The 57671-nt window shown below is 46.8% G+C and carries 55 protein-coding genes, 1 tRNA gene, 1 other RNA gene, 1 pseudogene and 1 riboswitch; of the genes and pseudogenes, 39 read left to right on the top strand and 19 right to left on the bottom strand.

Going from position 1 to position 57671, the window contains the following annotated elements:
* The 6 genes from serS to JOD82_RS28235 all read left to right on the top strand — a co-directional run bounded on the left by serS (position 1) and on the right by JOD82_RS28235 (position 3651).
* Positions 1–1284 (top strand): serine--tRNA ligase, encoded by a 1284-nt coding sequence (gene serS, locus JOD82_RS28260; protein ID WP_025720034.1) that lies wholly within the window; start codon positions 1–3, stop codon positions 1282–1284.
* Between the two features lie 89 nt (positions 1285–1373).
* Positions 1374–1462: transfer RNA gene (locus tag JOD82_RS28255), tRNA-Ser, on the top strand.
* Positions 1463–1606: 144 nt separating this feature from the next.
* Positions 1607–1948: a hypothetical protein gene (locus tag JOD82_RS28250; protein ID WP_029514958.1), complete on the top strand. Its 342-nt coding sequence runs from the start codon at positions 1607–1609 to the stop codon at positions 1946–1948.
* Positions 1949–1976: 28 nt separating this feature from the next.
* The gene (locus tag JOD82_RS28245) at positions 1977–2147 is read left to right on the top strand and encodes a hypothetical protein (protein WP_007428073.1); all 171 of its coding nucleotides are present in this window, start codon (positions 1977–1979) and stop codon (positions 2145–2147) included.
* A gap of 72 nt (positions 2148–2219) precedes the next feature.
* The gene (locus JOD82_RS28240; RefSeq protein WP_029514956.1) at positions 2220–2375 is read left to right on the top strand and encodes a small acid-soluble spore protein P; all 156 of its coding nucleotides are present in this window, start codon (positions 2220–2222) and stop codon (positions 2373–2375) included.
* A gap of 199 nt (positions 2376–2574) precedes the next feature.
* Positions 2575–3651 (top strand): hypothetical protein, encoded by a 1077-nt coding sequence (locus JOD82_RS28235; protein ID WP_165150530.1) that lies wholly within the window; start codon positions 2575–2577, stop codon positions 3649–3651.
* 86 nt (positions 3652–3737) lie between these two features.
* Here JOD82_RS28235 and JOD82_RS28230 read toward each other — a convergent pair whose 3' ends face one another.
* Positions 3738–4304, bottom strand: coding sequence for a GNAT family N-acetyltransferase (locus JOD82_RS28230; protein WP_209950356.1), 567 nt, complete (start codon positions 4302–4304; stop codon positions 3738–3740).
* Between the two features lie 60 nt (positions 4305–4364).
* Complete coding sequence (tadA, locus tag JOD82_RS28225; RefSeq protein WP_209950355.1) at positions 4365–4865, bottom strand: tRNA adenosine(34) deaminase TadA; 501 nt, start codon at positions 4863–4865, stop codon at positions 4365–4367.
* A gap of 329 nt (positions 4866–5194) precedes the next feature.
* On the opposite strand from tadA, the gene JOD82_RS28220 reads away from it, so the two are divergent.
* Both JOD82_RS28220 and rluF read left to right on the top strand, forming a co-directional pair.
* Positions 5195–7471: a PAS domain S-box protein gene (locus JOD82_RS28220; RefSeq protein ID WP_209950354.1), complete on the top strand. Its 2277-nt coding sequence runs from the start codon at positions 5195–5197 to the stop codon at positions 7469–7471.
* Between the two features lie 51 nt (positions 7472–7522).
* Positions 7523–8224, top strand: a complete 702-nt coding sequence (gene rluF / locus JOD82_RS28215) for a 23S rRNA pseudouridine(2604) synthase RluF (protein WP_029514947.1) — start codon at positions 7523–7525, stop codon at positions 8222–8224.
* A gap of 134 nt (positions 8225–8358) precedes the next feature.
* Here the strand turns inward: rluF and JOD82_RS28210 are convergent, their stop codons facing one another.
* Complete coding sequence (locus tag JOD82_RS28210; RefSeq protein ID WP_029514945.1) at positions 8359–9186, bottom strand: flagellar motor protein MotB; 828 nt, start codon at positions 9184–9186, stop codon at positions 8359–8361.
* A complete protein-coding gene (gene motA / locus JOD82_RS28205; protein ID WP_029514943.1) occupies positions 9179–9973 on the bottom strand; it encodes a flagellar motor stator protein MotA in 795 nt (264 codons plus the stop codon). The genes JOD82_RS28210 and motA overlap by 8 nt, the downstream gene beginning before the upstream one ends.
* 187 nt (positions 9974–10160) lie before the next feature.
* Between motA and JOD82_RS28200 the strand changes: the two genes are divergently transcribed.
* Positions 10161–10454, top strand: coding sequence for a hypothetical protein (locus tag JOD82_RS28200; protein ID WP_013308186.1), 294 nt, complete (start codon positions 10161–10163; stop codon positions 10452–10454).
* Positions 10455–10571: 117 nt separating this feature from the next.
* Positions 10572–10871 (top strand): 4a-hydroxytetrahydrobiopterin dehydratase, encoded by a 300-nt coding sequence (locus tag JOD82_RS28195; protein WP_007428083.1) that lies wholly within the window; start codon positions 10572–10574, stop codon positions 10869–10871.
* Between the two features lie 78 nt (positions 10872–10949).
* On the opposite strand, the gene JOD82_RS28190 is transcribed toward JOD82_RS28195, so the two are convergent.
* The 4 genes from JOD82_RS28190 to JOD82_RS28175 all read right to left on the bottom strand — a co-directional run bounded on the left by JOD82_RS28190 (position 10950) and on the right by JOD82_RS28175 (position 15533).
* A complete protein-coding gene (locus tag JOD82_RS28190; protein ID WP_209950353.1) occupies positions 10950–11456 on the bottom strand; it encodes a GNAT family N-acetyltransferase in 507 nt (168 codons plus the stop codon).
* Positions 11457–11761: 305 nt separating this feature from the next.
* Positions 11762–12262: a C40 family peptidase gene (locus JOD82_RS28185; RefSeq protein ID WP_029514939.1), complete on the bottom strand. Its 501-nt coding sequence runs from the start codon at positions 12260–12262 to the stop codon at positions 11762–11764.
* Between the two features lie 5 nt (positions 12263–12267).
* A riboswitch (cyclic di-AMP (ydaO/yuaA leader) is annotated at positions 12268–12405 on the bottom strand.
* A 276-nt stretch (positions 12406–12681) separates the two neighbouring features.
* Positions 12682–13509, bottom strand: a complete 828-nt coding sequence (locus tag JOD82_RS28180; RefSeq protein WP_029514937.1) for a hypothetical protein — start codon at positions 13507–13509, stop codon at positions 12682–12684.
* 11 nt (positions 13510–13520) lie between these two features.
* Positions 13521–15533, bottom strand: coding sequence for a M1 family metallopeptidase (locus JOD82_RS28175; protein WP_209950352.1), 2013 nt, complete (start codon positions 15531–15533; stop codon positions 13521–13523).
* A 124-nt stretch (positions 15534–15657) separates the two neighbouring features.
* Here JOD82_RS28175 and JOD82_RS28170 point away from each other — a divergent pair, with 124 nt between their 5' ends.
* Both JOD82_RS28170 and JOD82_RS28165 read left to right on the top strand, forming a co-directional pair.
* Positions 15658–16164, top strand: a complete 507-nt coding sequence (locus JOD82_RS28170; protein WP_029514934.1) for a YwhD family protein — start codon at positions 15658–15660, stop codon at positions 16162–16164.
* Between the two features lie 438 nt (positions 16165–16602).
* Positions 16603–17109, top strand: a complete 507-nt coding sequence (locus JOD82_RS28165) for a PTS sugar transporter subunit IIA (RefSeq protein WP_029514933.1) — start codon at positions 16603–16605, stop codon at positions 17107–17109.
* Positions 17110–17209: 100 nt separating this feature from the next.
* On the opposite strand, the gene JOD82_RS28160 is transcribed toward JOD82_RS28165, so the two are convergent.
* Positions 17210–17959, bottom strand: coding sequence for an MBL fold metallo-hydrolase (locus JOD82_RS28160; protein ID WP_209950351.1), 750 nt, complete (start codon positions 17957–17959; stop codon positions 17210–17212).
* Between the two features lie 141 nt (positions 17960–18100).
* On the opposite strand from JOD82_RS28160, the gene JOD82_RS28155 reads away from it, so the two are divergent.
* Together JOD82_RS28155 and JOD82_RS28150 are read left to right on the top strand one after the other, a co-directional pair.
* Complete coding sequence (locus JOD82_RS28155; RefSeq protein WP_029514930.1) at positions 18101–18640, top strand: histidine phosphatase family protein; 540 nt, start codon at positions 18101–18103, stop codon at positions 18638–18640.
* Between the two features lie 56 nt (positions 18641–18696).
* Positions 18697–19050: a YunG family protein gene (locus tag JOD82_RS28150; protein ID WP_209950359.1), complete on the top strand. Its 354-nt coding sequence runs from the start codon at positions 18697–18699 to the stop codon at positions 19048–19050.
* A gap of 225 nt (positions 19051–19275) precedes the next feature.
* On the opposite strand, the gene JOD82_RS28145 is transcribed toward JOD82_RS28150, so the two are convergent.
* Together JOD82_RS28145 and JOD82_RS28140 are read right to left on the bottom strand one after the other, a co-directional pair.
* Positions 19276–20088, bottom strand: a complete 813-nt coding sequence (locus JOD82_RS28145) for a pentapeptide repeat-containing protein (RefSeq protein WP_029514927.1) — start codon at positions 20086–20088, stop codon at positions 19276–19278.
* 118 nt (positions 20089–20206) lie between these two features.
* Positions 20207–20599 (bottom strand): VOC family protein, encoded by a 393-nt coding sequence (locus JOD82_RS28140; RefSeq protein WP_165150540.1) that lies wholly within the window; start codon positions 20597–20599, stop codon positions 20207–20209.
* 118 nt (positions 20600–20717) lie between these two features.
* Between JOD82_RS28140 and JOD82_RS28135 the strand changes: the two genes are divergently transcribed.
* On the top strand, positions 20718–21767 hold the full coding sequence (locus JOD82_RS28135) for a hypothetical protein (protein ID WP_209950350.1): 1050 nt from the start codon (positions 20718–20720) through the stop codon (positions 21765–21767).
* Between the two features lie 134 nt (positions 21768–21901).
* On the top strand, positions 21902–22366 hold the full coding sequence (locus JOD82_RS28130; protein WP_069011486.1) for a transporter: 465 nt from the start codon (positions 21902–21904) through the stop codon (positions 22364–22366).
* A gap of 146 nt (positions 22367–22512) precedes the next feature.
* Here the strand turns inward: JOD82_RS28130 and JOD82_RS28125 are convergent, their stop codons facing one another.
* The gene (locus JOD82_RS28125) at positions 22513–24570 is read right to left on the bottom strand and encodes a transglycosylase domain-containing protein (protein ID WP_209950349.1); all 2058 of its coding nucleotides are present in this window, start codon (positions 24568–24570) and stop codon (positions 22513–22515) included.
* 282 nt (positions 24571–24852) lie between these two features.
* Between JOD82_RS28125 and speE the strand changes: the two genes are divergently transcribed.
* Positions 24853–25680, top strand: coding sequence for a polyamine aminopropyltransferase (gene speE, locus JOD82_RS28120; protein ID WP_029514919.1), 828 nt, complete (start codon positions 24853–24855; stop codon positions 25678–25680).
* A gap of 272 nt (positions 25681–25952) precedes the next feature.
* Positions 25953–27245: an MFS transporter gene (locus JOD82_RS28115; protein ID WP_029514918.1), complete on the top strand. Its 1293-nt coding sequence runs from the start codon at positions 25953–25955 to the stop codon at positions 27243–27245.
* A gap of 149 nt (positions 27246–27394) precedes the next feature.
* Here the strand turns inward: JOD82_RS28115 and JOD82_RS28110 are convergent, their stop codons facing one another.
* From JOD82_RS28110 to JOD82_RS28095, 4 genes are all read right to left on the bottom strand, one after another.
* Entirely contained in the window at positions 27395–27976 is a 582-nt protein-coding gene (locus JOD82_RS28110) for an LOG family protein (RefSeq protein WP_029514915.1), read from the bottom strand.
* 13 nt (positions 27977–27989) lie between these two features.
* Positions 27990–28304: a MazG nucleotide pyrophosphohydrolase domain-containing protein gene (locus tag JOD82_RS28105; protein ID WP_029514913.1), complete on the bottom strand. Its 315-nt coding sequence runs from the start codon at positions 28302–28304 to the stop codon at positions 27990–27992.
* A gap of 206 nt (positions 28305–28510) precedes the next feature.
* Complete coding sequence (locus JOD82_RS28100) at positions 28511–30250, bottom strand: ABC transporter ATP-binding protein (RefSeq protein ID WP_209950348.1); 1740 nt, start codon at positions 30248–30250, stop codon at positions 28511–28513.
* A complete protein-coding gene (locus tag JOD82_RS28095; RefSeq protein ID WP_209950347.1) occupies positions 30247–32001 on the bottom strand; it encodes an ABC transporter ATP-binding protein in 1755 nt (584 codons plus the stop codon). The genes JOD82_RS28100 and JOD82_RS28095 overlap by 4 nt, the downstream gene beginning before the upstream one ends.
* Before the next feature lie 153 nt (positions 32002–32154).
* Between JOD82_RS28095 and JOD82_RS28090 the strand changes: the two genes are divergently transcribed.
* From JOD82_RS28090 to argS, 3 genes are all read left to right on the top strand, one after another.
* The gene (locus JOD82_RS28090) at positions 32155–33045 is read left to right on the top strand and encodes a LysR family transcriptional regulator (protein ID WP_209950358.1); all 891 of its coding nucleotides are present in this window, start codon (positions 32155–32157) and stop codon (positions 33043–33045) included.
* Positions 33046–33137: 92 nt separating this feature from the next.
* Positions 33138–33572 carry a YwiB family protein gene (locus JOD82_RS28085; protein WP_080658551.1) on the top strand — a complete coding sequence of 145 codons (435 nt, stop codon included), beginning with the start codon at positions 33138–33140 and terminating at the stop codon, positions 33570–33572.
* A 2-nt stretch (positions 33573–33574) separates the two neighbouring features.
* Positions 33575–35254, top strand: coding sequence for an arginine--tRNA ligase (gene argS / locus JOD82_RS28080; protein ID WP_069011482.1), 1680 nt, complete (start codon positions 33575–33577; stop codon positions 35252–35254).
* Positions 35255–35364: 110 nt separating this feature from the next.
* Here the strand turns inward: argS and JOD82_RS29665 are convergent.
* Positions 35365–36224: pseudogene (locus tag JOD82_RS29665) on the bottom strand (hypothetical protein).
* A gap of 126 nt (positions 36225–36350) precedes the next feature.
* Positions 36351–37244: a LysR family transcriptional regulator gene (locus JOD82_RS28070; RefSeq protein WP_029514902.1), complete on the bottom strand. Its 894-nt coding sequence runs from the start codon at positions 37242–37244 to the stop codon at positions 36351–36353.
* Positions 37245–37446: 202 nt separating this feature from the next.
* On the opposite strand from JOD82_RS28070, the gene JOD82_RS28065 reads away from it, so the two are divergent.
* From JOD82_RS28065 to JOD82_RS28050, 4 genes are read left to right on the top strand one after another with little or no spacing between them, the layout of a single operon-like run.
* Positions 37447–38445, top strand: a complete 999-nt coding sequence (locus JOD82_RS28065) for an ABC transporter ATP-binding protein (RefSeq protein ID WP_209950346.1) — start codon at positions 37447–37449, stop codon at positions 38443–38445.
* Positions 38446–38463: 18 nt separating this feature from the next.
* Complete coding sequence (locus tag JOD82_RS28060; protein ID WP_029514900.1) at positions 38464–39534, top strand: ABC transporter substrate-binding protein; 1071 nt, start codon at positions 38464–38466, stop codon at positions 39532–39534.
* Between the two features lie 4 nt (positions 39535–39538).
* Positions 39539–41209 carry an ABC transporter permease gene (locus JOD82_RS28055; RefSeq protein ID WP_209950345.1) on the top strand — a complete coding sequence of 557 codons (1671 nt, stop codon included), beginning with the start codon at positions 39539–39541 and terminating at the stop codon, positions 41207–41209.
* Positions 41206–42591, top strand: a complete 1386-nt coding sequence (locus JOD82_RS28050; protein WP_209950357.1) for an MBL fold metallo-hydrolase — start codon at positions 41206–41208, stop codon at positions 42589–42591. The genes JOD82_RS28055 and JOD82_RS28050 overlap by 4 nt, the downstream gene beginning before the upstream one ends.
* Positions 42592–42605: 14 nt before the next feature.
* On the opposite strand, the gene JOD82_RS28045 is transcribed toward JOD82_RS28050, so the two are convergent.
* Positions 42606–43766 carry a S8 family peptidase gene (locus JOD82_RS28045; RefSeq protein WP_029514895.1) on the bottom strand — a complete coding sequence of 387 codons (1161 nt, stop codon included), beginning with the start codon at positions 43764–43766 and terminating at the stop codon, positions 42606–42608.
* A gap of 404 nt (positions 43767–44170) precedes the next feature.
* Here JOD82_RS28045 and rpoE point away from each other — a divergent pair, with 404 nt between their 5' ends.
* The 14 genes from rpoE (at position 44171) to JOD82_RS27975 (ending at position 57271) form a co-directional block, all read left to right on the top strand.
* Complete coding sequence (gene rpoE, locus JOD82_RS28040) at positions 44171–44716, top strand: DNA-directed RNA polymerase subunit delta (RefSeq protein ID WP_029514893.1); 546 nt, start codon at positions 44171–44173, stop codon at positions 44714–44716.
* A gap of 402 nt (positions 44717–45118) precedes the next feature.
* Positions 45119–46720, top strand: coding sequence for a CTP synthase (locus tag JOD82_RS28035; protein ID WP_039275105.1), 1602 nt, complete (start codon positions 45119–45121; stop codon positions 46718–46720).
* 213 nt (positions 46721–46933) lie between these two features.
* On the top strand, positions 46934–47302 hold the full coding sequence (locus JOD82_RS28030) for a response regulator (RefSeq protein WP_013308218.1): 369 nt from the start codon (positions 46934–46936) through the stop codon (positions 47300–47302).
* A gap of 248 nt (positions 47303–47550) precedes the next feature.
* Positions 47551–48405: a class II fructose-1,6-bisphosphate aldolase gene (gene fba, locus JOD82_RS28025; RefSeq protein ID WP_013308219.1), complete on the top strand. Its 855-nt coding sequence runs from the start codon at positions 47551–47553 to the stop codon at positions 48403–48405.
* A 226-nt stretch (positions 48406–48631) separates the two neighbouring features.
* The gene (locus JOD82_RS28020; protein ID WP_029514892.1) at positions 48632–49885 is read left to right on the top strand and encodes a UDP-N-acetylglucosamine 1-carboxyvinyltransferase; all 1254 of its coding nucleotides are present in this window, start codon (positions 48632–48634) and stop codon (positions 49883–49885) included.
* 259 nt (positions 49886–50144) lie between these two features.
* The gene (gene rho, locus JOD82_RS28015) at positions 50145–51482 is read left to right on the top strand and encodes a transcription termination factor Rho (RefSeq protein WP_029514891.1); all 1338 of its coding nucleotides are present in this window, start codon (positions 50145–50147) and stop codon (positions 51480–51482) included.
* 96 nt (positions 51483–51578) lie between these two features.
* A complete protein-coding gene (locus JOD82_RS28010; RefSeq protein ID WP_103050206.1) occupies positions 51579–52850 on the top strand; it encodes a radical SAM family protein in 1272 nt (423 codons plus the stop codon).
* Positions 52851–53007: 157 nt separating this feature from the next.
* Complete coding sequence (gene rpmE / locus JOD82_RS28005) at positions 53008–53205, top strand: 50S ribosomal protein L31 (RefSeq protein WP_013308223.1); 198 nt, start codon at positions 53008–53010, stop codon at positions 53203–53205.
* A 110-nt stretch (positions 53206–53315) separates the two neighbouring features.
* An RNA gene (gene ffs / locus JOD82_RS28000) (signal recognition particle sRNA large type) lies at positions 53316–53582 on the top strand.
* Between the two features lie 158 nt (positions 53583–53740).
* Entirely contained in the window at positions 53741–55492 is a 1752-nt protein-coding gene (gene dnaX / locus JOD82_RS27995; protein ID WP_029514887.1) for a DNA polymerase III subunit gamma/tau, read from the top strand.
* 43 nt (positions 55493–55535) lie between these two features.
* The gene (locus JOD82_RS27990) at positions 55536–55847 is read left to right on the top strand and encodes a YbaB/EbfC family nucleoid-associated protein (RefSeq protein ID WP_013308226.1); all 312 of its coding nucleotides are present in this window, start codon (positions 55536–55538) and stop codon (positions 55845–55847) included.
* Positions 55848–55874: 27 nt separating this feature from the next.
* Positions 55875–56474 carry a recombination mediator RecR gene (gene recR / locus JOD82_RS27985; protein WP_013308227.1) on the top strand — a complete coding sequence of 200 codons (600 nt, stop codon included), beginning with the start codon at positions 55875–55877 and terminating at the stop codon, positions 56472–56474.
* A 213-nt stretch (positions 56475–56687) separates the two neighbouring features.
* Entirely contained in the window at positions 56688–56999 is a 312-nt protein-coding gene (locus JOD82_RS27980) for a DUF2508 family protein (RefSeq protein ID WP_029514885.1), read from the top strand.
* Entirely contained in the window at positions 56996–57271 is a 276-nt protein-coding gene (locus JOD82_RS27975; protein ID WP_029514883.1) for a pro-sigmaK processing inhibitor BofA family protein, read from the top strand. Before JOD82_RS27980 ends, JOD82_RS27975 begins: the two co-directional genes overlap by 4 nt.
* Positions 57272–57671 lie beyond the last annotated feature (400 nt).

The following is a 57671-nucleotide window of genomic DNA, read 5'->3' as shown; positions in this document are numbered from 1 at the left end:
GTGTTAGATATAAAGATTTTACGTAATGAGCTTGGTCGGGTTGAGAAAGCTTTGCAGAACAGGGGAAAATCTCTGGATCTGATTAATGGTTTTACAGATCTGGATGTAAGCCGTCGTGAGTTACTTCAGGAAAGTGAAGGGCTCAAAAATCGTCGGAACGTGGTATCCGGTGAAGTAGCCAAGTTGAAGAAGAATAAGGAAAATGCGGATGATCTTATTGCAGAAATGCGTCAAGTCTCCGATCGTATCAAAGAATTAGATGAGCAAGTACGCGAACTGGAAGTTCAGATCGACGAATTGGTGATGTCTATTCCCAATATTCCCAATGAAACAGTACCTGTTGGCGCATCGGAAGAGGATAATGTAGAAATCCGTCGCTGGTCGGAGCCGCGCGAGTTTTCTTTTACACCCAAAGCGCATTGGGAGTTGGCTCAGGATCTAGATATTCTTGATTTTGAAGCAGCAGCCAAGGTAACGGGTTCTCGTTTTACGTTCTACAAAGGACTGGGAGCAAGACTAGAGCGTGCGCTGATTAACTTTATGATGGATCTGCACAGCAGTGAGCATGGTTATGAAGAAATGCTTCCTCCATACATCGTAAATCGGGACAGCTTGTACGGAACGGGCCAACTTCCGAAGTTTGAAGAAGATTTGTTCAAGCTGCGTGATACGGAGTATTATCTCATTCCTACGGCTGAAGTTCCGGTAACGAACTACCACCGTGAAGAGATCATGAATGCGGAACAGCTTCCGAAATATTATGTGGCATACAGCTCTTGCTTTCGCTCGGAGGCAGGATCAGCGGGACGTGATACACGTGGCCTGATCCGTCAGCATCAGTTCAATAAGGTAGAGATGCTTAAGCTGGTTCACCCGGATACCTCTTATGAAGAATTGGAGAAAATGACGAATAACGCTGAGCGTGTTCTACAACTGCTCGGACTTCCATATCGCGTGCTGGCACTTTGCACTGGAGATATGGGCTTTACGTCTGCCAAAACGTACGATCTGGAAGTATGGTTGCCTGAGAGTGGCATGTACCGCGAAATTTCTTCTTGTTCAAATACGGAGGACTTCCAAGCGCGTCGGGCGAACATCCGGTTTCGTCCAGATTCGAAGGCAAAGCCTGAATTTGTACATACGCTGAACGGTTCAGGTTTGGCTGTAGGGCGGACGGTGGCTGCTATTTTGGAGAACTATCAGCAAGAGGACGGAAGCATCGTGATCCCAGAAGTGCTACGTTCATACATGCGAGGCATTGAGGTTATCGCTCCTAAACAGTAAGTGTTGCATTCTTAGAAGTTCTGTGGTAAAATAATTTTGTTGCGCCTGAGTATGTTTAAAGGGGAAGCAGCTTTATCCATTTACCACCTGGAGAGGTACCGAAGCGGTCATAACGGGGCGGTCTTGAAAACCGTTAGGGGGCAACTCCACATGGGTTCGAATCCCATCCTCTCCGCCATATTCTAAATAAACCAAGCCATTCGAATACGATAGCTGGTACATTGGCCTTTATACGCCAATGATCAGGAATCGTGGGGAATGGCTTTTTTGTTGTATAAAAAGCTCGTTTTTTTCACACGTTATCAGATGTGGAGGTGCTGGCATGAATCGAGAAATGACAGTAGATCAGCAAAAGCTGGTAGAGGCCTGGCAGGAACAACTGCCGATTCTTTTGAATTCAGGGGACAAATCACAAGTACAAGCAGATGAAGCCGACAACCGGGCTATACGAATCCATATCGAGGTAGAAGGCCGGCAAATGTACTCCTTTGATTTTGCATGTACTTATGTAGACTCTCGGGAAGTACAGGTTAGCTTAGTCGATGTAGAACGGGACGGACAGTCTGTGGATGAACGAACAGATATCATTCAGCAGTTAGTGTCCGATTATACTCGGCATATTCACCAATGTGCCCAAACATTACAGTCATTGACGCACTCGTAGGTCATGAAGGAATGAGGAGGAAGACTACATGACAAAAGCCAAAAACGGACTGGATAAAAACCTGTCTAACATTGTTGATGATTTGGAGCAACGTCCAGTTAATAGTCATCAGGCACAGCAAGTGCAGCAGGATCGTAATGATCGCCGTCATCAGGATTCACTAAATCACGATAAAACGGAAGATCTACACCATCTATAGTCCTATTTTAAATGGTAATAAACGGATTTGTTGATGTACCACAAATATAGACTGAGAATGGAGGATGCATAAATGGGCAAGCCTAAAGCCATTCCTGTCCCTGAAGCACAGGATTCTGGTGGAAGTAACGAAAAGCGTGAGCGTAGTCATCAGCAGGAGCCGTTATCTGGTTCCAAGAAGGTGAAACAGCGGAATCACGTGGATCATCATAACAGAGAAGGTTCATAAGCAGGAAGACCTTTCTCCTAAAAATATATTGCATCGATAGTACACCCTGGTTAGGAGAACCAGGGTGTCTTTGTGCTTATTGTAAGAAAATTTTCCAATAAGTGTTTCGCTGTTTGAGAATATGAGTTAAAATAGGAGGTGTGTATTTTTTTGTTAGCATAAAAAAAGGGGTTAATTACGAGAGGAGAGAATCTACACAATGAGTAAAAAGTTATCCGTCTTGGTACTCACTATGGTGTTGCTTTTGACGGTAGCCCTGGTAGGTTGTAGCAAGAAGTTAGAACCGAAGGAAGCAGTTACGACCGGTACTGCAAATGCAATGAAGTTGAATTCTTATGAATCCAAAAGTCAATTTACCGTTAAGGATCTGACAATTTCATCTGCTACTTTACCAAGTGAACAAAGTGCAATGATAACCAGTATGCTGAAAAATGCTGATATTACGCTGGATGGTGTATATCAAAAAGAACCTTTCCAATCTGAAATGACGCTCGGCATTCATTTGAAAGGTGATCTTTCCACCAGCTTCACGATTCCAATGGTGATGACTAAAGATAAACTGTACGTTAAAATTCCTAATATTCCATTTTACCCGCTTCCACAGGATGTTGTAGGTAAATTCCTGATCATTGATCCACAAGAACTGGCTAAACAATCGGGACAAGAATTTAACCCTGCAGCTATGGATCAAGAAAAATCGCAGAAATTTGCGAATGAAGTGATCGCTGCTATTATGAACGAGTATGATCAAGCTACGTACTTCTTTGATATTGATCCTAAAGACGCTAAGTTGCCACAAGGCGTTGAAGCTAAACAAGTAGTTCAGTTTAAAATAACGAACGACAACGTGAAGCAAGCAACCAATACATTTATCACTAAGGCGCTTCCTAAAGTCCTTGATATAATGTCTAAGGACGAATATGCTAGCATGCTTCAAGTGAAGAAGGAAGAGCTGGCTGAAGCGAAGAAAGAACTGCAATCTAACACCAGTGAAGTTAGCAAAAAGCTGGATGAGTTGAAAAACTACTTGACAGTGAAGCAGTTTGACATTAACACAGCTTTGAACAAGGATAACATTCCTGTGTATCAAGACCTGAATGCGAATGTAGAGATGAATGATCCGGCTACAAAAGACAATGTAAAATTGTCTGTAACAGGCTACACGCAATACAACAAAATCAATGCTAAAGCAGCATTTAAAGTAGGTATTCCAACAGCTGATCAAGTCCTGACGATGGAACAACTGCAACAAAAAATGCAAACTGTTGCTCCTTAAGTATGGGATAACATGATTGTAAGAAAACCGCCCGGCTTATGCCGAGCGGTTTTTTGTTTACTGTTAAGTTGTCCCTGTGCAGTCATTTAGCTCTGCCACACGTCATCCTCAGCCAAAAGTCCAAACATCTGGTGATCCTGCCATGTGCCCTGAATCTGTACAAGCTTGCGAGCAATGCCTTCTGGCTGGAATCCGCACTTTTCTAATACACGTTGTGAACGATCATTATGCAAAAGAGTACCCGCTTGGAGACGATGTAGAGATAAGGCACGAAAGGCATATTGTATGGTCAACTTCAAGGCAGCAGTCATATGTCCTTTACCCTGTTCATGATGATCCATCATGTAGCCGATATCAGCGAATTGTCCAACTCCACGTACTAAATTGGAAATGGAAACATAACCGATAAGTCGCTCTTCCTTTAAGAGAAAGATGCCGAACGTGTACCCTCGATCCTCTTCGGCTTGCCGCAGCCTCTGACGGATGTAATCCTGCTGTTTCTCTAATGTGAAAAATGAATCCTCGTAAAGCGGCTCGTACAGCGCATGTGACTCCCTATTTCGCATCCTAAGGGCGAGAAGGGCTTCGCTATCCGCCAAGCTAAATGGCCGTAAAAAGATACCTTGAGGCGTATTATACAAGCTCATAGGCATGGATTGATCTCCTTCCATGGGGAATTAGCAATAAGATGAAGTGTTTTGGACTTTTCCCCCTCAGGATGAGGATGGGGGAGGAGACAATCTGGCTACCGCTCTTTTTTGCCGGAGATGCCGAAAAAAGTTCGTTAGCAGCGAGGCGCATTCCTCCTGCAGTACACCACTAGTTACTTCTGTACAATGATTGAACCGAGGCTCCTGTAATAAATTCATCAGCGTGCCTGCGCAGCCTGCCTTGGGATCTGTAGTTCCGTATATCAAATGGGGAACCCGTGATTGAACAATGGCTCCGGCGCACATTGGACACGGCTCCAGAGTGACATACAGCCTACAATCCAGTAGGCGCCAAGCGCCTAGGTACTCACTGGCCTGACGAATGGCAACCATCTCTGCATGTGCGGTTGGGTCAGCATCCGTCTCGCGCAAATTGTAGCCGCGACCGATGATTTCATTATCTTTTACGATGACAGCCCCGATGGGGACTTCACCTAACATTTCTGCCTTATACGCTTCCTGAATGGCTTCTTTCATCCAATAGGCGTGATCCATGGTGGTCACTGGGAAAATGCTCCTTTCAAAACGCGGAATTATCCAACGAACAAATATTCCGTTGTTAACATGATGTGAATAAAATTGTGGATAACACGGCACTTGTCCACAGGTTTATCCACAGTTTATAATAAAATCTGTGTATTTGTGGACTACTTGTGGATGATTATCTTCTTATATTGTAGGCAAACCCTTGTCTATTGACAATACTGTACACAAGGTGTGTATTTATGTATATCCGGTAAATGTAAATGCTGGTATCACAGGCACTATTACGGTATCATTGAGTTAGCAATTGCCAGTAATCGCCAGCATACGGCAAGAGGTGAGAAATCAGTGTGTCGATAAAAATCAGAATAACGATCATTTTGTCGGGGTCCGTCCTGTTTATCCTTTTATTAAACATCGCACTCAATTATTACACGACCCACGAAAATCTAAGAAGTGACAGTGAAACTAAAATGGTTCTGACGGCTAAAATTATCGGAGGAGCTATCGAACAAACCCAACATAGCTGGGAGGCCGTTGACAAGCAGCTCGGATATAATCTGTGGCTTTCTGCCACGTTGGCTGCCAATCAACTCGGTCCTGACATCCGAAATATTCAGCAGGAACAGCTTCAAAAGGTGGCCTCACTCCACAGAGATACTAATATTTCTTTGATGATTCGAGACGGGCAGGGGTATAAGGTTGTTAAATCCTCGGATCCAAAAGAAGTAACGCCATCTGATCCATTGACAGGGTATTGGAAAAATGCAGTTGACCAATTATATGAGCACGGACAGGCTGCAATGGTGCAAGGTCAGAAACTGGATCATTTTTGGACGGGGTCATTTGACTACACCGGTTCAGACTCCTCAGATATTAACAAATGGGGATTTTATTATGATCAAAAACGTAACTACTTAATTCGGATTTCCTTTCAGGATACTTCAGTACAAAATTTCATAACCATCCTGAGCCCCGATGAGATCGTAAAGCAAACTCAACAAGTGGATTATCGCATCATGGAGATTACAGGAATTAACCCTGCAACCTTTGGTGGCGCTTCGATGGACAAGAACGGAAACGATTCGAAATACTATTACATGTACAACAAACCGATCCAATTCGGCACGTATCAACTAACAAGGGTGCAGGAAGATCGTTTGGCCGTGTCCAGAGCTATCCTCTCGGGGGAGAGTATTGTACAAGACTGCTATATTAAAGGTGAGCGGGTTCTCGTCAGTTACATACCTTTTTATCCGGCTAATCGTGATGCCTATGTTATCCGTATTGTTATGAATTATGATACGATCACTTCTGTTATTTCCAAGCAATTGATAAGTTTAATTGCCATTTCCATTGTCCTTTTAGAGGTGGTGATCATTGGAAGCTATGTGCTGGCAAGTCTGTTTGTCCGCCCAATTCAGTCGATTCTGGGGAAAGTGAATGAGATGGCTGACGGTCATTTTGATACACGGCTAGAAATAAAAGGTGGTCATGAGCTTGCACAGTTGGGTGAGCGCATCAATGCGATGGCCTACAACCTAGGGATGTACACGAGAAGACTCGAGCAGATGTATGAAGAGAACCGTTCTGTAAAGGAACATCTAGAATCGGTTATTAATCAGACAGCAGATGCGATTCATGTAACCGACGAGGAGGATCGCGTCGTTCGGGTCAATCATGCCTTTGAAGCTTTGTACGGCTGGACCAAGAAAGAATTGGTTGGTCGTAAGTTGGAATTTGTACCTCCACAGCAACAGGAGGAATATGAATTTCAGAAGAAGAGCCTGCTTCAGGGAGAGAGCATCGTATCAAGTGAGTCCCTTAGAATGCGGAAGGATGGAAGTACAGTAGAGATTAGTATGAGCACATCGCCTATTCTGGATGAAGAAGGCCAGATTTTGGGGTTTATCTGCGTGTCGCGTGATATCACGGGTCGCAACCGGATGGAGGAGTTGTTGCGCAGATCAGAGAAACTGACAACCGTCGGGCAACTGGCGGCAGGCGTAGCGCATGAGATTCGTAATCCGCTAACCACGCTACGTGGCTTTCTCCAACTACAGCAGCAAAATCAAGTGTTGAATATGAAACACAACGATATTATGATGTCTGAGCTGGATCGCATTAATTTGATCGTTAGCGAGTTTTTAATACTGGCGAAGCCACAGGCAGTGCATTTTCAGAAAAAAGATGTTCGTTATATTGTGAGCGACGTGATTTCTTTACTAGATAGTCAGGCGCATCTGCTGGGCATTGTATTCAACCTTCAGGTCACGGACGAGCCTGCCCTGGTATACGCTGAAGAAAATCAGTTAAAGCAAGTATTCATTAATTTACTTAAAAATAGCATGGAGGCTATGAGTAAAGGTGGCATCATCACGATTCATTTGTTCTTGGAGGGAGAAAACGTTAAAATCTTCATACGGGACCAGGGAGCGGGTATTCCCGCAGAAATGCTGTCCAAGTTGGGAGAACCTTTTTTCACAAACAAAGAAACAGGTACAGGACTAGGACTTATGGTCAGCCAGCGTATTATACAGAGTCATAAAGGCACACTGGATATTGAAAGCACAGAGGGAGAGGGAACGACAGCCCTGGTGCAGCTTCCGATTGCCAAGCCGGAGTAACGGGCTGGGGCGCAGGAGGAAGTGTGTTAGTAGAAATGGAGGGTACACAGGTTGCGCATTAACAAGTTTATCAGCGAAACCGGTTTTTGCTCGCGCCGGGAGGCAGACAAGCTGGTAGAGAGCGGTCGCGTGACGATTAACGGCGAAGTGGCTGTGCTGGGTAGTCAAGCGGAAGAAGGCGATGATGTTCGCGTGAACGGCAAGCCACTGCGCGATAAGTCTGATCACGTCTATATTGCATTGAACAAACCGGTGGGCATTACAAGTACAACGGAGAGCCACATTAGAGGCAATGTTGTTGATTTTGTGGGGCACCCGCAGCGGATATTCCCGATTGGACGCCTGGATAAGGATTCGGAAGGTCTCATTTTACTTACCAACGATGGAGACATTGTGAATAAGATTCTACGGGCAGAAGGCAAGCATGAGAAAGAATATATTGTAACAGTGGACCGCCCTGTCGTACCGTCTTTTGTGCAGGGCATGTCTAGCGGGGTGAAAATACTCGGTCAGCGGACGCTACCTTGTGAGGTGACGCGTGTATCTGAGTATGTATTCCGTATTATCCTGACTGAAGGGAAAAATCGTCAGATCCGGCGTATGTGTGCAGCCTTCGGTTATGAAGTTAAAAAACTGCAAAGGCTGCGAATCATGAATATTCGGTTGGGGTCCCTTCAGAAAGGTGCCTGGCGTGATCTGACAGAGGCTGAGAAGCTGGAGCTTGGTCAGATGCTCGATTATACGCTTAGCTAATGCCAGAGGGGCTCGTATAGCCTAGAGCGTATGATCGTCGTATCTGAAAGGGCAAAGTACAGGAAGCACTAAACAAAGAGGCACCAGCTGCATAAAAATGCGGCGGTGCCTTTGTTCATATAACATATGCATAATCAACCTTCACTCGAGCTTGAGGTAGGACTGATGACTTGTGTCCCGTTCTGATATTTGCGGAGAACAGATATTTCAACACGACGGTTTTTAGAGCGTCCTTGACCATCTTGATTGCTTGCCAATGGACGATACTGGCCATAACCGATGGATACAAACTTGGTTGGGTCGAGATCTGGATTGAGCAACAAGATACGCAAGAAATTCAGAGAGCGCTTGGCGCTCAAATCAAAATTGGACGGGAACTGGCTGTTGGAGATCGGTACATTATCCGTGTGACCCGATACGATAACATCATAGCCAGGGAACTGCTGGAGCATACTAGAAATGGACTTGGCCAGCTTTCTTGCTTCCGGCTTTACTTCGGCCTGCCCGGATGAAAACAAGGCATTATCACTAATGGTGATCATTAGTTGCGATTGGTTTAGCTTGGTATTCAGCAACGGGGTCAGGCCGTTATTTTGAATGTATTGATCCATCTGTTTTTTAAGCTTTTTTAAATCCTCTTCTTCCCGTTGGGCCAGCTGTTTTTGCAGTTCAGAGGTAGAAGTAGCTTTCGATTTTACGGGTTGTGACACTTGTTCTTTATTTTTGCCCATATCCATGGATTGTGACGACGGATTCGCGGCTGAGTGATCCAGCACGCCAGTGCCGCCATTAAAAGCTGCACTCAGGGATTGAGCCATAGTTTCAAATTTTTTGGCGTCGAGCGAGCTCATACCGAATAAGACAATGAAAAGAGCCAACAGAAGGGTCATTAAGTCGGAATATGGCAACAGCCAGCTTTCGTCAGCATGCTCTTCATGCGGTTCATGTCTCTTTTTACTCACTGGAATCGCCATCCTTCTGGGTCATCGTAGCCCGTTCGGTCGGAGTCAGGAAGATCGTCAGTTTCTGACTGATGGCGATCGTCGATATCCCCGATTGAATGGAAAGCAGACCTTCGACCATCATTAATTTAAGCTCGACTTCTTTTTTGGATAACCGTTTCAGCTTGTTGGACATCGGATGCCACAGGACATAACCTGTAAAAATACCGAGCAACGTCGCAATGAAGGCTGCTGCAATGGCATGAGAGAGCTTTTCCATGTCACTAAGGTCGGCCAGAGCGGCGATCAGACCTACAACCGCACCGAGTACCCCGAGCGTTGGAGCGTACATACCGGCTTGGGAGAAGATCAGCGCGCCAGAGCGATGTCGATCCTCGGTGGCATTGATATCCTCCATTAGAACGTCCCGTACGAATTCCTGATCATTGCCGTCAATAATCATTCGCATGCCGCCACGCATAAAGGGATCGTCGATTTCCTCTACCTTGGATTCCAAGGCGAGCAGACCTTCACGACGGGTAATGGATGCCCACTCGGTAAACGTACCGATGAGCTCTTTGCGGTCTAACAGTTTTTGTTCGGTGAAAATAACCTTGAACAGCTTCGGAATCCGTTTGATTTCTGCCATCGGGAAGGCCATAAATATACTCGCTGCCGTTCCGACGAAAATAATCATGTAAGCAGCGGGATTATTGACCAGATTGACGACCGGAGCGCCTTTTAAGATCATCCCGACGACCAGTGACAAAATCCCGAGCACAAGTCCGATAATGGTTGAAATTTGCATGATACACCTCATCCATGAGAATAGATTTTGAATCCTTTCATGCCGCCGGGGTCGTCCTTGCCCCAAGCGCGTCATTACAAGACGGATTATAGTATTTATCGACAAAACTCTCTTTTTTGTTAAGTGCGAATTTCCGGTATAATAAGGTGATTATGTATTGAATGGCGGAACCATTGGAGGAAATGGCATGGGAGTAAAGCATGGACGTGAGTATGAACAAATTTTGAACGATTTGACAGAGGCTGTGGGGCGCATCCCAGATAGCTATGAATTTTTTGAGATGGAAGCAGAAGATTGGGACAGGCTGGACCCGGCGGGACGTCAGGAAGTCAATGAAGCTTTGGCAGAAGACTTATTTTATGCACTGGGTACAGAGCCCACAATCACTGTAGGGAGTGGCGTTGTGATCTATGAGCCGGAGCAGCATCGTATCTATGTACTGATTGGGGACGAGGAGCTGACGTCAGTCCCTTTGATTTGAGGTCCGTCTTATGGATTTATCAACGGGGCCGTGGTAATATGTACACCAATATATCGTAGTTTTGGCCGTATTTAAGCGGTCGAAAGGCTTCCGTATAAACGGGGAGGAGTTCGTAACATGCCTTTTACACAAGAAGAGATTGAAGCACATCTGGAGAAACTGGAGGGCTGGGAGCTGGAGGAAGGACGTTGGATCGTTCGGAAATATAATTTTTCCAGTTTTATGAAAGGGATTGCATTCGTGGATGAAGTTGCCGCTATATCTGAAGCATTCAATCATCATCCATTTATTACGATTGATTACAAGACCGTGACTCTGCGTTTGACCTCTTGGGACGATGGCGGTATTATGGCCGTGGATATTAAGGAAGCCCAACAATATAATGAAGCTTTTGAAAAAATGCGTAGCAGTCATTGAGCTTGTAATGATCTGTCGTATGATGATAAAAGCGCCTTCGCTATACAACATCGTGGTTGTATGCCGAAGGCGCTTTTATCATAGAACCTGGGTTGGGTGGTCTGGACGATATACCATACAATAAAACGGTTTTTTGCCATCGGGAGTCTGGCGTTCATAGGTATCTGTAAGCTCAAATCCAGCCGCCTTGTAGGCCCGAATAGCGCGCCCATTCCAAGTGAGCACCTCTAGATCAATTTCATTCTTCGGGTTGCGTCGTTGGGCTTCCTCTGCAATGGCACGGACAAAATCTGATCCTTTGCCATGTCCGCATCTGTCAGGGTGCATTCCAAGACCTAGCCGGGTCACACCGATCATAGGAAAATATTGAGCAAATCCTGTCAGCTTGTTCTCTTCATCCAGTACGGCAACATATTGCTCTTGGCGAAGCGTGGGACTCCCAAATTCGACTTCAAGCGCCTTCATTTGTTCCCAGGGGAGCCAACCGTATATGTTATAAGGTGGATCATAGCGCCACTCACAGATTGCAGCCGCTTGATGCTCGTCCATCGGTACGATCCGATAGTTGGATATTGAGGCCGGCATGTGTTCCATCCTCCTTTTACACAGGTACTTCAATCATTAACAACAGATTGTAGACAAGTTGCAGGGGAATGGCAAGCGTGTTTATTTCATACCTAAGTCGGGTATACATTCAATAAGAAGGAATTACTGCTCATATGCTCCCCCAGCGGTGACGGTAAAACCGACGATGTTCGCTAAAATTGAAACCTTTTGAGGTGTCAGTTCGTCAGTAAAGATAATCATTGCTGATGTTGTGGACATAAAAAACCGCAATTCGATTCCGGCCAGAATCAAATTGCGGCTAGGGTTAGCTTGCTGTGCGTTAGTTATTCTACGTTATCGTCATCAGGAATATCTGAAGCTACAGAATGGTAAGCGTCTGTGCTCATAATTCTTTTTGCACCGACATAGCGGTTAGCGTAATAATTTTCGTTCAGTGAGCTAACTACTACACCACGTGAAGTCGAGGAGTGGGCAAATTTCCCTTCACCTACGAAGATACCTACATGGGAAATGCCTCTTCCTGTGGTGTTGAAGAACACCAGGTCCCCAGGCCTCATTTCATCGCGGGATACAGAAGATCCCATTTTGAATTGTGATCCAGATTGATGCGGAAGTTTAATTCCCAGTTTGTTGAATACATACATTGTGAAGCCGGAGCAATCGAATCCCTCGAGTGTAGTGCCTCCGCTTCTGTAGTTCGTTCCTTTGGCATCTTGGATGACCTGGTCCATCTTGGAGTCTGCAAATGCACTGCCGCCACCGAATGTAAAAGATGTAAAGGCAATGGCAAGACTCATAGCTGCGATCGTTAGCTTCTTCTTCAAAAAAAATATACCCCTTCCAATGCCTGCGAGGTTAGCTTAAGGATTCGGTAGAAGGTTCCCCTATGACCACTCTGTTGCGAGATCAATTCACCCAAACTGGTTCCCCCGCTTCCTAGGTGCCAGGAATTAGGCTTTACTTAAGATGTGCACCTTGGAGAGCAGTATTCACAATAACGATATTTTTGAGATAAAGGTTACAATAAAGATTACAAAGTTGTTACTATCAGTTCACTGCGATTATTGTAACAAAGTCGGCTGGCTTTGGCAAATGTTTCATTGCAAAAAGTTACAAAAAAAATCTGCTCCTAATGTCCCAGGAACAGATCTTGTTAACAGTATTCAGTTATGTGCCGTTTGCGCGGTTATGCATAAAGTTTTTTCGACAGACGGAAATGAAGTGATTAACATAAAGGAAGGGCTTAGCTTCTACTGGAGATATCGGTATGCCATAGTCTGTACTGCGAACTGATATGCCACAGCCTGACCAGACTAGTAACAAAATGATACGATTGTTGGAGAATGAGCGCGAGCATGCCAGTCCAAATCATCGCCACGGTGCCAAATAGACCGAAGACCAGCAGCACACAAGCACCGAGCAAAAGGGATATACCGACAGCTGGGAGAAGCTGGCGAAAGAAGGCGAGCAGGGACGATAGTATGGCGTGACCACCGACAGTGCCTAGTTGCATATACAGGATGCACTGCCGAATGAACCATCCGTATGCCATCCATCCCATGGCATAGGGCAACAAGTGCAGCAGGTAAGAGGGAGATTGAAGCGTACCTGCTACAATAGGGTAGAGTCTCGGTACTACCCAAAAGGCGGGAATCAGCAGCAGTCCCAACTCGATGATGTAATACAACAGCGACGACATGCCATGGCGTTTCATACCTTTGAAAAAGGACAGGCTTTGCGGCTCAGTCGCATCGGTATGCAGGCTTTGATATATTCCGGCTCTAATGAAGGGAGTGATCAGTATGCGTAGTACAGTCGCCCCTAGTAGTATCCACAAATACACATGTACTTCCCGGCTGTCCATCAGAGCAATCTGGCTCTCCATCCAAAACAAGGTCTGTCCCAGCTCGTTTTGACCCTGATCAGGATAACGGAGCAGTAGCGGGATAACGGCAGATTGTACCAGCCGATAGAGAAACACCCCCCACAGTAATCGATACAGAAACAAAATGATAACGATATAAAATCGTATGCGCACCAGCGCCCAGCCCTCTTTTATAACAGTCCGCATCTATAGACACCTCACCATGACAGACTTCCAAGCAGTGTCTCCAGCAGCTTGGTTACACTTATACTCCAACGGGTTTGTTGCTTTTCGTCCAATTCGGCTTTTAGGGTATTGTTAATATGCTTGTTCTCCAGTGCAATGGTATATAGGGGATCAAGGGTTACATAGGAAACGGGAGAAGTACTTTTGATCCGAAAAGTTGTGCTTTTGCCCGCGCCGTCCCAAGCCTTGAATTTCTTGGTTCCATCCTTGAAGGTAAATTGGACAGGGATCTTGGGATAATCCGCCCCTTTTTTGCTGACCGTTACGACTGCTTCATATCCATTCTCCAGCTTGTGGTTTGTGATGTGATCCACTGAAAAGTCCGCCATCTGGCCGTCATATACATACTGTTCAAAATAGTGGCTCCATGAGCGTCCGGTGACTCTCTCCACGATACGTTGAAAATCCTGTGAGGACGGATGCTTAAATCGGTACGTCTGGACGTAGGTCCGCATAATGCGATCCATTTTTTTCATACCCACCTGACGTTCAATGCCCCGTAGTACCAGCTTGCCTCGAGAGTAGGCATTTTGCGCGTACTCAGCAGCCGAGCCGTACTTCCATGACTCACGGTTTAGCGGCTGTGGGGAGGATACCTGTCCCGATTGTAATGGCAAGTTGGGGGTAAGCCCATATTCTTGCTCCATAAGTCGCTCCTCTGCATAGGAGGTGAAGCCTTCATCCAGCCACGGCTCCTCAAATTCATTATTGGCTACCATTCCATAGAAATATTGATGTCCAATCTCATGAACTAATGTCCGTTCCAGACTATAGCCAGGATTGAGATTACCCGCAGCAGCGGCCGTGATGAGTGTCGGATACTCCATGCCGCCAGCTCCATTGCCTGATTTAGGTGGAACCACGATGGACAGGGTGGAATATGGATAAGGCCCGTACCATTTGCTGTAGTACAAAAGAGCGGCCTTCGCTGCGCTCATATAGCGTCCTTTGAGCTCCTTGTGCGATGGGTCAAGGTAGAGCTTGATTTTGACACCAGGGACTTCAGCAGAAGAAAAGGGTTCTTCTACGGCTACAAAGTTGGGTGAAGCGGACCAGGCAAAATCGTGTACATCATCGGCATAAAATTGATATATTTTTTGTCCGTTCTGTCGGACGGCACCACGGGTGGGAAATCCGGTCGCTGCTACGATATGAGTTTCAGGCACCCGAATCCGTACGCTGTAAATTCCAAAATCGGCATAAAACTCGGAGTTACCATGATACTGGTGGAGGTTCCAGCCCTCCTCGGCGCGTCCACGCTGCCCTGCAGTCTCGTAGACACTGAGCTTCGGGAACCACTGTCCTGCCATTACAAAATCATCTGTCCCACCCATACGAGCAAAGATGGCAGGCAGTTTTACCTCAAACTTCATATATAATGTGATTTCTTCGCCACCTCGTACTGGCTTGGGTAGACGCACCTTCATGAGCGAACGGTCGCCTGCGTTACCGTCATCTGGCTGCACATATTGGATGCGATGCATGAGGGATAAACCGTCTTCTGTTTTTAGTTCAGTCAGCGTCATAGAGCCAAAGCCGTCTTTGGGCATGGTGTCTCCGCGCAGCTTTCCACCGGATTCCTTCATAAAGGTGGTTTCCATGGAAGAGAAGGCGTTCGGGTATAGATGAAGATACAGATCATTCACGGTTTTCTTGCCCGGATGTTTCCAGGTCAGTGTCTCAGTGCCTCGCAAAACCTGTCCCTTTTCCAGAGATACATCAATGTGGTACTCTACCACCCGTTTGCTGAGGATTTCTGTAGCGGGTTGTGGAGGGTTCTTGGGCAGGTCAGGCAGGATGTTTGCCCCTAGAGGCTTGCCCACATTTGGGGCAAGCGCAGACTCAGACAGGGAGCCGTATAGTGGTTGGCCTATGGACTGCGGGTCGGATTGCGATTGGGGCTGCCAGGCAAACCATAACGTCCCTGCGAGGAGACCGAGGGCTAGTGTAGACAATAAAACGATTTTAGTGCGTGCTGGGGTCATACAATGGATACCTCCCGTTGACAAGCATCTACAGCATGTATATGTTTGCTTTCAGGAGATTATTAGTTAAAATATTTATAGTGTAGAATGAGTGTGAAGACGGAAAATGGAGGTCTAGTGACGCATGAGTGAAAATCAGCCGGACGGCAAAAAACAGATTGCACTGAACATTGTCAGTGGCAAGAGTAAACATAAGGGTTTCGGCGCAGGCTCAATTGACCTGAACAGCATGTCACCGGTCATCATTGACCGAGGAGAGGCGAAAATTGATATCGGTGCCATGCATGCCAAAAGTAAAGTAGAACGTGGTATCAAGTTCTCTACGAATAAAGAGGACGTACCGAACGGACGCCAGGTATGGCTCGTATGGGTAGCTGTGGACCGTACAGCCGAAGGACGTATGTACGGCGGCGCCACCGCCTGCGAGATGCTGATTGACGACGAGGCCAAACGCGGCTGGAAAATCCTCGCCGATCACGTCAACCGTATGGATTACGCGCTCAAGCGTCGTTTCATGCTGGAGGATCTCGGCAGCGAAGATAAGGCAGCGCTCAAAAGCCTGCTCATTTCGCATAACGAGGAATGGTGGGACGCTTCGCCTGAGGAATTGAAGCAAGCGCTGGAAGGGTAGGCCAAGCGTTAACACGATTCCAGTGTACACAACTGCTTAAAGAGCAGTCGGCAGTAAGGTTCAGAAGTAGACCGATACCTTGGTTGGGGGCGGTCTACTTCTTTTTCATGTAGGTAAGCAATGCTGAATGAACATGCCAAACATGATCATCAAAGAAATTGCTGGAAAAGTATACTATAAAAAATTTGTTTTTAAGAGATAAAACACTTAAATCCGCAATTTGTTAGAGCACCTCCAAGTTACATGAAAATTATTGTAACAGATATGTAGTTATGAACTGATAGCTCCTTGACATCCTGGAAAGGCATTCACTATAATTCAGATAGAAATCGCTTCCACTCTTCTTTCTATTCATTTTGTGGAACCGGTTCCTTGAAAGATGTAGTTAAGTCCTATTTACTGTTTATGAATGTAATCTCTAAATAAGGTGGCATCGTTATGTTTAAATGGTTGAAAAAGAAGGCGGCTCCTCGTATTGAAGAATTCGAAATGATAGCACCAATCAAAGGAAAAGTGGTTTCCCTGGAGGAGGTTCCAGATCCTGCGTTCTCTACGAAAGCTATGGGGGATGGCATCGCTATTCATCCGTCTGAGGGTAGGGTCACCGCTCCTTTCGCGGGAAAAGTTGCCCATGTCATGGAGAAAAGTAAGCATGCTCTGATTATTGAACATGAATCCGGCGTACAAGTTTTGATACATGTCGGGATTAATACCGTCTCTCTCAAAGGACAAGGGTTTAATCCTCATGTCCAAGTAGGAGATAGCATTAAAGCTGGGCAATTATTGATGGAGTTTGACCTGGATGCGATTCAACAGGGTGGATTGCCTGTAATTACGCCGGTAATCGTTCCAGATGGGCAAGAGATGATTAGCCATGTGGAAATCCTGGAAGGTACATCTGCCTCTCCAGAAGTACCTGTATTAAGAGTTCACTTAAAAGCCTAGTTCTCATTCAAAAAAGACTAACCAGGAATTCCTGGTTAGTCTTTTCTTTAGATGATTCACTGACCAGTCAAGGGGTGGGTACGACCATGTAAATCAAAGGTTAGGATTCATATATTTCAGATATCCGCTGATTACAATTGCCTTCGTACAGCCCTCCATGAAAGCAGACCACTTTTTTAATATCATATGGCAGCAGGTTTTTAAGAGATTCTTTGGCCATATTGAAATCACAGCAATATTGCGGGTCTGGAGCCAGTAATTTGCCGCTTACCACGCGTAGAGCATCTCCTGCAATCAGGGTTTGACTGGATTTATAATAGAAACTTAGGTGTCCTGGTGTATGTCCAGCAGTATCTATAACTACGATCCCCCCACAGAAGGGCAGTTTCTCTCCGGCAACGATGGTGGAGTTTACAATAGCCTTTGGGGGATTTTCAAGTGTACGCCGGAATGCGTGTCTCCACTCTACCGGAACGGATTCGGGCATGGAGCTTACAGCTTGATCTATTGCTTCTGGAGTCAGCTTTATAAGCTGTTTTTCCCCCTGTATATAGGGCTTTTCGATAGAACTGGCTAATACTTGAACTGGGGATGAAGAGGCTCGGACTATATCTGCTAAACTGCCGATATGGTCAAGGTCCTGGTGTGTTATTAATATAGAGGTAAGTTTATGGATTGCTAATCCGGTGTCTAGAATAGCCTCATGTAAAAGTGAGAGTTGCCCGGGGTAAGCCGTATCAACTAAAATCATGTTATCTTCGTCCCACACTAAAGTCGGGTGAATACTCTCTATACTTCCCATAATGTTAGCAGAAACCTGGAGCATGTGTATTCCCTTGTCTAATTGCATCGAATCCCTCCCATAAGAGTTGATGTAATACAAAGGAATCGTATCATTAAACATAAATATGTAAACCTATACTATATCATAAAAATAATTATTTGTAAATATGTAGAATTTTAAATTTGTGTGACAGTTAGGAGTGATGACGTGAAGAGAATTTATTTTGTCAGACATGCCCAAGCAACAGGACAGGAACCAGATGCCCGACTTACCGATGAGGGTACCCGACAAGCTGAGCAGTTGGTTGATTTTATGGAGAATGTAGGTGTGGAATATATTGTGTCCAGCCCGTGGAAACGGGCCGTGCGAACCATTCAGCCCTTGGCTGAACGGAAACAGTTGCAGGTGTATACTGATGTACGTCTTCAAGAACGGGTACTTAGCCATGAGCATTTGGATCATTGGCTGGACGTGCTGGAACAGACCTATTTGGACGAGGACTTGAAGCTGGAGGGAGGGGAATCATCCCGTGAAGCAGTAGATCGAGGAATCCAGCTTGTTCAGGAGCTTATAGAGCGGGCGGAAAAAACGGTTATCATTGTAACTCATGGAGCTTTACTATCTCTTCTCATTCGACATTACGATCCGCAGTTTGGGTTTGAGGACTGGAAAAAGCTTTCGAATCCCGACGTGTATTTGCTAGAACTGAAAGAAGCAGAAGCCAAGATTCACAGAGTGTGGGGTTGAAATAAATAAAGCACGTTCACATAAGTGCAGAATGGAATCGAAAGGGGAGGCGCATGTTGAAGGCAAACCGTTTTTTAGAATTAGAAAAGGCGTTGTTTCGAGCTTGGTCTTTGGAGTCTAGCTCTAAATGGACAGCAAATAACCCCGCGTCTGGGCAATGTGGTGTCACAGCACTCGTCGTTCAGGACAGGCTTGGCGGCGATATTTTGAAAACATGGCTGGATAGTGGTTGGCACTATTACAACCGTATTGGTGAGGACATTGTAGATTTTACGAGGTCTCAATTTTCAATCCCTCCACAGTATCAGGATGTATACTCCAACCGGGAGGAGGCTTTTTCGGACACCAATGCAGAGCAGTATGCAGCCTTAAGTCAGAGATTGAAGGAATTTTCAAACGAAGAAGAATAAGGGGATTTAAATCTTGATGCAGTCATAAAGACGTGATTTTTGAACCTGATCCAATGGAAGGTGCTTTTTGTTGCCCAATATACATTAAAGAACTGAGTAATCAGTAAAATTCTTGAAGATAAGAGCTGTATTTACGTTATAAAATGAGCTATATACTGAGGTAAGAATAATAAAGAAGTCGTGCGCTAACACGACTCGAATATACAACCACTGCTTAGAAAAAAACTAATGCAGCCAATGGTATGGAATGCTTAGAGAAGGGGGCAGTTTGGTTTTACAATTGCCCTTAGCCGAATTTAATTGCGCCTGTGTAAGAAAGATACTTCCTTCCAGATTAGCCCCACTTAAATCAGCATCTCTAAAATCCGTACCGATCAAGTCTGTCATTCTCAGGTCAGCCTCTCGCAAATCAGCAGCAATCAGTAAAACTCCTCTCAGGTTGGTACCTCTAAGATTAGCGCCTCTTAAATTAGCCCCGATAAGGTCTCTACTTCTGATTTTTTTACTATATTTGTTGTGCTCTATGTTTTTCTTAACTTTTTCTCGTACTAACTCACTTGTTTGTAAAAGTAAATCATTGACTAACGCCCTATGGGTGGGTACATGAAGATTTATGAGAGATTTTGGATCTTGATTCGTAAGCTGCTCGGTTTTCGCCATAGCCTTTTGTAAGTCTGTATAGATGGGATGAGTTTCTTTTAAGTTAAGGGCTTCATTTAGGTAATAAAGCATTTCATGAAGCTGTTGCATGATGGGAAATATATTGAACATTTCCTCAGCTATTGCCGGATCGTCTCGCCAGCTTTTTCCGTTGTATGTAACTTGGGAAACTTTTTGGCCAGCTCCAAAGCAATCATATACTGTACAGCCTCGCAAGCCGTTATTTCTTAGGTTCTTATGAATATTACAACGATAATCCGCATTTAGGTTTTGACAAGGGGTTCCTCCGTCCTTATTAAAAGCAAAATCGGCTGATTTAGCATAAGGCAAGGCTACACAGCATAAACCAAAACATTGTTCACAATTTGCACTATACAATAAACACACATCCTTTTATTGGCACCTATTAAATATAATATTACCAAAAAAAGATGGAGCATGGTCTATTGTTTTTCTATAGACTTCTAGAGTCTGCTGGATCGTTTAGAGAAGAAATTTAGTCTTTTGCCAAATTTAATTGCCATGAAACACCGTATTTGTCTTCAACCCAGCCAAATTGTTGGCTTACGGGCGAGGCTTCAAGGGGCATTAGAACTCGGCCTTCCTGAGATAGCTGACTAAACACACGATGAATTTCTTCTTCCGAATCACAAGTGACGAATAGCGATAGAGCTGGGGTAAAAGGGTGTTTGTCCTGATGGTTATAGTCTATAGCCATAAAGGTTTGCCCTTTGAGGTTGAATACGGCATGTAACACGGTCCCATCTTCCTGATGGAAAATGCTCATGATACCAGACGGCTTAAAGACAGAGGTATAATATTGCATGGCTTCTTCTGCTTGACCAGAGAACATGAAAAATGTTGTAATTTTTGGATTGGAATCATGCATGAGATCAACTCCCTAGACTGGATCGTAGATGGTAACATCTTTCCTCTTTTTTAATAGAAATATTCAGCATTAGAGAATTGCTTTATGAAGACGTACACACGTGAAAGGAGAAAACAGGATGATGGACGCGACAGCAAGACTTATGGATATGTTCGGCTCAGGCAAGAAGCTGGACGCCAGCATCATTTCCGCCTATACGGATGTGGTTGCCCAATATGGGACAGTGGAGGATGCGTGGGAGTTATATAGGCTTTTTGTAGAAGATCCCCACCATTATATCAGGGGGTTGCTCCTCCAGCCGATCATGAGATGCGGGGATGTTACTTTGGCGCAGGATATGTACGAGCGTTATGTGCGAAATCAGGCATCCCCAGAACATATACCTGACGGTGTGCTGTATGTGCTAGGTTATTTGGGTTATGTGGAGGCTGCTGCTGATCTTGTCGCTTTGGTGAACGGATCGTATGGAGCTGTGTCTGTGGATGCCTGTTTGGGACTGGTACATCTTCCATGCGAACCGTACCGTGAGAAACTGGCGGCTGAATTGGAAAAAGTATTGGATCAGCATTTGTTTAATGAATTCTTACCTCTGCTAAGCTTCAAATGTACTACTGAAGATATGATTCCGCGATTGGTACATTGGGGAGAGCAACATGCCTCGGTAGACTGTAATGCGGGAATTATTGCTGGAATTGCCTTATTTGGAGAGGAGCAAAGGGATACGATTCGGTCTATTTTGTGGAATCCGCTTTGGGAGGCTCATGGAACAGCTACGGGAAGCTGTGTGTGGTCTTATATTGCTATGCAGCATGTAGGGTTGACCTTTAGAGAGCTTATTCAGGATATAAAAAGCTGTGATGTGTCCAAAGCAGGTGTACAGGACTTGGAGTACCGTTTGGAAGTGTTGTATGAGATGCTGGAACTCAAGCTAAGCTATACAGCGCGACCGATCCGGTTCGCTCGCAGCAATGAGGAATCATTTGGTCAGCTATATAGCGATTTGTTTAGCTGGTCTAACGAACATCACGATGACTCTATGATAGGTTGGATGAATGAACAGTTGGGGGGTGAGCACCGACTGCTGGAACGGTATTATGAGCTAAGGAAACGAGTCGAGATTAAACTGGTGCATGAAATTGAGCTGGAGCATGTTCAGAAAGGGAAATAATCGTATCAGGAAATAAGAATTTTTGATGTAAAAGGACGAAATAGCGGAGTTTGGCGGAGATATGGGGATTCGCCCAGTCCGCGGGCTGGTGTCCCGCATAGGATACATCAGCCTAGACACAAGGAGTGAAACACATGTCTTTACTGCCACAAGTTCCTTTCGGAACGCAACCGGGTATTCCGGGTCCATTCACGCCGTCAAGTCCTTCGATTCCACAATTTCCTGATATGCAGGATTCGTTCCCGTCTCCGATAGGTCCGCCACCAGGCCCAGGATCATTTTCGCCACAGCCGTTCTCACCGCCGCCGCAAGGGCCGTTCGGTCCGCAAGGTGGGCAGCAAGCTCAAGCACCCACTTCTCCACCACCGCAATTTACGCCACCGAAGCCGCTGGTTTCGGCCTATGCTGTTGACCCTGGAGCCATCTTCGGTTGTTTGTTCCGCAACACGTTTGTATGGCTGACGAACGGAGAGCGTTTTTGGCTGTACCCTGTCTTTGTAGGCAGAACATCGGTAGCGGGTTTTCGGTGGAGTGGACGTTTTTGGTTTTATTATGGTGTAGACCTCAACCGTATTGAGTCGTTTAGCTGTTATTGGTAATAGCGCAGCTTTAGGGAAGAGCGGGGTTTAACGGGATGATGGCTGATGGCACTGGCAAGAGAGGTAAATGGGCATATGAGGTAAGTGATGCGAAAATAAAAAGACTGAGAGAGCGCTCATCGCGTTCCCCCAGTCTTTTTTTGCTATTAATCCATCCACCAACGCTTAAAATTGCCCCACCACGATTTCTTTTCAGCTTGTCGCTCCGCTTGGTCAGTTGGTGTGGATGCCGGTTGGTTATCTTGCCCCGATAGCGTCTCCTTCGGCTCCGTGCCGCTGACGAATACCTCCAGCCGCTTGTCCGGGCTGTCCGGTGCAGCCAGCTTGCCGCTGGCCGGGTCAATATAAGCGCTGACTACGCCGTCAGGGATAGGAAAGATTTTGGGTGGCACATTCTCCAGCGCTTTCTCCGTATATTGCGCAAAAATCGGAGCCGCCCGTCGGGCATCCTGTGTGCTGATGTCCTTGCCCTTGTCATAGCCGACCCAGACAGCGGTGGACAGCTCGGGGGTAAAGCCGACCATCCACGCATCGGTGTTGGTCGTGCCGCTCTTGCCGGCAACCGGGCGCTTGATCAGCTTCGCGACCCGGTTGCCAGTGCCGCCTTCCTCGAACACGCCTTCCATAAGGCGTGTGAGGACGTAGGCGGAGGCGGGCTTCACCACCTGCACGGGCGCGGCTTGGGGCGCTTCGTACAGCGACCGCCCGGCAGCATCGGTGATGCGCAGCACTGCCACCGGAGCCACCTTTTGCCCGCCGCTACCGATGACCGAGAAGGCCGAGGCCATCTCGAACGGGCTGACGGGCGACACACCCAGCGCTAGCGAAGGTACGGGCTTGAGCTCGCTTGTAATGCCCATTTTGCTGGCGAGGTCCATGACCTTATCCGTTCCCACCTTCAAAATGGTGCTTACGGCATAGATATTATCGGACGCCGCAATTGCGCGCCGAAGATCTATTTCGCCCAAATATTTGTCTCCAAAATTTTTGGGCTTATAGGTCTTGCGATTGTTATCGTAGTGGAACAACGTCGGTCGGCTTTCGAACTTGGACGTACTCGTCAATTCGCCGGAATCCAGTGCGCTTAGATACATAATCGGCTTGAAGGAGGAGCCTGGCTGCCGGGTTGTGGCCAGCGCATGATTATATTGATTCCCGACATAGTTCGTTCCACCAACCATGGCTTTGACATGTCCGTTGCGCGGGTCCATGGAGATTAACGCGGTTTCCAGTCCGTTGCTGTTCTTCATGCCTTCGTTTACAGCCGCCTCGGCTGCCTGCTGCATGTGCATGTCCAGCGTGGTATAAATACTCAGTCCGCCATGCTCAAGCACCCCTTCGCTAATCCCAAGTTGATGAGTCGCCAGCTGGCGGACGTAATCGCGGAACCAGGGAGCGGTTTCCACTGTCCGACGCTGGCTCTCGGGCCGCAGGGCTAACATTTCCTCATAGGCCTTGGTGGCCTCAGCCGGTGTAATTTTGCCGATAAGCGCCATGGAGTCCAGAACAATTTTCTGCCGATCCTTTGCATTTTTCATATGATTATACGGTGAATAGTAGGTCGGCCCTTTCGGAATACCCGCTAACAGGGCGCTTTCGGCCAAGTCCAGATCCTTTGCGGATTTACCGAAATACATTTGCGAAGCTGCTTCAATGCCATAGGCGCCGTGACCATAGTAAATTTCGTTCAAATACATTTGTAGCAGCTCATTTTTGGTGTACTTCATTTCAAGCTGTGCGGTATAGATAGCCTCCTTGGCCTTGCGCGTCCACGTTTTCTCATGAGATAAGTACAGATTGCGTGCAAGCTGCTGAGTCAGCGTGCTGGCTCCTTGCGACATATCCCAGCGGGTCAGATTAACGATTACCGCCCGGCCCAGACCTTTGAAATCAAAGCCAAAATGATCGTAAAACTTCCGATCTTCCACAGCCAGGGTAGCTGCAATCAAATCGGGTGAAATGTGATCAAGCTGGACCGGAATGGATTCTTTGCCTCCAGCAGAGAAAGTGGCGATGACTTGCCCCTGACTATCGAGCAGACGTGAATTCCGATCCGTATCCGCGAGCGGAAGGCTGGTCGTGTACAAATAGGCGAGCAGGATGCAGGCGGCGATGACCGTCAGGATCGTGAGAGACATCAGTCCTTGAAACAATCGAAGCCAAAGCGGTTTACGCTTGGGGGATCGTCCGGTCGTATCGGTCATCATGCCACCTCCTTCCATAGTTGATGTTCTCAGTATAGTCAATCCGAAAGCGTCTATTCATCAGATACACATACGTGTCTATTTTAAACAAGATTAAATCTCCAAATTGCTTTAGCAGCTCATTCAGGTATCACTTATAATGCAAAAAGTGTGAAATTCCAATGTGTTTGGTACAATAAATATAGCAAACTTGGCGTTTGCGTGTTACTGATATAAGGAAAGTCAACGTTTATGCTACCGGATTGCCGGACACATACTTTGATCAGAAAGAAGGTTGGAATGATGGACTTGTGGTTTACGGAGAAGCAGACTCCCTCTTTCGGTATTACAGCAAAAATCAAACAAACCTACGTCTCTGAGAAAACAGATTTTCAGGATCTGGCTATGATCGAGACAGAGGAATTCGGCAATATGCTTGTTCTGGATGGCATGGTGATGACAACGGTTAAGGATGAATTTGTGTATCACGAAATGGTAGCACATCCAGCTTTGAATACACATCCCAATCCGAAAAAGGTTTTGGTTGTGGGCGGTGGCGATGGCGGCGTTATTCGTGAGGTCATCAAGCACCCTGAAGTGGAAAAGGCTGTATTGGTGGAGATCGACGGTAAGGTGATAGAATATTCCAAGAAATATTTGCCTGAAATCGCAGGAAAGCTGGACGAGCCTAATGTAGAAGTGCTGGTCAATGACGGATACATGCACATTATTGAACACAAAAATGAATACGACGTCATTATGGTCGATTCGACGGAGCCCGTAGGTCCGGCAGCCCCGCTGTTCGAGCGCGGGTTTTACCAAGGTATTTTTGAAGCATTGAAGGAAGACGGTATTTTCGTTGCACAAACGGATAATCCTTGGTTCAAGGCAGATCTGATTCAGAAGGTTAACAAAGATGTGAAGGAAATTTTCCCGATTGTGCGTGTATATGGTGCGAACATTCCAACCTATCCGAGTGGTCTATGGACATTCACGTTGGGTAGTAAGAAGTATGATCCGCTCGAAGTAGACGAAAACCGAATTCCAGAGATGGACACCCGATATTATAGTCCGCGTTTGCACAAAGCGGCGTTTGTACTACCTAAGTTTGTAGAGGATTTAACGAAGTAAACATTTTAAGAAAAAGCGTCTTAGTGGTCTTTATTGCCTGTTTTTGGGCGGAAAGGAGCGCTATAGGCGCTTTTTTGTCTTGAATAAGATTTGAAAATGGCCATGAAAGCATACTGGACACTGAATTTCCTTTTAAGATAAAAGAAGGAAATTTAAGGGTGTGTGTAGAATATACAAAAAACCAGACATTTAACAGATTTGTAATGTCAACAGGGACGGTTTGGTTATGGAAATACATAAATCGGCGATGTACCAAAGAGGGGGAAACTTTTTTGATCAGACGCTCTTTTTATTACCTGTGGGGGTCCCAGACGATCTCCAACGTAGCAGATATCATCTACATGTTGAGTGTAGTGGTATTGGTGTTCAGCTCAAGTAATTCCTTAATGACGACTATTCTAATCCCGCTGTTCCGATTGTCTGCCCAAGTGCTTAGTGGGCTCGTTGCACCAATCGTCCTCGGCCGATTTCGGCTAACACGCGTGTTGCTATTTTCCCAGTTTGGTCAGTTTGTCATTTTTACGCTACTGCTGCTTTATTTGTGGATCGTACCTGAGCAGAGGTCGTTTCTATTTATTTTTGTGATGGTGTTCGGTATGTCTTTTCTGGATGGCTGGACCAATCCTGCGCGTAATGCGCTTGTACCCCGTTTGGCTACGGGTGAAGGGCTAATGCGTGCCAACGGCATGGTGGCGGTCAGTGATCAGGTGGTCAGGTGTGCAGGCTGGGCGCTGAGCGGAATTATTGTGGCTTGGCTGGGTTCCCTGAATACGCTTGTGATTGCATCCTGTTGTTATCTCGTGGCTGTAACTGTCACGTCCTTTATTCGTGATCCGCTGGATCAGAAGGAATTAAGTCTTGAAGCTTCGGATTCCTCGACAAATGCAGTAGAGCCTGCAAAGGCAAAGGAAAAAGGCTCCCATTGGAAAGAGCTTGGGGAAGGCTGGACAATCATTTGGCACAACCGTCGTATTCGTTCTCTGATGATCGTCGATAGCGTGGATAGTATCGGGGGAGTCTCCTGGCTTGGGGTATTTATTCTGGCGTACGTCAGCCAAGTGCTGCATCGGGATGCGAGCTGGTGGGGCTTTATGAATGCGTCCTTTTTTTCGGGCACGATTTTGGGTGGATTGATTGTCGTTGGCTTGGTCAAGCGATTGCAAAAGAACAGCTTTTTGTACATGCTCGGAGCATTGCTGGTGTATGTACTGATTACCATTGTATTTGCGCTGAATACCATCCCCGCTGCTGCGCTTATTCTTTTTGCTGTATCAGGCTTACCTGTTCAGATGGCTGGTATCATTCGCCGCACCTTGCTGCAAACCAGTGCACCGGCAGCCCAGCTGCCCAAAGTGATGGCGGGAATTGATGTGCTTACAAATCTCGCTTTTGGTCTGTCTTTGTTATTCATGGGCTGGTATGCAGACCGTTTCGGTATGGTGCAGGTGTATTTGTTGGCTGCGGCCATGACTACCGTTGCTGTTCTGATCGGCTGGTTCTACCGCAGGGATTTTCAGGAAAGTGAGCAAATGGACCAACCAACCGCTACGGGCGCTGGGATTTAAAATTGGGGTTCCCGTTAGGCGTGACAGCATTCATTGGATGAGTTCAATTTTACAGGAACACCACTGGAATAACGTTGACGGTGGTGTTCCTTTCATATCATATTAAATTAAATGGTATGTCTGTTGAGCAATACGTGCCATTCCTAATGTCAGGTCCGTTTGCTCGTGAGATATGTTTTGACGGCAGGAGGAGTGTAATTTGTAAATTGCTGTAGGATTCCTTGCGAAGTAGTATCCGTAATTACCAACGCACGATATTTTTCCTGCATAAATTGTTCCTCAACCATACGATTAAACAAGGAAATAAGAGGATCGTAATAATGGTTAATATTTAAAAGACCGCATGGCTTTTCATGCAAGCCTAATTGCGCCCATGTGAAAATTTCAAAGTATTCTTCCATTGTACCTGGGCCACCTGGTAAAACAATGAATCCGTCCGCAATCTCTGCCATTTTAGATTTTCGTTCGTGCATGGAATCAACAATGATTAATTCGCTCAGGCCATTATGTGCAATTTCACGGCTTTGCAAAAAGTGAGGGAGTACACCGATGACGTGACCTCCTGCATGAAGTGCCGCGTCAGCCACTGCACCCATTAAACCAACACTTGCTCCTCCATAAATCAGGCTTATTTCCTGTTCGGCAAGTGCCTTGCCCAGAGCAACAGCATGCTCTCGATAAATCTCAGACGCTCCATTACTGGAACCGCAAAAAACAGCAATGCTTTTCATATGAGATTCTCCTTTATGTATATCTTTTTGCAAGTTTTTGCTGGTGTGTTCGAAATATATCCTCCAAGGTGATGTCATACTTGTTGGCGATCACGATGAGATTACCCAGTACGTCTCCAAGTTCTTCAGTTAAATGCTCCCTGTTCTCCTCGAATGAACCATCGATCTCATCAGGCCGGTCTCTGCCGATCTCCAGGGCGCGAATAGCTCTCGCAACCTCCCCGGTTTCCTCTGCCAAGAAACCAATTCGGACGAAGATATCTAAATCAGACCAGTTCCTCTCCTGATAATATTGCTTGACCCACTTTTGAAATTCATTAATATCCATATTCAGCCTCCCAACTGAAACCCATGCATGATGTTGGCTATACAAACCATAAGGTTTAGATGAAACGGAAACGTTTGTTCTCGTTTTATTATATAATATAGGGGGGGATTTATCAAAGAAAAATAAAAAAGCCAATTGCTTAAAAAGCAACCGACCTTTTTTTAAGAACGTTGACCTTACTGATGCGACCGTATCCGGTCAGCCTTTTAAGCCGTAGTAAACTGGCTGTTATAGAGCGAGGCATAATGGCCGCCGCTGGCAAGCAGCCCCTCATGGGTACCACTTTCGACGACATCGCCGTTTTTCATGTATAGAATCAAATCCGCTTCGCGGATGGTCGATAGTCTGTGGGCGATCACAAAGCTGGTGCGTCCGGCAATCATTTTCATAAATGCTTTTTGGATACGCGCTTCTGTCAGAGTGTCTATGCTACTGGTCGCTTCATCCAGGATCAGCATAGGTGGATCGACGAGGATTACCCTCGCGATGGTAAGCAGCTGTTTTTGGCCTTGCGACAGGCTGTCGCCTGACCCGCTGATGACCGTATCGTAGCCATGAGGCAGTCGCTTGATGAAGCTATGCGCATTGGCAGCTGTTGCAGCCGCGATGACTTCTTCGTCCGTGGCTTCCGGCTTCCCGTAAGCGATATTGTCCCGAATGGTTCCGCTGAACAGCCATGTATCTTGAAGCACCATACCAAAGTTAGTCCGCAGGCTGTCCCGGCTCATGTCGTTGATATTCACCCCGTCGATGGATATCGAGCCGCTGTCCACATCGTAAAACCGCATGAGCAGATTGACGAGTGTGGTTTTGCCAGCTCCGGTCTGCCCGACAATGGCCACACGAGTGCCTGGCTTAACTTCTAAACTAAAGTTCGTAATGAGCGTACGTTCCGGGTTATAGGAGAATTTGACATGATCAAAAAGAATCGTGCCTTTGCTGCGCTCCAGCTGTACGGCGTTCGATTTTTCCGGCTGCTCTGGCGGTGAGTCCAAAATCGCAAATATGCGCTGAGCAGAAGCCGTGGCTGCCTGGAACTGGGTGAGAACACCCGTAATTTCATTAAAGGGCTTGGCGAACAAATTGGTATAAATCAGAAAGCTCGACAATCCACCTACCGAGATCCCACCCAAAATGATGGAGATACAACCAATCATGGCGGTGACTGAAAAAGTCATGTTGTTCACCAATCGGGTGGAGGGGTTGGACAATGATCCGTAAAACTGTGATTTCACCCCGGCTTGATACAATTGTTCGTTTCTGGCGGAAAATTCCTCAAGCGAGCGGTTTTCATAATGAAAAGCAGTAACTACCCGTTGCCCGCCGATCATTTCTTCCACGTAACCGTTCAGGCTTCCTAAAATTTTGGCCTGTTCGCGGAACATACGCTGTGACCTTGTCGTAATGAACCGTGCCACACCGTATGTGATCGGGGCAGACACCAATACGACCAACGTCATGATCGGACTGATATACAGCATGAGTACAATGGAGCCTATAATCGTAATAATCCCGGTAATCAAGGTGGAAAATCCTTGCAGCAATCCATCCGACACAGCATCCATATCGTTCACGAAACGGCTAATGCTGTCTCCTTGCGGATGAGTGTCATGAAAGCTTAACGGAAGGATATTAAAATGATCAAATAACTCCCGCCGCATATCATTTACGGTCTGAAAAGCAATACGGTTCGTCAAATACGTGAGTAGCCAGCTAAACAGACTGCCTACAACATATACAATGCCTAATCCAGCTAGAATCTGTGCAATACCTTTAAAATTCACTGCTCCCTTATCCACCATGTGGTCGATAGCTTGACCAATCATGTAGGGTCCGATCAGACTGGCAAGCACGCTGAGAATCGCACTGACGATGACCCAAAATGTTGTTGTTTTATATTGACCGACATAGGTTAACAATCTTCTCCAGGTTTCCTTGCCACTCATTGGTCCACCTCCTGCGTTGAGAGCTGGGAGCGATTAATTTCCTGATATACCTCCGAGCTGCTCATCAACTGATCATGTGTGCCGATTCCGACAATCCGGCCTTCATCAAATACAATGATTTTATCAGCATGCTGTACGCTGCTTACTCGTTGCGAGACCAGTAGGACAGTCATGCGGGTGCTTTTTTCCCGTAGCGATTTCCGGAGGGCGGCGTCAGTTGCAAAATCAAGTGCGCTTGAGGAATCGTCCAAAATCAGAATTTCCGGATTGCCTACAATAGCTCTGGCAATGGTAAGTCGCTGTTTTTGTCCTCCCGATAGATTAAGTCCTCCTCGGGTGATCGGGGCATCGAATTTTTCCGGCAAGTTAGAAATAAATTCATCCGCTTGCGCGATTGCTGCGGCTTGAGCGACTTCCTCGTCGGTGGCGTGTTCATGTCCCCAACGGATATTATCCGCTATCGTCCCAGTGAACAGCAGCGCCTTCTGAGGAACAATACCGATTTTCTGCCGCAATTGCTCAAGCTTATACTGCCGAACGTCGATGCCGTCAACCTGCACACGACCCTCTACCGCATCATAGAAACGGGGAATGAGATTCACAAAAGTGGATTTCCCCGAACCTGTCCCTCCGATGATGCCGACCGTCTCACCGGGATAGATGTTTACGACTACATCACTAAGTGCCAGTTGTCCTGTCTTATTGTATCCAAAGGAAACATGATCAAAAGAGATGGCTGGTACAGCGCCATGCCCACTTGTTCCCTCCCTGTCTATAGATGTAGAAGTAGCAGCAGTGTCGGAAATCGAAGCTTGCGTGTCTAGGACCTCCTGAATCCGCGCTGCTGAAGTGGCAGCCTTGGTGAACAAAATAATTAAATTGGTCACCACAATCAGAGCTAATAAAATTTGCGTAATGTAATTAATAAAGGCAATAATCTCCCCTTGTGTAAGTGATCCATATTGGATATGGATGCCGCCGATCCACAGGATTGCAATAATAGCTCCGTTTACCACCAGCAAGGTGGCAGGGCTTAGCAAAGCAGAAATACGTCCGACACGAATAGCGGTCTGAGTCAGGTCATCCGAAGCGGCCTTGAATTTAACTCGCTCAGCGCCTCTTTTGGCAAATGCGCGTATGACCCGTACGCCTGTAAGATTTTCGCTAAGTACCAGAGCGATTTTATCGAGTTTTTTTTGATACCGACGATACAGTGGTGAAGCCTTCGTAATGACCACATACAGGATCAAAGCTAGAACCGGTGTAGCCGCCAACAGCACCAAAGCCAGGCGGAAATCCAGGATCATGGACATGATAATAGCCCCGATACAAATAAAAGGAGCACGAATGACCAGACGAATCAGCATCGCTACAGCCGTTTGGAGTTGATTGACATCATTCGTAATCCGGTTGATGAGCGAGGGCGTACCGAACTTATCGAGATCAGCATAAGAAAACGATGAAATATGTTTAAACATCGTATTGCGCAGCGTAGTCCCGAATCCTTGGGAGGCACGGGCTGCGTAAAACTGACACACTAATGAACTGCCAAAGCCCAGTATAGTCATGAGTAACATCAAAAGACCCATCTGCCAAACATAATGGGTGTCTCCTTTACCTACACCATGATTGATCATTAAGGCAACCATAGTGGGCAGCAATAGTTCCAAGATGGCCTCAATCAGTTTAAATAGAGGCCCAAGAATCGTTTCCTTTTTATAGGGTTTCAAAAAAACAGCAAATTTCAGCAAATAAACCATCACCTAACCTAAATAATGTATATAGCCTCATGCCGCAATAGCATATCTGAATTTGATTATGTCATATCCCCAACCATATGAATAATATTTAATATATATTAGAGGTATAGGTTTTACATATATCAGTACCGGAGGGCCATAATGATGGAATTGAGACATCTCAAGTATTTTTTGGCGATCGCAGAGGCCGGACAGATTACAGCGGCAGCCAAAAAGCTGCAAATCGCACAGCCTCCCTTAAGTCAGCAGCTCATGCAACTGGAGGAAGAGCTTGGTGTAAAGCTCGTGCATCGAGGCTCGCGAAGCATCCAGTTGACGGAGGCCGGCATCATTTTACAGAATAGGGCCAAGCAGATTCTGGAGCTGACAGATGCCACAACGAGAGAAATTAACGATTTTGCCTTGGGGATGAAGGGTACGCTTACCATTGGAACGGTCTCCTCTTCCGGCGCAGCCCTAATGAAAGACAGGCTTTCCGAATTTCATAAAACCTATGCGGGTGTAAAATTTGAAATTCATGAGGGAAATACCTTTAGGATTCTCGATCTTTTGAACAAAGGAATTGTCGAGGTCGGTATCGTCAGAACCCCTTTTAATACCACTGATTTAGGGTGCAGATATGCGTCCTCCGAACCGATGATCGCAGTGATGACAGAAGAACATGACTGGAACCCCGAACAGAAGACCATCCCGTTGTCTGGCTTGAAAAACAGGCCGCTCATCGTATATCGCCGCTTTGAACAATTGATCCACGATACCTGTATAAAGCATGGCTTTGAGCCAAATTTCTTTTGCAAAAACGATGATGCTCGCACCACGCTTCATTGGGCTAATGAAGGGCTGGGGATCGGTATGATTTCGCGGTCTGCGTTGTCACTCGGAAGCAATAACCAGTTAATCGTTAAGGAAATTATGTGTGAAGAATTGCATACACGTGTGGCGGCTGTCTGGATGAAGGATAAATACATGTCTTCTCTAGCCTCTCGATTCATTGAAAGTTTTAGCCAAGCATCTGATGGAGCTGACTTAAGGTAGCTAAATTTTTTGGATGAAAGCATCTTTTTGTAAAAACTCATTTGAATTGCAATCGGGAACTGGATATAGTAGTACAGTAGGATAGCAATAGAATGGAGTTTGAATACATGCCACATAATGCAAAGGTCCGAATCCGTCTTCATAGTCATCATGACGGAGAAGATGTGGTACAGGAACTTCCCGGAGAAGCGATTGTGCGTGGGAAGCATCTATATATAAGGTACGATGAGCCGCAAGAAAGTCCTGAGGGCGGTACGACACGGAACACAGTCAAGATCGGACCGGATGAGCTAAAGCTGATTCGTCACGGTGAGGTACAATCAGAGCAGTCGTTTGCGCTGGGACGCAGGTTGCCTGGATTTTACCGCTCGCCTTATTTAAACCTGAACATGTCTGCGCATACGCAGAAGCTTGATATTCGGATGGATGGATTCAGCGGACATGTGAGCTGGACCTATGATCTGTACGTATTTGAGGATTTCTCGGGGCATTTTGCCATCAGTTTGCATATACAGGAGGAGCAATAATCATGACAAGCAATCCACTGGAACTTATTAATCAAAAGGTGACTTTAGCAATCGAGGCGGCGGTGCTGGCTGCCGGAATCGTGAGCCGCGAAGAGCTGCCGACCATTACGCTGGAGGTGCCCAAGGACAAGTCACACGGTGATTTGGCTACCAACGTTGCGATGCAGCTCACCCGCATTGCGAAGAAGAACCCACGGCAAATCGCTGAAGACTTAATCGCGAATATGGATTTAGCTTCCGCTTCTATTGAAAGTGCGGAAATCGCTGGACCGGGTTTTATTAACTTCCGCCTGAACAAGAGCTACCTGTACGCAGTCATTGGACAAGTGCAGGAGCAGGGGGCAGATTACGGGCGTATACAGGAAGGTGCAGGCAAAAAGGTACAAATCGAGTTTGTCAGCGCCAATCCGACAGGTAGCCTTCACTTAGGTCATGCACGTGGTGCAGCCGTAGGGGATGCTCTTTGCAACGTGCTTGATTTTGCCGGATACAAAGTAACTCGTGAATACTACATTAATGATGCGGGCAACCAGATTTACAACATGAGCCGCTCTATTGAAGCGCGTTATTTGCAGGAGCTGGGACAGCCTGCGGAGATGCCGGAGGATGGTTACCATGGTGAGGATATCATCGGGTTTGCCAAGGAACTGGTGGCCGAAAAGGGCGATTCTCTGTTGTCCATGGAACCGGGAGATCGTGCTGCTTATTTCCGTGACTACGGTCTGGAAAAGGAACTAAACAAGATTAAGCGTGATCTGGAGCTGTTCCGTGTACCTTTTGACTCCTGGTTCAGCGAAACGTCGCTGTATGAAAATGGTGAAGTGCTTAAAGCGCTGAATGAGCTGCGTGACCGTGAAGAGATTTACGAGAAGGACGGAGCTACATGGCTGAATACGACCAAGTACGGCGACGATAAAGACCGTGTCTTGATCAAAAATGACGGTACATATACGTACCTGACCCCGGATATCGCTTACCATCGCGATAAATATGCTCGTGGGTATGACACGATCATCAACATTTGGGGAGCGGATCACCATGGCTATATTCCACGGATGAAGGCAGCAATGGAAGCACTGGGTAATGACCCGGATAAGCTTAAAGTGTTGATTGCCCAAATGGTCAGCTTGTTCCAAAATGGGGAAAAAGTAAAAATGTCCAAACGTACTGGCAAGGCCGTGACGATGGAAGATCTGATGGAAGAAGTGGGTGTAGACGCGATCCGTTACTTCTTCACTATGCGCAGCATGGATTCGCACCTGGATTTTGACATGGATTTGGCGATTTCCACTTCCAATGAGAATCCAGTATTCTACGTACAATATGCGCACGCACGTGCATGCAGCGTATATCGTCAAGCTGAAGAGCAGGGGATTGCTGTGCTGCCGTTGGCGGAAGTTGACTTGTCCAAGCTGACGGCTGAGCATGAATACGATTTGCTCCGCAAAATCGGCGAGCTGCCGGAGGAAGTATCGGTGGCGGCTGCAAACTTTGCACCACACCGTATGATTCGCTATGTCTACGAGCTGGCTTCATTGTTCCACAGCTACTATAAGGCAGAGCGCGTCATTACAGAGGATGCCGCTCAAACGCAGGCACGCTTGGCGTTGTTTGGTGCGGTGCGCACGACCATTGCCAACGTACTGAAGCTGGTGGGCGTGTCTGCACCGGAACGTATGTAAGCAAGCAACTTTAACATCATGACCTTGTAGTCATATAAATAATAATAAAAGGAACCGAGGCGCCACTCTCAACAGGTTGGCGCCTCGGTTCCTTTTTATGTTGGATTAGCTTAGTAGCGTTCCAGTACCAAATTCGTTTTCAGGGAATCGGCGGGAACCAGCCATCCTTTGGATTGCAACAGGTTCATCAGCTTGGTGCGGTTGCTGGCGGCAACACTGTAATCCGAGGTTTTGAAGGAGATTTCGATAATATTTTCTGTACCTGATCCGTTTGCGCTGCGAATAGGCCATATTTCAACGTCGGTATCCAGTCCCTGAAAGCTACCTTCATATTTGCTGACCTGTACCGGACCGCGTACTCTGGAGTCTGCCAGAGTTTTCTTGCCCCAGTTGCTGGATTTCCAGTTTTGCAGCTTGCCCGGAAGATTATCCTGTAGTTGCTTTAATGCTTGATCTGGGGAAGGCAGAGCCAATCCTTTGGAGGCGTTTGTTTTTTTATCATTGGAAAAACTTAGTGTTTGCTTGCTGTATCCCCAATCCACCTCAGCCTCATAATTATCATCAGATGCGCTGAACCCTTCTTTATTCGCTTGGGTGAGCGCCGCGTCGATATTTCCATTTGTGACCGTATAGCGCTTTTTGTAGGTTAATTCATATTTTTTTTGTCCTCTTTTTTGCGAAACCTCACGTTCCAGCCCTCGTCATTTAATTGCAATGAATTTGTATCAAAATACTCGACGCTCAATCGTTGTGCATCGTCGCTAATTTGAAACTCGTTCACGATGCCACTTTTTAATGAGCCATCCGCATTGAGCACCTGAGCCGTATCCAGTAGTAGCTTCACCTCATAGCTTGGTGTGGCATTGGCGGCAGCTTGTACCGGTTCTGCTCCTTTCCATCCTGTTACGAGCAGTACTGCACTCAGAGCTACTACCGACATCAATTGGGTGATACGAAGGCCTGTTTTCATTTCATCCTCTCCTGTTCGTCCGAATAGGTTACACGCTACACTTTACGGGTGTATTGTCAGTCGTATGTCAAAGCAAGAGGGTACTCCGGTAAAAAAAAGACATAATTTCTATATGACAGGTAAGATTTAATCTTGGTTCCATGATAAATATTCGGTGAATCTGTGAATGAGCGCCGAGCGATGGCGGTCTTTGTTGCTGACCATATAAATATACCGCTCAACAGACTGCCCCGGAATAGGTCTTACAACCAGTAAGCCCCGCTCAACCTCTGACTGAACGGCAATGCGAGAGACAAAGGAGATGTGTTCTCCCAGCATAACCGCCTGTTTGATGGCTTCCAGTGAATCCAACTCCAGATAGGAGGGAAGTCGCCGACTCCCACGCTCCAGCCATTTGTCGGTCACGTGGCGTGTGCTGGAATCCTTGCCATGTAATACGAAGGAGGAAGAAGCGATAAGCTCGGGTGTCAAATCGGTTTCGTTGGCGAGCGGATGAGTGGGTGAGCAGATGAGCATCAGTTCATCTTCGCCCAAGGATTCTGAGAGTAGCGTTGGGGATTGAAACGGCTCTGCCGAAATGATGCCAAGATCAATTTCGTGACGAGCGAGCATGTCCTTGATCACGGGCGCAGTTTTCACAGACAAGGCGATGTGAATGCCCGGATGCTCACGGGCAAAGCGGTGCAACACAGCAGGAAGCAAGTAGGTAGCGGGTACATAGCTTGCGCCAATACGTATGCTTCCCCGCTGGAGCGTATCGAACTCGCGGACGACTCGCTCAGCTTCGGCAGCCAGTGCATTAATTTTGCTGGCATAGTGCAGTAGCGCATTTCCAGCATCCGTCAGGATGATTTTGCCCATGCGTGTGTCAAACAGCTTTACGCCGAATTCACGCTCCAGATTTTTCATATGAAAAGTAACAGTGGGTTGCTTTAGGCCAAGAAGCTCGGCGACCGTGGTAATTTTATGGTGCTTATTCAGCAGTTCTACAATATGTAACTTTAGAAGACTTAAATTCACTTAGAATGCCTCGCTTTCAGGTTAATCGAACAATCATGCCTATTTGTAGGGGTAGCAGCATCAATCCCCTCTATATAGATTAAATCTATGAGTGTTAACACAATTCATTGAAATAATTAATTTTGTTTTAACTTTCCAATAACACAGCTTGCGAATTCAAGTTTTACACTGGGGTCAGTCAGAAGAACAGGCAGGTAATGCGATGAATCAGGATCTGTATATTCACGGATTAAGTAAGACCTTCAGCCAAATAACAGCGCTGCATGAGACGAATCTGGTCGTACGCCGGGGCAAATTCACAACACTGCTCGGACCGTCCGGCTGTGGGAAAACAACGCTCTTGCGCTTGATTGCTGGTCTGGAGACACCGGATACCGGCACAATCACGATGGGAGAGGAAATTCTTTTTTCGACTGAACGCAAAAAGGATATTCCCGCCCATCTCCGCCACTTTGGTATGGTCTTTCAGGATTTCGCTCTGTGGCCGCATATGACGGTGTTTGAAAATGTGGCCTTCGGCCTGCGTGCGGGCAAGCGGGGGAAAGGGTTTGCCAGCGCCCGAGACAAGGAACTGCGGACAGTGGTGCTGGAGGCGCTCGACATGGTCAGATTGTCAGGGATGGAGGATCGGTATCCTCATCAGCTGTCCGGTGGTCAGCAGCAGCGGGTTGCCTTCGCAAGAGCGGTTGCTATCCGGCCTCGACTGGTGTTGTTCGACGAGCCTCTCAGTGCGCTGGATGCGGTGCTACGGGAGGAGATGCGCATTGAGATGTTGTCGCTTGTGCGCGATCTGGGGCTGACCGCCCTATATGTCACCCATGATCAGATCGAGGCCATGTCCATGTCTGATGAAGTGGTTGTTATGAAAAGTGGACATATTTTGCAGACCGGAACACCAGAGGTGATCTACGGTTGCCCAGCTCATCCAGAGGTGGCGAGGTTTATCGGCAAATCCAACTGGCTGGAGTTGGAACGGACACTATTTCGTCCTGAACATGTCCGTTGGGAACAGGAGCAAGCGGATCAGCACGCTTTTACAGTAGAGATCCTGCATGTCAGCTATGTCGGCGATCGTTATGAAATTCGTATACTAGCCGAGAGCGGCGAGCAATGGACTGCATATCATTCCATCCGCTTGCCCATAGGTCAACAAATGAACATTTGGGTATCACCGCAACACATCCACCAACTTGAAGCATAGGGAAAAGGGGTATATAAGATGATGAATAGGCATGTTTTTCGTACAGGATGGAAAAAAGGGACGATGCTCGCATTAACCTTGACTTTTGGACTCGCTGTGGCGGGTTGCGGAACAGCAACGCCAACCAAGGATGGGGCGCCAGCTAATGGATCAGCAGGACAAGCGGAGGCGGCATCCACCGATCAGAAGTTGGTGGTCTACAGCGCAGGCCCGGATGGACTGGCGAAAAAGCTGATAGCAGGATATGAGGCGCAGAGCGGAGTGAAGGTAGAGTTGTTTCAGGGAACGACAGGAAAAATTTTGGCCCGTATGGAAGCCGAGAAGACGAATCCGGTAGCGGACGTGGTTGTGCTGGCATCGCTTCCGTCTGTACAAGGCTTGAAAAAGGAAGGACTAACACTGCCTTACCCGGATGCCAAAAACGCGGACAAGCTAAATCCAGACTGGTCCGATAAGGAGGGCAACTACTTCAGTACCAGTGCTTCTGCTCTGGGCATTGCGTATAACACAAAGCTGGTGAAAACACCACCAACTTCATGGGCCGATTTAGCGAAGCCTGAGTACAAGGATCAGGTTAACATCCCCGACCCATCACTGTCCGGCTCAGCATTGGACTTTATGACAGGCTATCTGAGCGCCAAGGGCGATGGAGGCTGGACGTTGTTTGAGCAGTACAAGGCAAACGGTGTGGCCATGGCTGGTGCCAATCAGGAAGCGCTGGACCCCGTGATTACCGGAGCTAAAGGTATAGTCGTTGCTGCGGTCGATTACATGACCTACAAGGCTAAAGCCAAAGGCGAGCCGATTGACATCGTCTATCCAACAGAGGGAACCGTCATCAGCCCACGTCCTGCTGCAATTCTCAAGTCAACGCAGCATGAGCAGAATGCCAAGGCATTTATTGACTATCTGTTGTCGGACGACGCACAGAAACTAGTAGCGGATGCCTCCTTACTCCCGGGCCGCACGGATATCAAAGCTGACAAGCGTGCCAATCTGGACGAGATCCCATTGCTGAAGACCAATTGGGAATGGATGGGCGAACATGGATCAGACGTGACAGAGAAGTTCACGCAAATGTTCAAATAAGCCGATGGGAGGCTTATCCGTTAAACACATCAGAGCGTGGTGTCTGACGCTGGCTCTGATCGCGCTTCTTTTCTTGATTGTGATGCCGTTGCTGCAAATCTTTATCCAAAGTGTGTATGTTGATGAAGAATTTCAGTGGGATGCACCTTTTCGAACGTTAGCTGCTTCACCATTTGCGGGAGTGCTATTCAGCTCGATTTGGCTAGGTATCTGTGTGATTGCAGGAACAACGGTACTTGCACTTCCGCTAGCCTGGATCATGTCCAACACTCGTCTTGCGCACTGGCGCTGGTTGGATGTCGTGCTGCTAATTCCGTTTATGACCCCGCCCTATATCGGGTCCATGGGCTGGATTCTGTTTATGCAAAAAAACGGATATCTGGAGCAGTTGTTCCCGGACCTGTATTTCTTAACGCCATCCTTCTTTAGCCTTGGTGGCATGGTGATGATCATGAGCCTACATCTATTTCCATTCCTGTACCTGCTGCTGCGCGGGGCGCTGGTGAGGATTGGCGGGAGTCTGGAGGAGGCGGGTGCCGTAATGGGCGGCGGCTTTCTGTACAGATTCCGTCGAATCATTTTACCGCTGCTGCTTTCAACTTACGGAATGGGCGCGCTGCTCATTTTCGTTAAAACGATTGCCGAGTTTGGCACCCCCGCTACCTTTGGGCGACGTATCGGGTATGAGGTCATGACTTCAGAAATCCACAAATACATTTCTAGCTGGCCCATAGATTTTAGCAAAGCGACCTCGATGGCCTCGGTGCTGTTAACCGCCTGCCTGCTCATGTGGTATGCGCAGTCGGTGATCAACCGGAAGTTTACGTATAGGCTGGTAGGTGGTAAAGGTTCGCGTCCGTCCCGTCTTCGTATATCCGGTTGGACTACGGGGCTGAGTGTTGCATTCATTCTATTGTTGCTCATTGCGTCCATTGGCATTCCTTATTTTTCAATTCTTTCAGCCTCGACGATGAAGCTGAGGGGAATGGGACTTGCCTGGGATAATTTGACGCTCGACTCTTACAAGGAACTGCTGTCTTGGGGATCAGAGAGTATGGAGGCGCTCCTGAACAGCGTATTTCTCTCTTTGGGCGCATCGACGCTTGCTGTGGTGCTGGGCACTTGGTTTGCACTTGTCATTGGCGGCTCACGCACAAGAATCCAACGGACGGTTGATGCATTTAGTTTGCTTCCGAATACGGTGCCGGGAATTGTTATGGTGGTGGGCCTGATTTTGTGGTGGAACTCACCATGGATGCCGATCCCGTTGTATAACACATACGGTATGGTCATTCTGACGTATGTTATCTTGTTTGTTCCTTATACGGTGCAGTATGTCAAAAGCGCCTTTACACAGGTGGACGCTGGCCTTTTTCAGGCGGGGCAGGTATTTGGCGGGCGACCGTCTTATATATTCCGCCGGATTGTACTGCCGCTGATTGTACCGGGAATGCTCGCTGGTTGGATGATGACATTTACCATTGCTTCACGCGAATTGGTAGGATCATTACTGATTTTGCCACCATCCGTTCAGACGTCAGCAACCTACATATTTGCACAATTTGAACAGGGACAGGTGTCGCTTGGGATGGCGATGGCTGTCATATCGGTCGGAATGACCACGTTGCTACTGATCTTAATGGAAAGCTTAAACTCGCGAAGAAAGTGGAAATAATCATGACCAAGCTTAGGATTTGGGGAGGGGCGGGCGAACATGGCCGTTCCTGCTATGTTTTTGAAGGAAAACAGCATCGCGTCATGCTGGATTGTGGCGTGAAAAAGGAAGGAACCGGACAATACCCGGTTTTCCCACCGCAGGAGGCGGAGAGACTGACCACTGTATTGCTGTCTCATGCACATGAGGATCATTCCATGGCACTCCCCCTACTGTACAAGTATGGATACCAGGGGGAGGTCTGGACGACCAAGGCCACTGCTGAGCAGTTAGGCTCCTATTTTCGCTCCTGGCATACTTATGTTGAATCAAGAGGAGCAGAACTGCCATACGACGAACAGAACATCCAATCCATTGCTTATCGCTATCTCGAAGATGAGGCGCCAGCAGGAGAGTGGGTTGAGGCTTGTCCGGGTATGAGAATTATGTGGGGACGCAGTGGACATTTGGCTGGTGCAGTATGGTATGTGGTAGAAATGGAAGGGAAGCGGTTGTTTTTTTCTGGAGATTACAGCCGCGAATCTGAGCTTCTTGCAGCCGATGCGCCAGACTTGGGTGTTGGGGAGGGGCCGCATGACCTGCCTGAATGGAAGTCAGAGCCCAATCTAGCGGACATATCCATTATGGACAATGCGTATGGCATGGATATAGACCCGCAGCCTGTTAAGCTGGAGCGGCTGAGGGTCGAGATGGAGCGGATACTATGGTCTGGTGGCCATGTGTTGTTGCCGGTGCCTGCCTTTGGCAGAGGACAGGACATGATCGTATGGGCTAGTGAGCAATTCCCTGAACAGGCAATGATTGTAGAGCACGACATATGGCAGGGATTGAAACAGTTAAACCGCTGGAAAGAATGGCTGCGTCCGGAAGCTCTAGCGCGAATAAAACATGTGCTAAACAGTGACAGGGTCTTCGTGCCTCGTGATGCTGCGGAACGAGTGAGTCTGCTGGAACAGAACCCAACGGCTATTATCATAACAAGAGACGGCATGATGGATTCCCCACAGGCGCGCTGGTACTATCAGTATCTATCGGATAACCGCAACATGGGGGAGGGTAATGATAGCGGAGAAAGAATCAGCAACAGTGTTATATTGACCGGGCATGCTCCACATGGTTCTTTTGGCAAATATCTGTTGGAACGTGTGGATCAAAATAACAGCTGTGTAGCTCGGCATTTGATTTATAAGGTGCATCAGGGATTATCAGATGTGCGGCAAATGCTGAAGGAGCTGCCTAGCAAACAGGTTGTACTCGTTCATGCGCCGAAGCTGCAGACTGACCTGGTACGAGATGAGTTGATAAGAGAAGAAAATAGTGGATGTGAAGGTCCTTCCAGAAAAGTTCACTCTCTGGAGCCAGGCGATACACTAGAGGTTTAGCATCACATCATCATTCACTTTGTGCCCTCCTGCATCAACCGGAAGGCATCGACTTCGCCAAGTTTGGTCGAGATAGAGCTACGTCCAGCGCTTTTGCGCAGGCGTAGTGGTGTGGCGGTACGCTTAAGCAACGCCTTGATTTCTCCAGGCCCCAGTTCCGGCCTCAGTGAAAGGAGAAGTGCGATGCTTCCGGTCACATGGGAAGTAGCCATAGAGGTACCACTCATTTCGTGATGCTTGCCATGGATCCAGGAGGATGTGATCTTTTCGCCAGGTGCGTACACGTCTACAAATTGCCCTCGGTTGCTGAAAGGTGCAATGCGTCTGTATTTGTCAGTAGCCCCCACTGAGATCGTCTGGGAATAGCGGGCGGGGTAGTCAATACTTCGGCGCTTGCCCTCGTTTCCTGAGGACGCTACAACGACGATGCCGTTATGATATGCCTTATTCACCATATCAAGTAATGCCTTGCTGCGCGACTTCATACCAAAGCTCATATTGATGATATCGACACGATTTAATACACACCAGTCGATACCAAGAATGATATCGGAGACGTAGGCGGCTCCATTATGATCAAATGCTTTTACGGGATGAATTAAAGCTCGTGGTGCTACGCCCACCATACCTTCGTCATAGTTGGACGCCGCGATAGTTCCAGCAATATGAGTACCATGGCCATTATCGTCATAGGGTAGCATGGTTCGGTTAAGCAAATTAATACCTCTGGCGAGAGAATGGCGAAGATCAGGATGTTGAAAATCCGCTCCTGTGTCGATCACACCGATTCTGACCCGATTCCCTGTCGAGGAAGGCCAAGCCTTGTATGCACGTACCTGTTTGACTCCCCATGGCATGGAAAGGTTCTTCTCTGCTTTTGGTATATGAGCAGTTTCAGCGTGAACCTTCATGCGGGTATCTTCTTCAACGGTAACACCGTTGTGATATTTGCCCAGCCTGTCTCCCCCTGAAAGCGGAGCGATTAAAGCACGGATTAGTCTGGCCGGTTGTACTTGCCGTAATCCCGCAAGCTCGGGTTTCAGCTTCCTGAGATAGGACAGGCATTCCCGGTATTGGTGAGGCTTATCGAACGTGATAATCTGTTTGTTCCGTCCACTGCCGGACGGCTCCGAAATACCCTCATGCAAACGCTGCAAAAAATCCGGATAGTCCATTTGAGACGGTCCCCCTCCGATGAGCCATGCTGAGGTATAGTATGAGCAAGCGTCAGCTGCGGCATGGGAAACCTGCCCCTTTTTTAAGTAAATAGGCCTGCTTGTCGTGTCAAAGTGGATGTGGACACATACGATACATGGAGGGCATAAGCTCTTGTGCAACAACTTTGGGGGGTTCTCCCGAAGCGGGTACAGTCGAAGACGGGGGGGACCCCGTCTTTTTACGTGTGCCGTCTTGTTTAGGGGGATATTCCTGGAAATTATGACGATACCCATCTTTAACTTGCAATTTGCTTCCAAATAGGTTTTACTTAGTTTTGATAATGGATATGTTAGTATTGCATGTATCGTGTATGCTCTGAAACATGTTCTTGTGAATTACGTGTGAGAGGAAGTGTCCCTAGGTGAGTACCCCACTCAACTTGAAGATTGACCCGGAGAAAGTCCACGAGACTCCAATGGTGGACTTGGCATTTATGGTATTGAAAGCAGCCAATACTCCATATTATTACCGTGACCTGATGAAGGAAGTCGCCAAATTGCGCGGCTTGTCTGACGAAGAAATTAATGACGTTATTGCTCAGCTATATACTGAAATCAACATTGACGGGCGTTTTGCCTGTGTCGGTACGAATCTGTGGGGCTTGAAACGTTGGTATCCGGTAGATAAATCCGAAGATGCCCTGACAGGCGCCAAGCGTCCTCGTATTATTAACGACGAAGACGATGACGACGAAGATGACTATCATGAAGAAGAAACATACAACTCTGATGACGACTTCGATGCAGATAGCGAAGACGAGGACGGCGAAGACGAGCTGTTCGACGGAGAAGATGATGATGATAGTGATGAAGACGTGGTTATAGACGACGAGGACCTCAGTGATGAGGAAGATTCAGAAGATGAAAATGACGATGAGTCGACGGAAGACGACGATTCACTTCGTTAGGAACAGGCTGCAAGGGGAGATGCGTTCTCCCCTTTTTCATGACCGTTTTATTGAAAACCTCTTCTGATTTAAAGCTTTCAGGTGGATTCTCTCCAATCTGGTTCAATGGACAAATTAACACATATAACTTCCTTGACAGCGGATTGGACACGGGGTAAACTATTGCTTGGGCTTATGATTGATTCACTTATATGTTTGCTTTTTTTATAAAAGTGCCCCGTACTACGGGAGTGCTTTTTTGTTTTTTATAGGGGTGTTTTCACTCATGAAAGAAGGCTAAGGGCGGCGGACATGGAAAATGATTCCGCTGCCTTCTTCATGGATGATAATCCGTGCAAACGGGTTACGATAACATCATAATGTCGCCTGAATTTTGCATCTTATCTAGGAGGGTTTTGAACAGTGACAAAGTATATTTTTGTGACAGGCGGGGTTGTGTCTTCCTTGGGCAAAGGGATTACGGCAGCTTCACTGGGGAGGCTTTTGAAGAACAGGGGACTGAAGGTAACGATTCAAAAATTTGACCCTTACCTGAATGTCGATCCGGGTACGATGAGTCCTTACCAGCACGGTGAAGTGTTTGTAACGGATGATGGTGCGGAAACGGACCTTGACTTGGGACACTATGAGCGCTTTATTGATATTAATCTGTCCAAGAACAGCAATGTCACAACAGGCAAGGTATATTCCAGCGTAATCAGCAAAGAGCGTCGCGGAGAATATCTGGGCGGTACGGTGCAGGTTATCCCTCATATTACGAACGAAATCAAGGAGCGCGTGTACCGTGCAGGCCGTGAAGCGGGTTCGGACGTAATTATTACAGAAATCGGCGGTACTGTGGGCGATATTGAGAGCTTGCCATTTTTGGAAGCTATTCGTCAGCTCAAAAGCGAAGTTGGGCGCGAAAATGTGATGTATATTCACGTAACGCTCATTCCTTATATTAAAGCTGCTGGTGAGGTTAAAACCAAGCCAACCCAGCACAGTGTAAAAGAACTGCGCAGCATCGGCATCCAACCGAATGTCATTGTTTGCCGTACAGAGCATGAACTGTCCTCCGATATGAAGGCTAAAATTGCATTGTTCTGCGATATTGATGCGAATGCAGTGGTAGAATGCCGCGATGCTTCAACCCTCTACGAGGTTCCGTTGAACCTACGTGAAGAAGGCTTGGACGAAATCGTAGTTAACCATCTCAAGCTGACAACACCTGCACCAGATATGACCGAATGGGAAGGGTTAGTTGATCGAATCAGCAAGCTGGATAAAACGGTTGAAATTGCTATTGTTGGTAAATATGTTGCATTACATGATGCTTATTTAAGTGTGGTTGAATCACTTTCGCACGCTGGATTTGATGCGAATGCAGACGTAAAAATCCGTTGGGTGAACGCTGAAGAAGTGACGGACGAGAACGTAGCTGACATGCTGGGCGGCATTGGCGGCATTCTCGTACCAGGTGGCTTCGGCGATCGCGGAATTGAAGGCAAAATTAGTACTATCCGTTATGCACGGGAGCAAAAAATTCCGTTCTTCGGTATTTGTCTGGGTATGCAGGTATCTGTCATTGAGGTTGCACGTTCCCTGGCTGGTCTCGAAGGAGCCAACAGCTCGGAAATTAACCCGGCAACGGATTATCCTGTCATTGACTTGCTTCCCGACCAAAAAGACATCGAAGATCTGGGCGGTACGATGCGTCTTGGCTTGTATCCATGCAAACTGGTGGAAGGCTCCCTGGCTTCTGTTTGCTACAACGACGAGCTGGTGTACGAAAGACACCGTCATCGGTACGAATTCAATAACGAATATCGTGAAGTTATTGAAAAAGCGGGTCTTCGTATTTCCGGTACTTCACCGGATGGGCGCTTGGTGGAAATCGTGGAGCTTCCTGAGCATCCGTGGTTCCTGGCGGTACAATTCCACCCGGAATTTACTTCCCGTCCGAATCGTCCGCAGCCTTTGTTCCGTGAATTTGTAAAGGCAGCATTGCAGCTTCAAGGTTAATGCTACGGCTTGAAAGACCTCCTACGGGAGGTCTTTTTTTATCCCATGCTTCCTGATTATGAAAGAATATTCCACAATTATGTATTAGAGAAGGATTTTCTTTTTGCAGGAGCGAATATAGTTTTAGGTATGGGACGGATATTGTACGTCATCGGACGCTGTTATGGCAATAGCTGCATGATCCTCGTTTTAAGATCTTAGGAGGTTAAAACATTGGAAAAGAAGAAAGTATTAATCGTCGATGACCAGAATGGAATACGGATTTTACTGATGGAAGTGTTCGGAAGTGAGGGTTATGAGACCTTTCAGGCGGCGAACGGGAAAATTGCACTTGAAATTGTTGAGAAGGAACCACCTGATCTGGTTCTGCTCGATATGAAAATTCCAGGTATGGACGGACTCGAAATTCTGAAACATCTAAAAACCATGAATCCCGATATCAAGGTTATTATGATGACAGCATATGGAGAACTGGACATGATTAAAGAGGCGACGGAGCTAGGTGCGCTAATGCATTTTACCAAGCCCTTTGATATTGACGAAATGCGGATTGCTGTGAACAAACAACTCAGAGGTGACTAGGTGAGTCACGGTGGTTGAGAACTCTGTTAACACAACAGGGTTTTTTGTTTGTGATTATGGGAAATACTGAAAGTAAATCCTCTCCTTATACAATTCTATCGAAAAACGGCGTCCTGAGCGTGATTTTTGTATGTGTTGATATGCAAAAGCTTGTTTAGTATTTAACATGGGTTGTGGTATAATAAGCCCGTATGTGATGTCGGCTAAAAATATAGACAAACCCAAACACCTTTAGGAGGACTGTAACCATGCCATTGGTATCTATGAAAGACATGTTGAACAAAGCACTCGAAGGAAAATACGCAGTAGGTCAATACAACATTAATAACCTGGAGTGGACTCAAGCTATTTTGGGCGCTGCTGAAGAAGAAAAATCCCCAGTAATCCTGGGTGTTTCTGAAGGCGCAGCACGTCACATGGGTGGATTCTACACTGTAGTTAAAATGGTAGAAGGTCTTATTCATGACATGAAAATCACCGTTCCGGTTGCGATCCATTTGGACCACGGTTCCAGCTTTGAAAAATGTAAAGAAGCTATCGACGCTGGTTTCACATCCGTTATGATTGACGATTCCCACAGCCCAATCGACACAAACATTGCTACAACGAAAAAAGTGGTTGAATATGCTCATTCCAAAGGCGTTTCTGTTGAAGCTGAAGTTGGAATGGTTGGCGGTCAAGAGGATGATGTTGTCGGCGACGTAATGTACGCTAAGTTGGACGACTGTCTGCGTATCGTTAACGAAACAGGTATCGATACACTGGCACCTGCACTGGGTTCCGTACACGGACCATACAAAGGCGAGCCAAACCTCGGATTCAAAGAAATGGAAGAGATCTGCAATGCAATCAAACTTCCACTCGTTCTGCACGGTGGTACTGGCATCCCAACACATGACATTAAAAAAGCAATCTCCTTGGGAACTTCCAAAATCAATGTAAACACTGAGAACCAAATCGTATTTGCGAAAGTGGTTCGTGAAGTGCTTGCTGAGAAACCGGATGCTTATGACCCACGTACATTCATCGCTCCAGGTCGTGAAGCGATTAAACAAACCGTTATCGGTAAAATTCGTGAGTTCGGTTCCAACAACAAAGCGTAATAATAAGTTAAACTGGTCGTGCGTCTGCACAGGCTAGATGTATTTCTTAGTTGTAGCTGTAGTTCTGCTGCACAAAATACTTAAATCTGTACAGTTGAATAGTTTGGTATGGAAAGCACACCGCTTAGCCGGTGTCTTTCCATTTTCACCACTAAAAAAGTTAAAAATTTTGATTCGAGATTATTGTTTGACCGACTGCAAAACACGTAGGGGGACCCTCAAGCTTATGGAAAAATTGATGATCACCGGTGGACGGCCGCTTCAGGGTACAGTTTCCATCAGCGGTGCCAAAAACAGTGCCATCGCCTTGATTCCCGCAGCCATTCTGGCAGAGTCGGAAGTCATTTTGGACAATTTGCCACTGTTAAGTGATGTGGCGGTGTATTCCGAGATACTGGAGGAACTTGGTGCAACGGTTGCCTGGGAAGGTAGCCAGATGAAAATAGATCCATCCTCTATTAAATCCATTCCTATGCCGAATGGGCCTGTTAAGAAATTACGAGCCTCTTATTATATGATGGGAGCCATGCTGGGCAGATTCAAGGAAGCGATCATCGGTTTGCCAGGAGGGTGCAATTTCGAACCCCGGCCCATTGATCAGCATATCAAAGGTTTTGAAGCGCTGGGTGCCACGGTTACGAACGAGCACGGCGCTATTCATTTGCACGCCAAAGAACTGCGCGGAACCAAGATTTACTTGGATGTTAGCAGCGTAGGCGCTACCATTAATATTATGCTGGCGGCAGCACGTGCCAAAGGCGCCACAATTATCGAAAATGCGGCTAAAGAGCCTGAGATTATAGATGTAGCAACCCTTTTAAACTCTATGGGGGCCATTATTAAAGGCGCCGGTACGGAGACGATTCGAATTGAAGGTGTGTCGGAGCTACATGGCTGCCGTCATTCCATCATACCTGACCGTATACAAGCGGGCACATACATGATTGCTGCTGCGGCAACCCGTGGAAATGTATTGATTGACAACGTAATCCCCAAACATATGGAGGCTCTCACTGCAAAAATGCAGGAAATGGGCATCGGTATCGAGGAATATGATGAAAGTATTCGCGTACTGGGTGCACCTTCTTATGAACATGTCGACGTTAAAGCCTTGATATACCCCGGATTCGCCACAGATTTACAATCTCCCATGACCAGCTTGCTTACCCAAGCGCAGGGTGTCAGTGTATTGAGCGATTTTGTGTACAGCAGTCGTTTTAAGCACGTCCCTGAGCTGGTGCGTATGGGGGCTAAAATTCGCGTAGAGGGTCGGTCTGCCATTATAGAGGGTGGTCGATTGAATGCAGCTAAAGTAAAAGCGGCAGATCTGCGCGCCGGAGCGGCCCTTGTCATTGCTGGACTTACAGTAAGCGAAGGCGTAACCGAGGTGACGGGTGTCGAGTACATTGACCGTGGTTATGATCACCTTGTCTCTAACCTGCGTCTTTTGGGCGCGGATGTATGGCGGCAGACTGAATAATTAAGCCGTGCAATTTTTTCGAACTCCCGGAACGAAAGCGATAGAACGGGCAACACCTGTGCAGCCGCTGCTTGATAAAAGATTGTGGTTCATACCTAACAATCAATTATCGGAAAACCGGAATAATTCGGTATAATCCAGGCAGATGGCTGCATAACTTTATTTGTTTTGGTTAAAATTATGTTAATGGTGTTTATGATATCATTGTCTATCATTTAGATGTATGAATGGACTTAATAATTGAATAGGTGGTTATTATATGGATCTGCAAATTTCCGATCTGGAAGAAATGAAGCTGACCGACCTGTACAAGCTGGCCAAGCAATACCAGATCCCGTACTACGGAACGCTCAAGAAGAAAGAACTAATTTTCGCTATCCTGCGTGCACAAGCTGAGAAGAGCGGATTGATGTTTATGCAAGGGGTTCTGGAAATCCTTCCTGAAGGTTACGGCTTTCTGAGGCCGATCAATTATCTCCCGAGTACCGAAGATATTTACATCTCTGCTTCACAAATCCGCAAGTTTGACTTGAGAACAGGCGATCTTGTTTCCGGTAAGTGCCGAACGCCAAAAGAGAATGAACGATATTTTGGATTGCTTCAAGTTAACGCCGTCAATGGAAGAAGTCCTGAGCAAGCTGCTGAGCGGCTACACTTTCCTGCACTGACTCCACTGTATCCGCAAACCAAATTAGTCCTTGAAACTTCCCCCAACCATTTGTCTACGAGAATTATGGATGTACTGGCCCCTGTCGGACTTGGACAGCGCGGACTCATTGTAGCACCTCCCAAAGCTGGGAAGACGCTTCTCCTCAAAGAAATTGCCAATAGCATTTCTACCAACAATCCCGAGATCGAGCTTTTTGTCTTGTTGATTGATGAACGCCCTGAAGAAGTGACCGACATGCAGCGTTCTGTTAAAGGTGAAGTTGTGGCCTCTACATTTGACGAACTTCCTGAAAATCACATCAAAGTGGCAGAACTCGTGTTGGAGCGTGCGCTACGTCTCGTAGAACATAAAAAGGATGTTGTCATCCTGTTGGATAGCATCACGCGTTTGGCTCGTGCGTACAATCTCGTTATTCCTCCTTCTGGTCGTACTTTGAGTGGGGGTATTGATCCGGCGGCATTTCACCGTCCAAAACGCTTTTTTGGTGCGGCTCGGAATGTGGAGGAAGGCGGTAGCTTGACGATTCTTGCTACAGCGCTGATTGATACAGGATCACGCATGGACGATATCATTTATGAAGAGTTTAAAGGTACAGGCAACATGGAGTTGCATTTGGACCGCAAGCTGGCAGAACGTCGTATCTTCCCTGCGATTGATATTCGTCGTTCCGGCACACGCCGTGAGGAAGTGTTGTTGAACAAGGAAGAATTGGATACGATCTGGGCCATTCGTAAAAATATGACGGAAAGCCATGATTTTGTGGAAGGCTTCCTCAAAAAGCTGCGTAATAGCAAGACTAATGCTGAATTTCTGGCTTCGTTTGATTTGGCGGCACCTTCTTCTGGTGGCTCGCAAAGCAGTTCTGGTGGGCAACAACGGAGAACTACGCGTTCTACCACAGCCTCAGTCCCGGCCTCAACCAACTAAAACCCATTCATGTATTTTATCTGTTCCGTAAGTACACAGTCGTTATCATTCATTTTGTTAATGGCGTAGGCTTAACGGAGCGAAAGGAGCTCCAAAATGTATTTGGTGTATGCCGACGAAAAAGGCAATGTATATGATCATGCTTCTTTGTATGGGCTTGCACGTAGTGCAGACATGATTGTTGAAATCATGGAGGATGAGCTTATTCCGTTACCGGAAGGAGCTACATTGGTAAGCCTGCCCAGCACTCGCCCGGTCGGTATGAACCCTGAAACAGGGGAAATGGTTTCTCTTCCCGGAGATATGCAAGCAGTAGGGGCTTTATTGCCGCAAGGTTTTACACGCTTGTGCCTGCCGGGATATGTGAAGACCGATAAGGAGTACAAGCTTCCCTTGTTCGGTTATTCGGCCGTAGTCTGGAAAGACGGAGCATTTTATGTAACGGCTGAGCAGAGTGACAGTCCGTCCAAGTGGAATCCGGAAAACTGTGACCGCCATCAAGTTAAATTGGGTGTTCAGCGGATGACGGAGCAATATCCCGAAAATCGGCTGTACCAACATTTGTCTAACTGTGCGCTTGGCTACGAATGCCTTACTTCCTCGAACACATTCCTGAATCGCTGGGAGGGGGGAGTTCCGGTATCTTATTCTTGTAATGCGGGTTGCTTTGGGTGTATATCTGAACAGCCAGATGACAGTGGCTTCGTATCTCCGCAGACAAGAATGAACTTCCGTCCTCGCGTCGAAGAAATTGTAGAAGTTATGCTGGAACATTTGAAGACACCGGAATCCATCATTAGTTTTGGTCAAGGTTGCGAAGGTGAGCCTTCCACACAAGCCAAACTGATTATTGATTCGATCAAAGAGGTGCGTTCCATTACGGATATGGGATACATCAATATCAATACGAATGCGGGATTGAGCGATCATATCCGGGGAATCGTGGATGCGGGTCTTGATCTGATGCGCGTTAGTACCATTAGTGCACTGGATGATCATTACAATGCGTATTACAAGCCGCGCGGTTACACGTTGGCTAATGTGGAGAAATCACTTCGTTATGCTTCTGAGCAGGGTGTATATACGTCGATTAACTATTTGATTTTTCCGGGTGTAACTGACCGAGAGGAAGAAATTGAGGCAATGATTGAATTTGCCAAACGAACTAAGCTCAAGCTGATTCAAATGCGTAATTTGAACATCGATCCTGAAAGTTATCTGGAATTGATTCCACCTGCTCAAGGTGAGATCCTTGGCATGAAGCAAATGCTTGAGATTTATCGTGAGGAACTGCCGGATGTAGTCATCGGTTCATACACTCATGTACCGCCGCAAGGGCAGGCCCGTCCTAAATTTGCCAAGGCCTAAAACGGTCACACAGCAATTGAAATACACCTGTTTTGCGCTGTTTCTGAATGCAGAAAAGAGTTGTTGAAACGCTCATATTCAAGTGCTATAATGTGAACATGTGTTCATACAACTCTGGACTGATAGGACGTTCAGGGCGGAAAGAGGTGAAAGTTCAATGCAACAAGCTATTCAACCAACATTTAACGTAACTACTGTCACTTGTGCTTGCGGAAATTCGTTTGAAACTGGTTCTGTGAAAGGATCTCTGCGTGTGGAGATTTGCTCCGCCTGCCACCCGTTCTTCACAGGCAAGCAGAAATTTATTGATGCTGGTGGACGCGTGGATCGTTTCAAAAAGAAATACGGTATCTAATGGATTACCGCAAGTTATAAAGTTATTAGAGCCTTCTGCGACTGCAGAGGGCTCTTTTTGTAATAATGTGTATTTGCTTTTTATGCGGCCTTAAGATATACTTATTTTCACCGTGCTAGATGGGGAGGTAGCGGTGCCCTGTAACTCGCAATCCGCTATAGCGAGGTTGAATTCCTGTTAGAGGTGTTGTTGATGTGAGGCTGGTCCCTGCGCACAATGTTGACGGCTGGGTCCTCCGCAATGAGTACTTGTGAACCTGGTCAGGTCCGGAAGGAAGCAGCCATAAGCAGGCCCACTCTTGTGCCGGAGGGTTGCCTAGCCCGAGTTGCTGTTCAGGATTGCCGCTCGGATCACAACGATCAATAACAGGTGCACGGTATATATTGGTAATTAGAACATCTTGGCAATCATTGCGAAGATGTTTTTTTGTGTTTTATAAATTGGAAGGTGTCTGGTTTAGATTCGGACGGGAGTATAGTATAATGAAGTGACCATGAATGGTCATGAAAGTGAATGGGAAAGAGGGTAACGCGCATTGGAACATATAGCGTTGTACCGTGCTTGGCGGCCGCAGGCTTTCAAGGACATGGTAGGACAACAGCATATTATCCAGACATTGCAGAATGCCATCCGCGAAAATCGCACGTCCCATGCCTACCTGTTCAGCGGTCCACGAGGAACAGGTAAGACGAGTGCGGCCAAAATTTTGGCCAAGGCAATCAACTGTGAGCATGGACCTGCGCCGGAACCTTGCAACGAATGCGAAGCCTGTAAACGGATCACGGCCGGAGCGGTCATGGATGTACAGGAGATTGATGCAGCCTCCAACCGGGGCGTTGAAGAGATTCGTGATTTGCGCGATAAAGTCAAATATGCGCCCACAGAAGTGCGGCACAAGGTTTATATCATTGATGAAGTGCACATGCTGACGACGGAAGCGTTCAATGCGCTGCTCAAGACGCTGGAAGAGCCGCCGCCACACGTGATGTTCATATTGGCTACGACTGAACCACATCGGATTCCGGCTACCATTATTTCGCGTTGCCAGCGGTTTGACTTCCGCCGTGTATCGCTGGAAGAACAGACAGAGCGGCTTGATCTGATATGTCAACAGGAGAACATACAGGCTGATTCGGATGCACTGCAGTACATTGCGCGTCTTTCAGATGGCGGGATGCGAGATGCGGTTAGTGTTTTGGATCAGATATCCTCGTTTACAGATGGTCGGGTTACTTATCAGCAGGTGCTGGACATGACGGGAGGTATTGCGTCCGAGCAATTCGGTAAGCTTGCCTTAGCATTGCTGAAAGAAGATGTGGGCACGGTGCTCCAAATGATCGAGAGCTTTATGCAGGAAGGTAAAAGTGCAGATAAGTGCATGGAGAATCTTCTGTACTATTTCCGAGATCTGCTAATGATTAAGATGGTGCCTCAGGCGACCAAAATGACGGAGCGAGTGCTGGATCCAGAGCGATTTAAGGAAGTGGCAGATGCTTTTACCAAGGAGCAACTCTTTGCAATGATTGACACCCTTAATCGTTACCAGAGCGAGATGAAATATGCCGTACAGCCCCAAACCTTGTTTGAGGTAGCTCTATTGAAGCTATGTAGTATTCCGGGGGAAGCAGGTGCTGTTGCTCAGCCGACCGCACAACGCTCTGACGCTGCAGCTGACCAGGAAGATGTCGTAATGTTGAAGCGCCAGCTTGCTGAACTGGAAAAGAAACTGGAACGCGCGCTGCAAGGTGGATTGGCCGTGGGAGGGGGGCAGGAGGCATCGTCGGGTGGCCGTCAGGCTTCCGGGGGGCGTGCCCCTGCTCCGCGGATTTCAGCACCAGCCAAACTCCCTTCCCAGTTGGATCGCTATATCGCTGAGAAGTCGAGCGAAGCATTCGCGGCAGCGGGGCGTAAGTGGAGTCAGATTTTGCAAGGGGTAAAAGAGGCGAAAGTTACGGTTCATGCCTGGTTTATGGACGGTGAGCCAGTTTCTGTGTTAGAGGACAGTGTACTGGTCGCATTTAAGAACAATATTCATCGTGAAACTACCGAAAAGCCTGCCAATAAGCAGGTCATCGAGAAGGTATTGCATGAGCAGTTGGGTCATCCTTATCGTTTAGTAACGATGATGCAAAAGGATTGGAATGCTGCCATTGAAGGAGTTTCCGACCAGCCTGCCGAAGAATTGCAACTAGAGCCGGAGCATGATGCGCCGGGAAAGTCCAAGGAGCCCTGGATTGATGAAGCTATTCAACTTTTTGGGGAAGATTTGGTAGTTATTAAAGATTAAAGCAAGTGTCTAGATGTATACTTCATTAAAGGAGATGATTGAAATGAACAATATGAACCAAATGATGAAGCAAGTGAAAAAAATGCAGGAACAAATGCTGAAAGCCCAGGAGGAACTTGGCGGAAAAGTAATCGAAGGAACTTCTGGCGGCGGTGTTGTGACGGTGGAGGTAAATGGACATAAAAAAGTGTTGTCCATCACGATCAAACCGGAAGCTGTAGATCCTGATGATGTAGAAATGTTGCAAGATCTTGTGCTGACTGCAGTCAATGATGCTTTGTCCAAAGCAGATGAACTGGCTAATGATGATATGGGTAAATTTACAGGCGGCATGAAAATTCCGGGCTTGTTCTAGTCTGCTGCATAAAGGAGAAACACGCTATTGTATTATCCGGAGCCGATTGCAAAGCTAATTGACGCTTTTACGCGCCTGCCGGGAGTAGGGCCAAAGACGGCTGCCCGGTTGGCTTTTCACGTACTGAAAATGAAGGAAGATGATGTGATTGACTTTGCCAAAGCGCTGGTCAATGTGAAACGTAACCTTCACTTCTGTTCAGTCTGCGGCAACATTACGGACACAGACCCATGTCGGATCTGTCAGGATAAGACAAGGGATACTTCCGTCATTTGTGTTGTTCAGGATTCCAAGGATTTGGTGGCTATGGAGCGTACCAAAGAGTTTAATGGTTTTTACCATGTGCTTCACGGGGCGATATCTCCTATGGAGGGAATTGGTCCTGAGGATATCAAACTCAAGGAATTGCTGAACAGACTCAGTGATGAACGCGTCAAGGAGCTGATTTTAGCTACGAACCCGAACATTGAAGGAGAGGCCACGGCCATGTACATTTCTCGGTTAGTGCGTCCTTTTGAAATCAAGGTTACTCGTATTGCTCATGGATTGCCAGTGGGTGGAGATTTGGAGTATGCCGACGAGGTTACCTTGTCCAAAGCGTTGGAAGGCCGTAGAGAGCTCAATTAATAGGTGTATTTATACGTTATAAATAGGGAGTCTGAAATGTCCTTTGGCATTCTCGACTCACTTGGGGGAGCCGCTACGGCTCCTTTTTTATTTTGGCGATAGATGGCAGTATAGATCCGTTCCTAGTTCTAAGTTTGTCCTTTGTTCAATAAGTATGAATAAGGTAGTCTTGCAGACTGTGCACATAATTCAGCTTGTAAGGAGGATGAACGGATGTGGGAACGGATGAAACAAAATTTCCGTCGTCAGGAGAATGGCAAATCAGAAGCGGAGTATCGGCAGGAACTGTTTGCCCAGATTCGGGCTTCGCATGCGGAATGGTTAAGAGCGCATCGTTTATTTCATGAAGCTACGGGTAAAGATGAGATCGACTACGCTATATTTGTTCTAGAAGCTGCAGAACGTAAATATCAGATACATTTAAAAAGTGCGAAGCAGCAAGGCCTACATCGTTTCCATCTGCCCGCGGATGAACCTGGATATGTCAATGATACGGATCGTGTTCACAAACGGAGAGCTGAATGAAAGGGGCAGTCTGGCTTGTTTTAATTGCCTGTGTCGGGATGTTACTATTTCTAATCATAAAAAAACGTTTGGGTATCGGCTGGCTTGTAGTATTCGGGGCACATATGGGCCTGGCAGCCATCGCATTGTATGTTATCAATTATTCAGGGTGGATTACGCAGGTGTACATTCCGATTAATCCAGTGACAATGGGGGCGGTAACGATATTAGGTTTGCCTGGAATTGTTCTTTTACTGGGATTGAAAATAATATTATTCGGACAGGCCATATGAAAACTTAAATGTTATTGTTTCTAATTTTAATATATAGTTGACGGCGAATTCAAAAATGTGATACATTAGTTCTCGGCTCTTAAAGGCCGGGGATTTTTTGTGAGAACAACTTTTAAATGAAATTAAAATTAATTTTCAAAAAAAGTGTTGACTTAAATCTCGAATGTGTGTTATATTAATCAAGTCGCCGCTGAGATGCGGTGGTGAAACAAAGTAAGACATAATGTAGGTTTGATCTTTGAAAACTGAACAACGAGTGAGTAAAACGATTTTGTTCGCAAAATCAAACAAGAGATATTTTTATATCGTCAGTTTCAAAATGAGCTTATCGCTCTTTCTATAAACCAGCTTCGGTTGGTCTTTAATGGAGAGTTTGATCCTGGCTCAGGACGAACGCTGG

Origin of the sequence: Paenibacillus sp. 1182, from assembly GCF_017833915.1 — a bacterium.
Taxonomy (GTDB): domain Bacteria; phylum Bacillota; class Bacilli; order Paenibacillales; family Paenibacillaceae; genus Paenibacillus; species Paenibacillus polymyxa_D.
This window is presented reverse-complemented; position numbering and strand designations above follow the sequence as displayed.

Bases quoted from the DNA above. Each gene is read 5' to 3' on its own strand.
- JOD82_RS28190 (WP_209950353.1), bottom strand. From the start codon at position 11,456: ATGCCGGCCTCAATATCCAACTATCGGATCGTACCGATGGACGAGCAT.
- JOD82_RS28175 (WP_209950352.1), bottom strand. From the start codon at position 15,533: ATGACCCCAGCACGCACTAAAATCGTTTTATTGTCTACACTAGCCCTC.
- JOD82_RS28110 (WP_029514915.1), bottom strand. From the start codon at position 27,976: ATGAAAAGCATTGCTGTTTTTTGCGGTTCCAGTAATGGAGCGTCTGAG.
- JOD82_RS28105 (WP_029514913.1), bottom strand. From the start codon at position 28,304: ATGGATATTAATGAATTTCAAAAGTGGGTCAAGCAATATTATCAGGAG.
- JOD82_RS28195 (WP_007428083.1), top strand. From the start codon at position 10,572: ATGCCTTTTACACAAGAAGAGATTGAAGCACATCTGGAGAAACTGGAG.
- JOD82_RS28230 (WP_209950356.1), bottom strand. From the start codon at position 4,304: ATGCCTATGAGCTTGTATAATACGCCTCAAGGTATCTTTTTACGGCCA.
- rpmE (WP_013308223.1), top strand. From the start codon at position 53,008: ATGCAACAAGCTATTCAACCAACATTTAACGTAACTACTGTCACTTGT.
- JOD82_RS27980 (WP_029514885.1), top strand. From the start codon at position 56,688: ATGTGGGAACGGATGAAACAAAATTTCCGTCGTCAGGAGAATGGCAAA.
- argS (WP_069011482.1), top strand. From the start codon at position 33,575: ATGACAAGCAATCCACTGGAACTTATTAATCAAAAGGTGACTTTAGCA.
- JOD82_RS28240 (WP_029514956.1), top strand. From the start codon at position 2,220: ATGGGCAAGCCTAAAGCCATTCCTGTCCCTGAAGCACAGGATTCTGGT.
- JOD82_RS28160 (WP_209950351.1), bottom strand. From the start codon at position 17,959: ATGCAATTAGACAAGGGAATACACATGCTCCAGGTTTCTGCTAACATT.
- JOD82_RS28085 (WP_080658551.1), top strand. From the start codon at position 33,138: ATGGAGTTTGAATACATGCCACATAATGCAAAGGTCCGAATCCGTCTT.
- JOD82_RS28100 (WP_209950348.1), bottom strand. From the start codon at position 30,250: ATGAGTGGCAAGGAAACCTGGAGAAGATTGTTAACCTATGTCGGTCAA.
- JOD82_RS28055 (WP_209950345.1), top strand. From the start codon at position 39,539: ATGGGAGGCTTATCCGTTAAACACATCAGAGCGTGGTGTCTGACGCTG.
- JOD82_RS27990 (WP_013308226.1), top strand. From the start codon at position 55,536: ATGAACAATATGAACCAAATGATGAAGCAAGTGAAAAAAATGCAGGAA.
- JOD82_RS28135 (WP_209950350.1), top strand. From the start codon at position 20,718: ATGATGGACGCGACAGCAAGACTTATGGATATGTTCGGCTCAGGCAAG.
- JOD82_RS28170 (WP_029514934.1), top strand. From the start codon at position 15,658: ATGAGTGAAAATCAGCCGGACGGCAAAAAACAGATTGCACTGAACATT.
- JOD82_RS28010 (WP_103050206.1), top strand. From the start codon at position 51,579: ATGTATTTGGTGTATGCCGACGAAAAAGGCAATGTATATGATCATGCT.
- JOD82_RS28165 (WP_029514933.1), top strand. From the start codon at position 16,603: ATGTTTAAATGGTTGAAAAAGAAGGCGGCTCCTCGTATTGAAGAATTC.
- JOD82_RS28125 (WP_209950349.1), bottom strand. From the start codon at position 24,570: ATGACCGATACGACCGGACGATCCCCCAAGCGTAAACCGCTTTGGCTT.
- JOD82_RS28065 (WP_209950346.1), top strand. From the start codon at position 37,447: ATGAATCAGGATCTGTATATTCACGGATTAAGTAAGACCTTCAGCCAA.
- JOD82_RS28090 (WP_209950358.1), top strand. From the start codon at position 32,155: ATGGAATTGAGACATCTCAAGTATTTTTTGGCGATCGCAGAGGCCGGA.
- JOD82_RS28245 (WP_007428073.1), top strand. From the start codon at position 1,977: ATGACAAAAGCCAAAAACGGACTGGATAAAAACCTGTCTAACATTGTT.
- JOD82_RS28140 (WP_165150540.1), bottom strand. From the start codon at position 20,599: ATGCATGATTCCAATCCAAAAATTACAACATTTTTCATGTTCTCTGGT.
- JOD82_RS28060 (WP_029514900.1), top strand. From the start codon at position 38,464: ATGATGAATAGGCATGTTTTTCGTACAGGATGGAAAAAAGGGACGATG.
- fba (WP_013308219.1), top strand. From the start codon at position 47,551: ATGCCATTGGTATCTATGAAAGACATGTTGAACAAAGCACTCGAAGGA.
- JOD82_RS28200 (WP_013308186.1), top strand. From the start codon at position 10,161: ATGGGAGTAAAGCATGGACGTGAGTATGAACAAATTTTGAACGATTTG.
- JOD82_RS28250 (WP_029514958.1), top strand. From the start codon at position 1,607: ATGAATCGAGAAATGACAGTAGATCAGCAAAAGCTGGTAGAGGCCTGG.
- JOD82_RS28180 (WP_029514937.1), bottom strand. From the start codon at position 13,509: ATGCGGACTGTTATAAAAGAGGGCTGGGCGCTGGTGCGCATACGATTT.
- JOD82_RS28045 (WP_029514895.1), bottom strand. From the start codon at position 43,766: ATGGACTATCCGGATTTTTTGCAGCGTTTGCATGAGGGTATTTCGGAG.
- JOD82_RS27975 (WP_029514883.1), top strand. From the start codon at position 56,996: ATGAAAGGGGCAGTCTGGCTTGTTTTAATTGCCTGTGTCGGGATGTTA.
- speE (WP_029514919.1), top strand. From the start codon at position 24,853: ATGGACTTGTGGTTTACGGAGAAGCAGACTCCCTCTTTCGGTATTACA.
- rho (WP_029514891.1), top strand. From the start codon at position 50,145: ATGGATCTGCAAATTTCCGATCTGGAAGAAATGAAGCTGACCGACCTG.
- JOD82_RS28020 (WP_029514892.1), top strand. From the start codon at position 48,632: ATGGAAAAATTGATGATCACCGGTGGACGGCCGCTTCAGGGTACAGTT.
- motA (WP_029514943.1), bottom strand. From the start codon at position 9,973: ATGCAAATTTCAACCATTATCGGACTTGTGCTCGGGATTTTGTCACTG.
- JOD82_RS28235 (WP_165150530.1), top strand. From the start codon at position 2,575: ATGAGTAAAAAGTTATCCGTCTTGGTACTCACTATGGTGTTGCTTTTG.
- JOD82_RS28130 (WP_069011486.1), top strand. From the start codon at position 21,902: ATGTCTTTACTGCCACAAGTTCCTTTCGGAACGCAACCGGGTATTCCG.